At 67.1% G+C, this 56,400-nt stretch carries 54 protein-coding genes (1 of these 54 only partly in view); 38 read left to right on the top strand and 16 right to left on the bottom strand.

Annotated features, from left to right (window positions below):
- The 9 genes from rpoE to recO all read left to right on the top strand — a co-directional run.
- On the top strand, positions 1-580 hold the 3' portion of the coding sequence (gene rpoE, locus JMF82_RS10800) for an RNA polymerase sigma factor RpoE (protein ID WP_201314529.1). The gene continues 17 nt to the left of window position 1, outside the view; the window shows 580 of its 597 coding nt (coding positions 18-597); its start codon lies beyond the left edge, outside the window; it ends in the stop codon at positions 578-580.
- Positions 577-1,230 (top strand): sigma-E factor negative regulatory protein, encoded by a 654-nt coding sequence (locus tag JMF82_RS10795; protein WP_201314528.1) that lies wholly within the window; start codon positions 577-579, stop codon positions 1,228-1,230. Before rpoE ends, JMF82_RS10795 begins: the two co-directional genes overlap by 4 nt.
- 108 nt (positions 1,231-1,338) lie before the next feature.
- Positions 1,339-2,841 carry a DegQ family serine endoprotease gene (locus JMF82_RS10790; protein WP_201314527.1) on the top strand — a complete coding sequence of 501 codons (1,503 nt, stop codon included), beginning with the start codon at positions 1,339-1,341 and terminating at the stop codon, positions 2,839-2,841.
- A gap of 270 nt (positions 2,842-3,111) precedes the next feature.
- A complete protein-coding gene (gene lepA / locus JMF82_RS10785; RefSeq protein ID WP_201314526.1) occupies positions 3,112-4,902 on the top strand; it encodes a translation elongation factor 4 in 1,791 nt (596 codons plus the stop codon).
- A gap of 46 nt (positions 4,903-4,948) precedes the next feature.
- Entirely contained in the window at positions 4,949-5,851 is a 903-nt protein-coding gene (gene lepB / locus JMF82_RS10780; protein ID WP_201314525.1) for a signal peptidase I, read from the top strand.
- A 136-nt stretch (positions 5,852-5,987) separates the two neighbouring features.
- Positions 5,988-6,368 carry a DUF4845 domain-containing protein gene (locus JMF82_RS10775; RefSeq protein ID WP_201314524.1) on the top strand — a complete coding sequence of 127 codons (381 nt, stop codon included), beginning with the start codon at positions 5,988-5,990 and terminating at the stop codon, positions 6,366-6,368.
- A 15-nt stretch (positions 6,369-6,383) separates the two neighbouring features.
- Positions 6,384-7,040, top strand: a complete 657-nt coding sequence (gene rnc, locus JMF82_RS10770) for a ribonuclease III (protein WP_201314523.1) — start codon at positions 6,384-6,386, stop codon at positions 7,038-7,040.
- A gap of 145 nt (positions 7,041-7,185) precedes the next feature.
- Positions 7,186-8,127, top strand: coding sequence for a GTPase Era (gene era, locus JMF82_RS10765; RefSeq protein ID WP_201314522.1), 942 nt, complete (start codon positions 7,186-7,188; stop codon positions 8,125-8,127).
- 44 nt (positions 8,128-8,171) lie between these two features.
- Complete coding sequence (recO, locus tag JMF82_RS10760; RefSeq protein WP_201314521.1) at positions 8,172-8,882, top strand: DNA repair protein RecO; 711 nt, start codon at positions 8,172-8,174, stop codon at positions 8,880-8,882.
- Between the two features lie 18 nt (positions 8,883-8,900).
- Here recO and JMF82_RS10755 read toward each other — a convergent pair whose 3' ends face one another.
- On the bottom strand, positions 8,901-9,653 hold the full coding sequence (locus JMF82_RS10755) for a response regulator (protein WP_201314520.1): 753 nt from the start codon (positions 9,651-9,653) through the stop codon (positions 8,901-8,903).
- Between the two features lie 44 nt (positions 9,654-9,697).
- Here JMF82_RS10755 and JMF82_RS10750 point away from each other — a divergent pair, with 44 nt between their 5' ends.
- The 11 genes from JMF82_RS10750 (at position 9,698) to JMF82_RS10700 (ending at position 19,580) form a co-directional block, all read left to right on the top strand.
- Positions 9,698-11,719, top strand: coding sequence for a hypothetical protein (locus JMF82_RS10750; protein WP_201314519.1), 2,022 nt, complete (start codon positions 9,698-9,700; stop codon positions 11,717-11,719).
- A gap of 92 nt (positions 11,720-11,811) precedes the next feature.
- On the top strand, positions 11,812-12,414 hold the full coding sequence (locus JMF82_RS10745) for a YdbL family protein (protein WP_201314518.1): 603 nt from the start codon (positions 11,812-11,814) through the stop codon (positions 12,412-12,414).
- A gap of 81 nt (positions 12,415-12,495) precedes the next feature.
- Positions 12,496-13,809, top strand: a complete 1,314-nt coding sequence (gene rlmD, locus JMF82_RS10740) for a 23S rRNA (uracil(1939)-C(5))-methyltransferase RlmD (protein WP_201314517.1) — start codon at positions 12,496-12,498, stop codon at positions 13,807-13,809.
- Between the two features lie 91 nt (positions 13,810-13,900).
- Positions 13,901-14,428 carry a CYTH domain-containing protein gene (locus tag JMF82_RS10735; protein ID WP_201314516.1) on the top strand — a complete coding sequence of 176 codons (528 nt, stop codon included), beginning with the start codon at positions 13,901-13,903 and terminating at the stop codon, positions 14,426-14,428.
- Complete coding sequence (gene nagZ, locus JMF82_RS10730) at positions 14,422-15,444, top strand: beta-N-acetylhexosaminidase (protein ID WP_201314515.1); 1,023 nt, start codon at positions 14,422-14,424, stop codon at positions 15,442-15,444. Before JMF82_RS10735 ends, nagZ begins: the two co-directional genes overlap by 7 nt.
- Positions 15,441-15,986: a hypoxanthine-guanine phosphoribosyltransferase gene (locus tag JMF82_RS10725; protein ID WP_201314514.1), complete on the top strand. Its 546-nt coding sequence runs from the start codon at positions 15,441-15,443 to the stop codon at positions 15,984-15,986. The genes nagZ and JMF82_RS10725 overlap by 4 nt, the downstream gene beginning before the upstream one ends.
- 46 nt (positions 15,987-16,032) lie before the next feature.
- Positions 16,033-16,593, top strand: a complete 561-nt coding sequence (locus JMF82_RS10720) for an NADPH-dependent FMN reductase (RefSeq protein ID WP_201314513.1) — start codon at positions 16,033-16,035, stop codon at positions 16,591-16,593.
- Between the two features lie 19 nt (positions 16,594-16,612).
- Positions 16,613-17,356 carry an S-methyl-5'-thioinosine phosphorylase gene (locus JMF82_RS10715; RefSeq protein ID WP_201314512.1) on the top strand — a complete coding sequence of 248 codons (744 nt, stop codon included), beginning with the start codon at positions 16,613-16,615 and terminating at the stop codon, positions 17,354-17,356.
- 162 nt (positions 17,357-17,518) lie between these two features.
- Entirely contained in the window at positions 17,519-17,725 is a 207-nt protein-coding gene (locus tag JMF82_RS10710) for a cold-shock protein (protein WP_019465945.1), read from the top strand.
- 102 nt (positions 17,726-17,827) lie between these two features.
- The gene (locus JMF82_RS10705; RefSeq protein ID WP_201314511.1) at positions 17,828-18,847 is read left to right on the top strand and encodes a N(4)-(beta-N-acetylglucosaminyl)-L-asparaginase; all 1,020 of its coding nucleotides are present in this window, start codon (positions 17,828-17,830) and stop codon (positions 18,845-18,847) included.
- Position 18,848: 1 nt separating this feature from the next.
- Positions 18,849-19,580, top strand: a complete 732-nt coding sequence (locus JMF82_RS10700; protein WP_201314510.1) for a copper homeostasis protein CutC — start codon at positions 18,849-18,851, stop codon at positions 19,578-19,580.
- Between the two features lie 36 nt (positions 19,581-19,616).
- On the opposite strand, the gene JMF82_RS10695 is transcribed toward JMF82_RS10700, so the two are convergent.
- The 6 genes from JMF82_RS10695 to JMF82_RS10670 form a co-directional block, all read right to left on the bottom strand.
- A complete protein-coding gene (locus JMF82_RS10695; RefSeq protein WP_201314509.1) occupies positions 19,617-21,386 on the bottom strand; it encodes an ABC transporter transmembrane domain-containing protein in 1,770 nt (589 codons plus the stop codon).
- Positions 21,387-21,467: 81 nt separating this feature from the next.
- Positions 21,468-22,064, bottom strand: coding sequence for a YigZ family protein (locus JMF82_RS10690; protein ID WP_201314508.1), 597 nt, complete (start codon positions 22,062-22,064; stop codon positions 21,468-21,470).
- Positions 22,057-22,899, bottom strand: coding sequence for a hypothetical protein (locus JMF82_RS10685; RefSeq protein ID WP_201314507.1), 843 nt, complete (start codon positions 22,897-22,899; stop codon positions 22,057-22,059). Before JMF82_RS10685 ends, JMF82_RS10690 begins: the two co-directional genes overlap by 8 nt.
- On the bottom strand, positions 22,896-23,450 hold the full coding sequence (locus tag JMF82_RS10680; protein ID WP_201314506.1) for an RNA polymerase sigma factor: 555 nt from the start codon (positions 23,448-23,450) through the stop codon (positions 22,896-22,898). Before JMF82_RS10680 ends, JMF82_RS10685 begins: the two co-directional genes overlap by 4 nt.
- A gap of 160 nt (positions 23,451-23,610) precedes the next feature.
- Positions 23,611-24,105 carry a hypothetical protein gene (locus JMF82_RS10675; RefSeq protein ID WP_201314505.1) on the bottom strand — a complete coding sequence of 165 codons (495 nt, stop codon included), beginning with the start codon at positions 24,103-24,105 and terminating at the stop codon, positions 23,611-23,613.
- Positions 24,106-24,201: 96 nt separating this feature from the next.
- The gene (locus JMF82_RS10670; protein WP_201314504.1) at positions 24,202-25,641 is read right to left on the bottom strand and encodes a phospholipase; all 1,440 of its coding nucleotides are present in this window, start codon (positions 25,639-25,641) and stop codon (positions 24,202-24,204) included.
- Positions 25,642-25,759: 118 nt separating this feature from the next.
- Here JMF82_RS10670 and JMF82_RS10665 point away from each other — a divergent pair, with 118 nt between their 5' ends.
- Positions 25,760-26,515, top strand: a complete 756-nt coding sequence (locus tag JMF82_RS10665; protein ID WP_201314503.1) for a YdcF family protein — start codon at positions 25,760-25,762, stop codon at positions 26,513-26,515.
- A gap of 169 nt (positions 26,516-26,684) precedes the next feature.
- Positions 26,685-28,448: a chloride channel protein gene (locus JMF82_RS10660; RefSeq protein WP_201314532.1), complete on the top strand. Its 1,764-nt coding sequence runs from the start codon at positions 26,685-26,687 to the stop codon at positions 28,446-28,448.
- A gap of 18 nt (positions 28,449-28,466) precedes the next feature.
- Here the strand turns inward: JMF82_RS10660 and JMF82_RS10655 are convergent, their stop codons facing one another.
- The gene (locus JMF82_RS10655; protein ID WP_201314502.1) at positions 28,467-29,525 is read right to left on the bottom strand and encodes an NAD(P)-dependent alcohol dehydrogenase; all 1,059 of its coding nucleotides are present in this window, start codon (positions 29,523-29,525) and stop codon (positions 28,467-28,469) included.
- Between the two features lie 175 nt (positions 29,526-29,700).
- Between JMF82_RS10655 and JMF82_RS10650 the strand changes: the two genes are divergently transcribed.
- Complete coding sequence (locus JMF82_RS10650) at positions 29,701-30,636, top strand: AraC family transcriptional regulator (RefSeq protein ID WP_201314501.1); 936 nt, start codon at positions 29,701-29,703, stop codon at positions 30,634-30,636.
- A gap of 138 nt (positions 30,637-30,774) precedes the next feature.
- Positions 30,775-31,368, top strand: coding sequence for an HAD-IB family hydrolase (locus JMF82_RS10645; protein WP_201314500.1), 594 nt, complete (start codon positions 30,775-30,777; stop codon positions 31,366-31,368).
- Positions 31,369-31,376: 8 nt separating this feature from the next.
- Here the strand turns inward: JMF82_RS10645 and JMF82_RS10640 are convergent, their stop codons facing one another.
- Positions 31,377-32,780, bottom strand: coding sequence for a heavy metal sensor histidine kinase (locus tag JMF82_RS10640; protein ID WP_201314499.1), 1,404 nt, complete (start codon positions 32,778-32,780; stop codon positions 31,377-31,379).
- Complete coding sequence (locus JMF82_RS10635) at positions 32,780-33,460, bottom strand: heavy metal response regulator transcription factor (protein WP_201314498.1); 681 nt, start codon at positions 33,458-33,460, stop codon at positions 32,780-32,782. The genes JMF82_RS10640 and JMF82_RS10635 overlap by 1 nt, the downstream gene beginning before the upstream one ends.
- 152 nt (positions 33,461-33,612) lie before the next feature.
- Between JMF82_RS10635 and JMF82_RS10630 the strand changes: the two genes are divergently transcribed.
- From JMF82_RS10630 to JMF82_RS10610, 5 genes are all read left to right on the top strand, one after another.
- On the top strand, positions 33,613-36,822 hold the full coding sequence (locus JMF82_RS10630) for an efflux RND transporter permease subunit (protein WP_201314497.1): 3,210 nt from the start codon (positions 33,613-33,615) through the stop codon (positions 36,820-36,822).
- A gap of 12 nt (positions 36,823-36,834) precedes the next feature.
- Positions 36,835-37,995, top strand: coding sequence for an efflux RND transporter periplasmic adaptor subunit (locus JMF82_RS10625; RefSeq protein ID WP_201314496.1), 1,161 nt, complete (start codon positions 36,835-36,837; stop codon positions 37,993-37,995).
- A 24-nt stretch (positions 37,996-38,019) separates the two neighbouring features.
- On the top strand, positions 38,020-39,492 hold the full coding sequence (locus JMF82_RS10620; protein ID WP_201314495.1) for an efflux transporter outer membrane subunit: 1,473 nt from the start codon (positions 38,020-38,022) through the stop codon (positions 39,490-39,492).
- Between the two features lie 80 nt (positions 39,493-39,572).
- Positions 39,573-40,394 carry a DUF5694 domain-containing protein gene (locus tag JMF82_RS10615; RefSeq protein ID WP_201314494.1) on the top strand — a complete coding sequence of 274 codons (822 nt, stop codon included), beginning with the start codon at positions 39,573-39,575 and terminating at the stop codon, positions 40,392-40,394.
- Between the two features lie 220 nt (positions 40,395-40,614).
- Complete coding sequence (locus tag JMF82_RS10610) at positions 40,615-42,165, top strand: peptidase S10 (protein ID WP_236585408.1); 1,551 nt, start codon at positions 40,615-40,617, stop codon at positions 42,163-42,165.
- A 59-nt stretch (positions 42,166-42,224) separates the two neighbouring features.
- Here JMF82_RS10610 and JMF82_RS10605 read toward each other — a convergent pair whose 3' ends face one another.
- From JMF82_RS10605 to JMF82_RS10585, 5 genes are all read right to left on the bottom strand, one after another.
- A complete protein-coding gene (locus tag JMF82_RS10605) occupies positions 42,225-43,244 on the bottom strand; it encodes a TraB/GumN family protein (protein ID WP_201314493.1) in 1,020 nt (339 codons plus the stop codon).
- A 127-nt stretch (positions 43,245-43,371) separates the two neighbouring features.
- Positions 43,372-44,802: an aldehyde dehydrogenase family protein gene (locus JMF82_RS10600; RefSeq protein ID WP_201314492.1), complete on the bottom strand. Its 1,431-nt coding sequence runs from the start codon at positions 44,800-44,802 to the stop codon at positions 43,372-43,374.
- A 15-nt stretch (positions 44,803-44,817) separates the two neighbouring features.
- Complete coding sequence (locus tag JMF82_RS10595) at positions 44,818-45,033, bottom strand: hypothetical protein (RefSeq protein WP_201314491.1); 216 nt, start codon at positions 45,031-45,033, stop codon at positions 44,818-44,820.
- 141 nt (positions 45,034-45,174) lie between these two features.
- The gene (gene xseA, locus JMF82_RS10590) at positions 45,175-46,572 is read right to left on the bottom strand and encodes an exodeoxyribonuclease VII large subunit (protein WP_201314490.1); all 1,398 of its coding nucleotides are present in this window, start codon (positions 46,570-46,572) and stop codon (positions 45,175-45,177) included.
- A 115-nt stretch (positions 46,573-46,687) separates the two neighbouring features.
- Positions 46,688-48,154, bottom strand: a complete 1,467-nt coding sequence (locus JMF82_RS10585) for a phospholipase D-like domain-containing protein (protein ID WP_201314489.1) — start codon at positions 48,152-48,154, stop codon at positions 46,688-46,690.
- Positions 48,155-48,457: 303 nt separating this feature from the next.
- Between JMF82_RS10585 and JMF82_RS10580 the strand changes: the two genes are divergently transcribed.
- Positions 48,458-50,455 carry an acetyl-CoA hydrolase/transferase C-terminal domain-containing protein gene (locus JMF82_RS10580; protein ID WP_201314488.1) on the top strand — a complete coding sequence of 666 codons (1,998 nt, stop codon included), beginning with the start codon at positions 48,458-48,460 and terminating at the stop codon, positions 50,453-50,455.
- Positions 50,452-50,808: a GFA family protein gene (locus JMF82_RS10575; RefSeq protein WP_201314487.1), complete on the top strand. Its 357-nt coding sequence runs from the start codon at positions 50,452-50,454 to the stop codon at positions 50,806-50,808. The genes JMF82_RS10580 and JMF82_RS10575 overlap by 4 nt, the downstream gene beginning before the upstream one ends.
- 44 nt (positions 50,809-50,852) lie before the next feature.
- Here the strand turns inward: JMF82_RS10575 and JMF82_RS10570 are convergent, their stop codons facing one another.
- Positions 50,853-51,593, bottom strand: a complete 741-nt coding sequence (locus JMF82_RS10570; RefSeq protein ID WP_201314486.1) for a helix-turn-helix domain-containing protein — start codon at positions 51,591-51,593, stop codon at positions 50,853-50,855.
- A gap of 199 nt (positions 51,594-51,792) precedes the next feature.
- Between JMF82_RS10570 and ispG the strand changes: the two genes are divergently transcribed.
- The 7 genes from ispG to JMF82_RS10535 form a co-directional block, all read left to right on the top strand.
- A complete protein-coding gene (ispG, locus tag JMF82_RS10565) occupies positions 51,793-53,049 on the top strand; it encodes a flavodoxin-dependent (E)-4-hydroxy-3-methylbut-2-enyl-diphosphate synthase (RefSeq protein ID WP_201314485.1) in 1,257 nt (418 codons plus the stop codon).
- Between the two features lie 9 nt (positions 53,050-53,058).
- A complete protein-coding gene (locus tag JMF82_RS10560; RefSeq protein ID WP_201314484.1) occupies positions 53,059-53,727 on the top strand; it encodes a methyltransferase domain-containing protein in 669 nt (222 codons plus the stop codon).
- Between the two features lie 17 nt (positions 53,728-53,744).
- Complete coding sequence (locus JMF82_RS10555) at positions 53,745-54,038, top strand: DUF1905 domain-containing protein (protein WP_201314483.1); 294 nt, start codon at positions 53,745-53,747, stop codon at positions 54,036-54,038.
- 132 nt (positions 54,039-54,170) lie between these two features.
- A complete protein-coding gene (locus JMF82_RS10550; protein WP_236585407.1) occupies positions 54,171-54,962 on the top strand; it encodes an HD-GYP domain-containing protein in 792 nt (263 codons plus the stop codon).
- 61 nt (positions 54,963-55,023) lie between these two features.
- Positions 55,024-55,425: a DUF350 domain-containing protein gene (locus tag JMF82_RS10545; RefSeq protein ID WP_201314481.1), complete on the top strand. Its 402-nt coding sequence runs from the start codon at positions 55,024-55,026 to the stop codon at positions 55,423-55,425.
- Between the two features lie 6 nt (positions 55,426-55,431).
- Positions 55,432-55,851 carry a hypothetical protein gene (locus JMF82_RS10540; protein ID WP_201314480.1) on the top strand — a complete coding sequence of 140 codons (420 nt, stop codon included), beginning with the start codon at positions 55,432-55,434 and terminating at the stop codon, positions 55,849-55,851.
- 2 nt (positions 55,852-55,853) lie between these two features.
- On the top strand, positions 55,854-56,400 hold a 547-nt coding region (locus JMF82_RS10535), incomplete at its 3' end, for a glutathionylspermidine synthase family protein (protein WP_201314479.1).

Here is a 56,400-nt window from a genome sequence, read left to right as displayed (position 1 = left end):
GGACAGTGCGCTGGTCGAGCGCGTCCAACAAGGGGACAAGCGGGCTTTTGACCTGCTGGTACGCAAATACCAGCACAAGGTCATCGGGCTGGTTTCGCGCTACGTGAAAAACCAGAGCGAGAGCGAGGACATCGCACAGGAAGCGTTCATCCGCGCCTGGCGCGCCATCGGCTCGTTCCGTGGCGAAAGTGCTTTCTATACCTGGCTGTACAAGATTGCCGTGAACACGGCCAAGAATCATCTGGTGGCCATGGGCCGCCGTCCGCCGGCCGATGACATCGCGATCGACGATGCCGTATTCGTGCCAGGGGCGGACCGCATGCAGGAGAGCGCAACCCCCGAGCGTGAACTCATGCGGCAGGAAATTGAACAAACCGTATTTTCCACTGTCCAATCGCTGCCCGAGGAATTGCGGACAGCGATTACCCTCCGTGAAGTGGATGGTTTGAGCTACGAAGAAATCGCCGAAGCCATGGGCTGTCCGATCGGTACGGTACGTTCACGTATTTTTCGGGCGCGGGAAGCTATCGATGAGAAACTGCGGCCGCTCCTGTCCGACCGCGAGGACAAAAAACCATGACTGACAACCAACGCGAAAACCTGTCTGCCGGCATGGATGGCGAGCTGTCGAAGGAGGAGTTGCGCTTCCTCCTGCGGCGCATCGACCACGACGCGGCGTTGCAGCAGGCGTGGTCGCGCTATCACGTGGCACGTGATGGCCTGCGCCGCCAGTTGCCACCGCTTGCCGGCGATGGTTTCGCGAACCGTGTCATGCAAGCCGTCGAACAGGAACGTGGCGTGATGATCGGCAAGCCACGCCGGCACTGGTTGCACTGGTCGGCGGGTGGCGCCATTGCCGCAGGCGTGGCCGTGGCCGCACTGATGGTCGCGCAGCCTGCCGGCCAGCCGGATTCGCTCTCCCCGCAAATGGCATCGGCGCCGGCCAAGTCGACCATGCACGATGGCGCCGCACTGGCGAATACCGGCACCGGGGCGCCGGCGGTCGCGCCGCCTGGGCTCAATGTCTACTCGGAAGTGCCGTACCACATCAGCCAGCAGGCATCCGCCACGCTGGATGGCGACAACCGCACGCTGCTGTATTCGCGTAACAGCCTGTCGCCGTATCGCGTGGCGCGTTACCCCGCCAGTAGCGATGGCAGCTACCTGCTGTTGATCCATCCCGACCAGGCGCAGCAGCCGTCGGTGCAGGCGGCAGCCACCCCGCAATGACGCGAGGCCGTGTGTTGCCTGCCGCGGCCTTGCTCCTTCCAGATACCACGCCCCCCGGCCTGCCGAGCAGGTTGGCCGGATGGGCGCGCAAACACCACGGAGGAATAGATGAACCGATTCGCCCTGCGCACGCTTTCGTGCGGTGTCCTGATGAGTCTTGCTTTGGCCGGCGGCGTGCAGGCCCAAAGCGCTGCCCCCGCCTTGTCGAGCCTGCCGGATTTCACGGGCATCGTGCAGAAGAACGCTCCGGCCGTGGTGCATGTGGAAGCAAAGTACAACGGCAAGAAGACCACCAAGGGCCGCACGGCCCAACGCGGCGGAATGCCCGGCGGCGGCATGCCGGATACGCCCGATGACGACGATCCGCAGATGGAGATGTTCCGCCGGTTCTTCGGCATGCCGATGATGCCTTCGCCGGAAGATCAGCAGCACACGTCGCTGGGCTCGGGGTTCATCCTCTCCAACGACGGTTACATCCTGACCAATACGCATGTGGTGGATGGCGCCGATACGGTGACGGTGCGACTGCAGGATCGCCGCACGCTGACCGCGAAGGTGGTGGGCAGCGATCCGCAGTACGACATCGCCCTGCTGAAGGTGGACGCCAAGGGCAACCTGCCGGCGGTCACGGTGGGCGATTCGCGCTCGTTGAAGCCGGGCCAGTGGGTGCTGGCGATCGGCTCGCCGTTCGGCTTCGACTATACGGTCACGCAAGGCATCGTCAGCGCGGTGGGGCGCAACCTGGGCAGCCAGGACCAGCCGTACACCTCTTTCATCCAGACCGACGTGCCGATCAATCGCGGCAACTCGGGCGGTCCGTTGTTCGACCTGCAAGGTCGCGTGGTGGGCGTCAATTCGCAGATCTACTCCAACACCGGTGGCTACCAGGGCGTGGCGTTCTCCATCCCGATCGACGTGGCCATGAACGTGGTCAAGCAGATCAAGGAAAAGGGCTATGTGTCGCGCGGCCAGCTCGGCGTGATGGTGCAGCCGGTGAGCGACGACATGGTGAAGGCGTTGAAGCTTGAAAACGCGTCGGGCGCGGCGGTCACCCAGGTGACGCCGGGCAGCGCGGCGGAGAAGGCCGGCCTGCATCCGGGCGACGTGATTACCGCCTACAACGGCCAGAGCATCAATTCGAGCGTGGACTTGCCGCCGCTGGTGGGGCAGACGCCGCCGGGGACCAAGTCCACCCTGACCATCCTGCGCGACGGCAGGAAGCAGGATGTCGGCGTCACGGTCGGCGAAATGCCTCGCGACAAGAATGCGGTACTGGCCTCCGGCGACACCGAGAAGCCGGCCGCGCGCGGCGGCGCCACCGCGCTTGGCCTGTCGGTCCAGGATCTGGACGGCGAAACCCGCCAGCAGATGAGCCTGAAGCAGGGCGAGGGCGTCGTCATCTCCAATATCACCGGCTCGGTGGCGGCACGCGCGGGCCTGCAGCCCGGTGACGTGATCCTGATGGTCAACCAGAAGAAGGTGGGCAGCGCCGCGGCATTCCGCGACGCCACCAAGGACGCCAAGCCGGGTGACACCGTCCTGCTGCTGGTCCGCCATGGCGACCAGAGCGGCTTCATCGGCCTGACCGTGCCCGGTGGCAAGGACGAATGAGGGTCGCCTGCCGCGGCGTATGGCAGCGTCGCGGCATGGCTTGCCGGGCGCCGGGATGACGTGGGCTTGGGCTATCGTCGTCCCGGCGCCAGGCCGGTCTCATGGGCCTCGAAGACCTGTTTCGCGGCTTCGTCGGCGCGGAACGGGTGCAACGGTCTCGATATCCCCGGCCCGCAACCGTTCCATGCGATAATGCCGGGTTCGTATCGCCATCCCGGCGATACGCTGCCCACGCGCCGCGCCGGGCAGTGAACGCAGCCAGCGTGTTCCATGGAACTGATCCGAAACTTCTCCATCATCGCCCACATCGATCACGGCAAGTCGACCTTGGCCGACCGCATCATCCAGATCTGCGGCGGCTTGACCGAGCGCGAGATGGAGGCGCAGGTGCTCGACAACAATCCGATCGAGCGCGAGCGCGGCATCACCATCAAGGCGCAGTCCGTCTCGCTGCCGTACAAGGCGCGCGACGGCAAGACCTACCAGCTCAACTTCATCGACACCCCGGGTCACGTGGACTTCTCCTATGAAGTCAGCCGCTCGCTGGCCGCCTGCGAGGGTGCGCTGCTGGTGGTGGATGCCGCCCAGGGCGTAGAGGCCCAGTCGGTGGCCAACTGCTACACGGCGGTGGAGATGGGCCTGGAAGTGGTGCCGGTGCTCAACAAGATCGACCTGCCGACCGCCGATCCCGAGAAAGTGAAGGGCGAGATCGAGGCGGTTATCGGCATCGATGCCGATGACGCCGTGGCGGTGAGCGCCAAGACCGGCCAGAACGTGATCGAGGTGCTCGAAGCCATCGTGGCGCGCATTCCGCCGCCGAAGGTGGGCGATACCGACCGCCTGCAGGCGCTGATCATCGACTCGTGGTTCGACAACTACCTCGGCGTCGTCTCGCTGGTGCGCGTGGTGCAGGGTGAAATCAAGCCGGGCGACAAGCTGCTGGTGATGTCGACCGGACGCGCGCATGAAGTGAGCGAAGTGGGCGTGTTCACGCCCAAGCGCAAGAAGCTCGACAAGCTCGCGCCGGGCGAGGTGGGTTGGATCACCGCGTCGATCAAGGACGTGCATGGCGCCCCGGTGGGCGACACGCTGACCCTTGCCGGCAAGCCGGCCGAGAAGCCGCTCTCGGGCTTCCAGACCATGCAGCCGCGCGTGTTCGCCGGCCTGTTCCCGGTGTCGGCCGACGACTATCCGGCGCTGCGCGAAGCGCTCGACAAGCTGCGCCTCAATGATGCGGCGCTGTTCTTCGAGCCGGAGAGCTCCGAGGCCATGGGCTTCGGTTTCCGCTGCGGCTTCCTTGGCATGCTGCACATGGAAATCGTGCAGGAGCGCCTGGAGCGCGAATACGACCTCGACCTCATCACCACGGCCCCGACGGTGGTCTACGAGGTGGTGAAGAGCGACGGCTCGGTGATGATGCTGGACAACCCGGCCAAGTTGCCGGCGGCGAACCTGATTTCGGAGATTCGCGAGCCCATCATCGTCGCCAACATCCTTACGCCGGCCGACTACATCGGCAACATCATCACGCTGTGCGAAGAGAAGCGCGGCGTGCAGCGTTCCATCCAGTACCTCGCCACGCAGGTGCAGATCACCTACGAGATGCCGCTGGCCGAAGTGGTGCTGGATTTCTTCGATCGCCTGAAGTCGGTGTCTCGCGGCTACGCCTCGATGGACTACCACTTCGAACGCTTCGATGCCGGTCCGTTCGTGCGCGTGGACGTGCTGATCAACGGCGATCGCGTGGATGCGCTGAGCCTGATCGTGCACCGCATCCATGCCGAGCGTCGCGGCCGCGACCTGGTCGAGCGCATGAAGGACCTGATCCCGCGCCAGCAGTTCGACGTAGCGATCCAGGCCGCGATCGGCGCCCAGATCGTCGCCCGTTCCACGGTGAAAGCACTACGAAAGAACGTGCTGGCCAAGTGCTATGGCGGCGACGTCAGCCGCAAGAAGAAGCTCCTCGAGAAGCAGAAGGAAGGCAAGAAGCGCATGAAGCAGGTGGGCCGCGTGGAGATTCCACAGGAAGCCTTCCTTGCCGTATTGAAGGTGGATAAATAAAACTGCGGATCCGGTGCCGACGCGCCGGCCAACCTTGGAGTAGGGCATGGATTTCGACTTTTCGGCGATTCTGCTTGGCCTGACCGTGCTGTTCGGCGTGGTGTGGGGCCTGGACCGCCTGTTCTTCTACGGATCGCGCAAGGCCAAGGCCGAAGCCGCCGGTCACGAGGCACGCGAGCCGGTGGTCGTGGACTGGTCACGTTCGCTGTTCCCCGTGGTGCTGGTGGTGCTGCTGTTGCGTTCGTTCGTGGCCGAGCCGTTTCGCATCCCGTCCGGCTCGATGATGCCGACGCTGGACGTGGGCGACTTCATCCTGGTGAACAAGTTTGCCTACGGCCTGCGCATGCCGGCCTTCAACAACAAGTTCGTGAGCCTGGGTGAGCCCAAGCGCGGCGACGTGGTGGTGTTCCGCTTCCCCGGCTACCTGTGCGAAGACGGCGGCAGGCTGGTGCGCAGCGGCGACCAGAGCTGCGCCGATCCGCATGCGCCGGTGCCCAGCCAGAACTGGATCAAGCGCATCATCGGCATGCCTGGCGACCGCGTGGAGATGCGCGGTGACCAGCTGATCGTCAACGGCGAGCCGGTGGCGGCTGATCTGGTCGGGCCGTACGAAGGCGATCCGAAGCGTCCGGAATCCCGTCTCATGCTGGAAATGGGTGCCACCGTGTGGAACGAGCACCTGCCGAACGGGCAGGGCGGCGTGGTCAACCACCTGACCGCCCGCATGCCCAACTACGCCATTCCACCGCCGCTGCCCAATGCCCATGTGCCGCTGGTCGTGCCGCAAGGCTGCTACCTGGCCATGGGTGACAACCGCTACAACAGCACCGACAGCCGCTGGTGGGGCTGCCTGCCGGAGCAGAACCTGGCGGGCAAGGCTTTCCTGATCTGGCTGAGCTGGACGGGTTCGGGCATTGCCTTCCACCGCATGGGCACCGTCATACACTGAAAAAGCGTGACGTGTGTTGACTGCGGCGGCGTGACGGCGGCGCCCTGTTGCGGCGACAATGGCCGTGGCGCCGCGTTGGGAGATTCGGCTGCCCATCAACCAGAATTCGCAGCGGAACGGGCATAGCGAGGGGACTATGAAATCGAAGCAGTCGGGCATCACCCTGATCGGGTTCTTGTTTGTATTGGCCATCGCGGCTTTTTTCGGCTACATGGCGATGAAACTGGTGCCCTCCTATATTGAGTTCCTGGGCGTCAGCAAGGCCATGAGCCAGGTGGCTTCCAGCGGTGCGGAAGGCAAGACGCTGGATGACCTGCGCCGCGATCTCCTGTTCAAGATGGACGTCCAGTACGTGGACGATTCCACCATCAAGCCCAAGGACATCACCATCAAACGTAGCGGCAATGGCGCGGAGCTGAACGTCTCCTACGACAAGCGCGTTGCCTTCTTGTACAACATCGACTTCCTGCTGCATTTCGAAAAGAGCGTGATGCTGCAGGGTAACGTCGGTGGCTGATCGCAGGCCCGTCATTTGACCCGACTCGCTTACCGTTTTCGTGACCCCGCGCTGGCGCAGTTGGCGCTGACCCACCGCAGCGCGGGCAAGCCGAACAACGAGCGGATGGAATTCCTCGGCGATGCCCTGCTGGGCGTGGTCGTCGCCGAGTTGCTGTACGAAGCGCATCCTCATGCCAGCGAAGGCGAGCTTTCGCGCCTGCGTGCACAGTTGGTCAACGGGCAGGCGCTGGCCGTCATTGCGCGCGAGCTGGAGCTGGGCGATGAGCTGAAGCTGGGCTCGGGCGAGCTCAAGAGCGGTGGCTTTCGTCGCGATTCCATTCTCGCCGATGCCTTCGAGGCCCTGGTGGCGGCGGTCTATCTCGATGCCGGCTTCGACGCATGCCGCGCGGTGGTACGGGCCCTGTTCGAACCACTGGTGGCCGCCATTCCACGATCCTCCAAGGATGCCAAGACGCGCCTGCAGGAACTTCTGCAGGGCAAGGGCTGGCCGCTGCCCCAGTACGAACTGGTGGACAGCCATGGCGAGGATCACGCCAAGACCTTCGACGTGACCTGCGAGATCGCCGAACCCACCCCGATCCGAGCCGAAGGGCGGGGCAGCAGCCGCCGTGCCGCCGAACAGGAGGCCGCGGAAACCGTGCTGCGCCACCTGCAGGAGCGGCAGGACTGATACCGGCCCGGGCTTGATCCGGCCAGGGCGTCTGAAGGCATTACACCGCTTTCGCCGCCGACGACATACACTTCCCCTCGTTTCCCCGCGCGGGCACGCCGGTTCAGGCCGGCTGGCCGCTGCACACCCGATACAGGCTTTGAGCATGAACGACAACGACGATCTCGACCTCGGCGCGCCCGCCGAATTGCCCCACGACGATTTCCGCTGTGGCACGGTGGCATTGGCCGGGCGCCCCAATGTCGGCAAGTCGACCCTGCTCAACGCCCTGATCGGTTTCCGCCTGTCGATCGTGAGCCCGCGGCCGCAGACCACGCGCCATCGCATCCTCGGCATCGCCACCAGCGAAGCCGGCCAGATCATGTACGTGGACACGCCGGGACTGCACCGGGGCGCCAAGCGTGCGATGAACCGCAGCCTCAATCGCGCCGCGCGCTCGGCGATCAGTGAAGTCGACGTGGTCGTGCAGGTGATCGAGGCGGGCCGCTGGACCGATGAGGACGAGGCGCTGTACGAAGCGCTGGTGGAGCAGAAGGTGCCGCGCCTGCTGGTCATCAACAAGGTCGACCTCGCCAAGGAGAAATCGACCATGCTGCCGTTCGTGGCCGAGCTGATGACGCGCCACAGCTTCGATGATGTCTACTACGTCAGTGCGCTCAAGGAGAAGGGCCTGAAGGAGCTGGAGCAGGGCATCCTCAAGCGCCTGCCGGTACAACCTCCGGTCTACGGCGAAGACGAGATCACCGATCGCAGCGAGCGCTTCCTGGCGGCCGAGATGGTGCGCGAGCAACTGATGCTGCGCCTGGACCAGGAGCTGCCCTACGCCACCACGGTGGAGATCGAGCAGTTCAAGGATCGTCCGGACGGCGTGGCTGAAATCCACGCCGTGATCTGGGTCGAACGCGACGGACAGAAGGCGATCGTGATCGGCAACGGCGGCGCCCAGCTCAAGGCCATCGGCAGCGGAGCGCGTCGCCACATGGAGCGTGCCTTCGAGCGCAAGGTGTTCCTGCGCTTGTGGGTGAAGGTGCGCGAAGGCTGGGTCGACGACGAAACCATGCTGAAGAAGTTCGGCTACACCGACTGAATGGCGCCGGGCCGTCATCTCCTTCGCTTGCCATCGACCGCCTGATGCGCATCGAGCAACAGCCCGCCTATGTACTGCACTCGCGGCCCTATCGCGAGACCTCGCTGTTGCTCGAATGCCTGACGCGCGATCACGGGCGCATCGGGGTCGTGGCGCGTGGCGTGCGGGGCGAGAAGTCGCGGCTGCAACGCGCACAGCTGGAACCCTTTCAACCGCTCGTGCTGGACCTCATGGCCAGGGGCGAACTGGCCACCCTCGTCGGTGTCGAGGGTGTCGGCGCAGCCCGGCGCCTGTCGGGCGAGGCCGGGCTGGCGGGGCTCTATCTCAATGAACTCGTCGTCCGCTTGACCGGGCGACAGGACCCCCTGCCGGAACTGTACGAGGCGTATGCCCGCACGCTGCGCCGGCTGGCCGGGGCAGAGCCCTTGGCCTGGACGTTGCGCCGCTTCGAGCGCGACCTGCTGGAGGCAGTGGGTTATGCGCTTCAGCTGACCTATGAGGCCGAGTCGGGCGAACCGGTGGAGGAGGCGCAGCTCTATCGCTATCACGCCGAAATGGGGCCTTCCCCCTGCCGATCCGGAACGGCGCATGCCCTGCGTGGCGGCGACCTGCTGGCGTTGGCCGAGGACCGCATGCCGGATACGGCAGGGCAGTCGGCATTGCGCGTGATGATGCGCGAGGTCATCCGCTTCCATCTGGGCGGCGCTGAACTGCATGCCTGGCACGTGCTCGGCGCCGCGATGTCGCGGCGCTGAGATCGTCGGCCGTCGGCGTCAGGCCACTTCCGTTCCCAGCGCCTCGATGGTTGCCATCAGCGCCTTGCGGAAGCGAGACAGCGGCGCAAGCGAGCCGGAGTGCCCCAGTTTCAGGTGACGTTGCAGCAGCACGGCCTGGGTGGCGAGTGCCGATGCGCCGCAGAATCCGCAGGATGAGCGCAGGCGGTGCAGCCGCTCGGCCAGTGATGCGGGGTCATCGCGCAGCACGTCCATGTCCTGGTAGAGCCCCACCAGTTCGGCGCGGAGCAGGGTGCGCATGGCCTTCACCACGTCGGCGTCACCCATCGTGGCGATGGCCTGGGCGTCGTCCAGCAGCGGCTGACTGGTTGCGCCCGCCTGCACCAGGGCCAGGATGCGCCTGAGGTCGGCGACGTTGCAGGGCTTCTGCAGCACCTCGCTGAACTCGGCAGACAGCAGGCGCTGGCGTTCGGTGGCGTCCATCTCGGCGCTGGTCGCCACGGCCGTGCAATCGCTGGAGCGGGCCCTGGGGTCCTGCCGCAGGGTTGCAAGCACTTCTTCCGCCCCTGCGCCGGGCATGCGGCAGTCGAGCAACAGCAAGTCGAAGGCTTCGTCGTGGGCGAGGGCAATGGCGGCGGCGCCGTCGTGGCAGGCCTGCGCTTCCAGGCCAAGGCTGCGCAAGGCTTCGACCAGAAAAAGGCGGCTGGTGGGATCGTCATCGGCCACCAGGGCGCGGACGGTTTCCGGGGCACGACGGGCGTGCGAAGGATCGCTGGAAAGCGTGTTGAACATGACTAGTCCGTGTCGTTCAGCTGATTTTGGCAGAATGGCGCGTCATGCGCTTCACATCAAGTCACCTGCTGCTCATTCTCGTGGTCCTGCTTGGGGCCGGACTGGCGCCGTCCGCGTGGGCGGATGTCGCGCTGGGCGCCAAGGCGGTCAGCGTGCCGGGCCTGAAGATGCAGGATATCCAGGCCCAGCTGGGCGAGGACGGCCAGGGCGGGCTGAAGCTCAGCTTGCGCTCCGCCAGGACCGAACTCCCGGCCATGGGCTGGAAGCGGGTGGGCGTGGATCTCCAGGGGACCTTGCAGCGCGATACCCACATGCGCTGGCTGTTTGACGGGACCATGCAACTGGCCGGCGTGCCGGGCGGGGCGCTGGGCAATGCCAGTGTCGGCATGATCATCGACGAAGCCGCCAATACGCTGGAGATCAATATCAGCCAGGGACAGGCCCAGGCCACGACCGCGTTGCCGCTGGACCAGCCCACCCACGCGCAGATCAGTCTCAAGGGCGTACCGGTGGTCTGGCTGCAGGGCGTGTTGAGCACGGTCTCGTCCGGACGGGCCACGGCCGGCAAGCTGGATGCGGATATCGCTTTGGACATGGCCGACAAGGGCATCCAGGCCTCGGGCCAGTTCGCGCTGAGCGGCGCCGGCTTCGATACGCCGAGCGGAACATTGGCCGGGCAGGGCGTCAACGGCAATGGACGGTTGAACATCGACAGCACGGATGCGCCGTCGCGCATCGATCTGGATGCCAGCCTGCGCGGCGGCGAGTTGCTGCTGGGTCCGATCTTCGCCCGCCTCCCTGATCATTCCGTGCAGCTGAGCCTGTCGGCGGCGACCCAGCATGGCGCGATCGACCTCACGCGCCTGCGCGTGGCGGATGCCGACGCGCTGCAACTGGAAGGCACGATGGCCTTCAATGCCAAGGGCGACCTGCAGCGATTGAAGCTCGATCGCCTCCAGTCCCATTTCCCCGCCGCCTACCAGCGCTACGGCCAAGCCTGGCTCGCCACGCTGGGCATGCGCGACATGCACATCGATGGCCAGCTCAATGGCTCGATGGACCTGGGCAGCAATGGCCTGCGCAGTTTCTCGTTCGCGACCGAGGGCATGGATATCGCCGACGGCACCGGTCATCTCGCCGTCAAGGGGCTGCGTGGCGGATTGGACTGGGCCCTGGATGGCGATCGCCCCGCAACCACGCTGGCCTGGCAGGATCTTCAGGTCTATCGCATCGCCAACGGCGCATCGCAGTCGCGCTGGCAGAGTCGCGATGGCGCCCTGGGCCTGCAGCGTCCGCTGGAGGTGCCCGTGCTCAATGGGCATGCCCGTGTCGGCGACTTCGAGTGGCGCCCCGCGGCGGTCAAGGGGCGCCGCCTGGCGACCTCGATGACTTTCACCGGCATCGACATGGCGGCGTTCTCCCGGGCCGTCGGCTGGCCGGAATTCCAGGGAACACTGGCGGGTGCGATTCCCGCGTTGCGCTGGGTGGATGATCGTTTCGAATTTGACGGCGGACTTTCCGTGAATGTCTTCGACGGATTCGTCGACATCACGCGCCTGACGCTGCAGGGGCCGTTCAGTCCCAGCCCGGTCCTGTCGGCCGACGTGCAGCTGAGGCAGCTGGATCTCGCGGCGATGACCAGCGTGTTCGACTTCGGCAGCATCACGGGGCGCATGGACGGTTCGGTCGATGAGCTGCGGCTGGTGAACTGGAACCCGGTGGCCTTCAAGGCCAGCCTGCTTGCCGGCAGTGGCGGGCGCATCAGCCAGCGCGCGGTGAACAACCTCACGGCGGTCGGCGGTGGCGGCATGGCCGCGGGCCTGCAGGGCGCGGTGTTGAAGCTCTTCAAGACCTTTGGCTACAAGCGCATCGGATTGAACTGCACGTTGCAGGCTTCCGTGTGCCACATGAGCGGCCTGGAGAACGAGGCGGACGGCTACACTATCGTCGAAGGCAGTGGCTTGCCTCGCCTGCAGGTGATCGGGCACCAGAGCCAGGTGGACTGGCCCACCCTGGTACGCCGCCTCAAGGGCGCCATCGAAGGCAACGGACCGGAAGTCCACTGACGCCTGTTGAGGCTATGGATGTGGCTTGCGTCGGGAGCCACGTTCATGGCGTTTACAGGCCCCAAGCATCCCCACACCCCAAGGAGTCGAACATGCGCAAGCTCGTTTATGGATTGCTGACCATGCTGGTGGTCGCGCTGGTGGGGTGCGTCACCATCAACGTGTATTTCCCCGAGGCGGCGGCACAGAAGGCGGCCGACCAGTTCATCGGCACGGTGATCGACAGCGCGCCGGCACCCGCTTCGAAGGACAAGCAGCCGTCCCCGCCTTCGAAGAAGGACAACCAGCCGTCCGCCATGCTGCTCGACTTGCTGATCCCCGCGGCCTACGCGGCGGATGCCCCCAATATTCGCATCCAGACGGCCACCACCGAGGCGATCCAGGGCCGCATGCAGGAGCGCTTCCGCGGCACGCTCGCGCCACTGTTCGACAGCGGCGCCATCGGCTTCACCCGGGACGGCCTGGTGGCCGTTCGCGACGCCGCCAAGGTGCCGCTGGACCAGCGTGCCGGCGTGAATGCCGCGGTGGCCGACGAGAATCGCGACCGCACCGCGCTCTATCGCGAAGTGGCCAATGCCAACAACCATCCGGAGTGGGAACCGCAGATCCGCGCCACCTTCGCCAAGGGCTGGATCGAGCGGGCCCGCGCGGGCTGGTATTATCAGGACTCTTCGGGCGCCTGGAAGCAGAAGTAAGCTGTTCGCCCATCCTTTGCCCGACTACCGCGCCCGGGTCACCCGACTCGGGCGTGCGCGTTTCTGGAAGACGCCGTATCCATGAATGAACTTCAAGCCACCATCACCGACCTCAGCCATGACGGCAAGGGTGTCGCCCGCATCGACGGCAAGGCCGTGTTCGTCAGCGGGGCGCTGCTGGGCGAGGAGGTGAAGCTGCGCATCCGCAAGCGCCATCGCCACTACGACGAGGCGGAAGTGGTGGAACTGCTCACGCGCTCGCCGCATCGCGTGGAGCCGCGTTGCCGCCATTTCGGCCAGTGCGGCGGCTGCTCGCTGCAGCACCTGGATGCCGCATCGCAGATCGAAGTGAAGCAGCGCGTGCTGAAGGACAACTTCGAGCGCATCGGCAAGGTGGAGCCGGCCTTGTGGCTGCCGCCGCTCACCGACGAGCCCTGGGCTTACCGCCGCAAGGGGCGCTTGTCGGTGCGCTCGGTGGCGAAGAAGGGGCGGGTGCTGGTCGGTTTCCGCGAGGAGAGCAATCCGCGCTTCGTTGCCGACATCAGCCAGTGCGAGGTGGTGCACCCGGCCATCGGCCCCAAGATCGGCCTGCTGGCCGAGCTGGTCAGCGGCATGGACGCGGCGAACGACATCCCGCAGATCGAATTTGCCGCGGGCGATGACGTGGTGGCGCTGGTGTTCCGCCATATGTCGCCACTGAGCGAACGCGATCGCGAGGCCTTGATCGCGTTCGGCAAGGAGCACGGCTTTGCCATCTACCTGCAGCCCGGCGGCGTGACCAGCGTGCATCCGCTGTGGCTGGAGCATCCGCGCCTGGCCTTCCGCATTCCCAGCGGCGATGCCGCGTTCGACGATGTGGAGCTGGAGTTCCGCCCGCTGGACTTCGTGCAGGTCAATGCCGGCATGAACCAGCGCATGATGGCCCGCGCCATGGAACTGCTTGATCCGCAACCGGGCGATCGCGTGCTGGATCTGTTCTGCGGCCTGGGCAACTTCACCTTGCCGATCGCGCGACGGGTGGCCGAGGTGGTGGGTGTGGAAGGCGAGCACGGCCTGGTCGAGCGCGCCGCCGAGAACGCGGCGCGCAACGGCATCACGCATGCCCGCTTCGAGGTGGCCAACCTGTTCGAGGACCAGCGGCAGGCGCACTGGGCCCGCCAGCCCTGGGACAAGCTGCTGCTCGATCCGCCGCGCGCCGGTGCCGACAAGGTGCTCGAATACCTGCCGCACAAGGAAACCAGGCGTATCGTCTACGTGTCGTGCCATCCGGGCTCGCTGGCGCGTGATGCGGGCATCCTGGTGCAGAAGCATGGCTTCCGCTTGAGCGCGGCCGGCGTGATGGATATGTTCCCGCATACCGCCCACGTCGAATCGATCGCATTGTTCGAACGTTGATATGTGCATCCATCCATGAATGCGAAGATCAGCAAGCCGCCGTCCGTGGCCGCGCTCTTCGCAAACAGTCATGCCCTCATTGGGAGCTGCCGTGGGTATTGAGATCGAACGCAAATTCCTCCTCAACAGTGACGATTGGCGCGACGCGGCTTCGCACAGCGAGCGCATCGCCCAGGGTTACCTGGTTGGCGCGCAGGCGCTGCGCGACGGCACGGCGCTGGCTTCGGTGCGCGTGCGCCGAATCGGCGAACGCGCGTGGCTGAACATCAAGTCGGCCCAGTTGGGCATCGAGCGCGCGGAGTACGAGTACCCGATTCCCCTGGCCGACGCCGAGCAGATGCTGGCCACCTTGTGCGACGGCGTGCTGGAGAAGATCCGTCATCACGTCGTCGTCGACGGCGTGCTATTCGAAGTGGATGAATTCTTTGGCGACAACGCCGGGCTGGTGGTGGCCGAGGTGGAGCTTCCCTCGCAGGATGCCGCTTTTCCGCGTCCCGCCTGGCTGGGTCGCGAGGTGAGCCATCTCGTGCGTTACTACAACGTCAACCTGATCGCTCACCCCTATGGCCAGTGGAGCCAGGAGGAGCGACAGGCCGCAGGAGAAACCAGCGCATGCTGATGATCGGCCTGGCCGGCGCCACCTTGGCGCCGGCGGAACATGCATGGCTCACCGCGCCGGGCGTGTCGGGAGTGATCTTGTTCGCGCGCAATTTCCAGTCGCGCGACCAGCTGATGGCATTGGTCGATGCGATTCGCGACGTCGGCGGTGACGACATGCTCATCGCCGTCGACCAGGAAGGTGGCCCGGTGCAGCGATTCCGCGAGGGTTTCACGCGGTTGCCGCCGCTGTCGACGATCGGTGCCGAGTACGCGCGCGATCCGGAGAACGCCATCCGGCTGGCCGAAGAGCATGCCTGGGTGATGTCCAGCGAGTTGCGCGCGAGCGGCGTGGACTTCAGTTTCGCGCCCGTGGTCGATCTTGCGCGCGGAAACGCGGCGATCGGCCCGCGCGCCTTCCATGCCGATCCGGCCATTGCGGCCGAGCTGGCGCAGGCTTACGTGCGCGGCATGCATCTCGGTGGCATGGCCACCGTGCTCAAGCATTTCCCCGGCCATGGTTCGGTCGCGGTCGACACGCACAAGGCGACCGCCATCGATCCGCGCCCGCTGGACGAGATCCGCCGTGACGACCTGGTGCCGTTCGTCGAGGGCATCGCCGCGCATGCGGAAGCGGTGATGGTGGCGCATGTGATTTATCCCGAGGTCGACGCCCTGCCTGCCGGCTTCTCGCGGCGCTGGATCGGGGAGATCCTGCGCGGCGAACTGGGGTTCAACGGCGCGGTCATCAGCGACGACATCAGCATGGCGGCAGCGGGCGCCGCCGGTGGCGCGGCCGAGCGCGTGCACGCTCACCTCGACGCCGGCTGCGACCTGGTCCTCGCCTGTTTCCCCAACGTGGTGGAAGACGCCATTGCGGCCGTGCAGGGCCGCGCGGCCACCGCGCCGGAACGTTTGGCCGCCCTGCGGGGCGCCGTCGCTTCCACCTGGGAAGGACTTCTCGACAACCCACAGCGCGACCGTTTCATCGCGCGCGTCACGGCGCTCAACGCCGTGGAAGGATCATCTGCCGCATGACCACCACCCCCTCACTGGCGGCAGCCCTCGCTGACGCCGACCTGCTGTTCGATCGCGCGGACCTGGAATCGGTCATCGCGGACATGGGGCGGCGGATTGACGCCGAGCTCGATGGCGAACGCGCCGTGTTCCTCACGGTGATGAATGGCGCACTGATCTTCGCGGGCCACCTGGCGCTCGCGATCCGCACCGACGTGGAATTCGATTACGTCCACGCCACCCGCTACCGCGGCGCCACCTCGGGCAGCGAACTGCACTGGTTGCGCGAGCCGGCGGTGGATCTGGCCGGCCGCACCGTGCTGCTGGTGGACGACATCCTCGATGAAGGCCATACGCTGAAGGCCGTGCGTGACGACTGCCTGCGCCGTGGCGCACGCCGCGTGCTGGTGGTCAGCCTCTGCACCAAGCAGCACGATCGCCTGGTCGACGGCATCGCGTCGGACTTCAACGGCGTCGAGCTGCCGGATCGCTACGTGTTCGGGTTTGGCATGGACTACTACGAGCAGGGTCGCAACCTGCCGGGTATCTACGCGCTGAAGTGAGCCAGCCCTGGCCGGCCGTGCCGGCCACACCGCGAGGAGTGGACGCATGAACATACTGGGCATCTCCGGCAGCCTGCGGCAGGCCTCCTTCAACACGGCCTTGCTGCATGCCGCGCAGGAGGTTGCGCCGGCAGGCATGAACATCGTGATCCATCGCCTGCACGAGTTGCCATTGTTCGACCAGGACGTGGAAGAGCAGGGCGACCCTGCGCCGGTGGCGGCCTTCAAGGAGGCCATCGACCGCGCCGACGGCATCCTCCTCGCTTGCCCGGAATACAACGGGGGCATCACCGGCGTGCTGAAGAACGCCGTGGACTGGGCGTCGCGCATCGGCAAGTCACGCCAGGTGGCCGCCCTCACCGGCAAGATGGTGTGCATCGTGGGCGCCAGTCCCGGCATCACCGGCACCGTGCGCGCCCAGGACCAGTTGCGCCTGGTGTTGCGGCGCGCCGGTGCGCGCACCGAGCCGCAGGGCGACGTGCTGGTGTTCCAGGCGCACACCAAGATCATCGAGGGCAGGCTTGCCGATGAGCGCACGCGCGAAGCGCTGGGCCGCCACCTGCAAGGATTTGCCGATCGGCTGGCTGCCGCGGCGAAAGAACTCTAATTTGAAACAGGAACGACCCGTGACTATCGATCTGGCCGTCATCGGCGGCAGCGGCTTGTACAACTTCCCGGGGCTGGAGAACACCTCCCGCCATAGCGTGGACACGCCCTTCGGCACCGCCTCGGGCGACGTGGTGATCGGCGACTTCGCCGGGCGCCGGGTGGCCTTCCTGGCCCGCCATGGCGAAAGCCACACCGTGCCGCCGCACCGCGTGAATTACCGCGCGAACCTGTGGGCCCTGCATGCGCTGGGTGCCCGCCGCGTCATCGGCGTCAACGCCGTGGGCGGCATCCGCGGCGACATGGGGCCGCGCGTCATCGTGGTGCCCGATCAGGTCATCGACTACACCCACGGCCGCTACACCAGTTTCTGCGACGTGGAGGGGGCGGAGGTCCGTCATATCGATTTCAGCGAGCCGTATACCGAGGCGTTGCGCCGCGAGTTGCTCGACGCGGCGGCGGCCGCCGGCGTGGCGGCGATCGACGGCGGTTGTTACGGCGCCACCCAGGGACCACGGCTGGAGACCCGCGCGGAAATCGCCCGCATGAAGCGCGACGGCTGCGACCTGGTCGGCATGACCGGCATGCCCGAGGCGGTGCTCGCCCGCGAGTTGGAGCTGGAATACGCCTGCCTGGCCCTGGTGGCCAACTTCGCGGCTGGTTGCGGCGACGAGGCCGAGATCAGCATCGAGGAAATCTTCGCCCATCTGGCCGCAGCGACCGCCGAAGTACCCCGCATCCTCGGGGTATTGCTCAAAAGGTGAGCAGTCGCCCGGCGTTTTGATCGTGCCAAAGTCATACCCGTATTGCGCTTTGCTATCAAACATGTTGATACTTCCGCTGTGCCAGGGGCGGCGGACCAAGGGGTCAAGGTGGTTCAGCGCTATACCGTGGTGCATCCAGTCCATGATTCAGAGGTTCACGCAATGCGTTTCGGTACGGTCAAGTGGTTCAACGATGCCAAGGGTTTCGGCTTCATCGCACCCGAGGACGGTGGGGAGGACGTGTTCGTCCACTTTTCGGCGATCAACGCCAAGGGCTTTCGCAGCCTGCAGGAAGGTCAGCGCGTGAAGTTCGAAGTCACCACGGGTCCGAAGGGCGCCCAGGCTTCGGGCGTCGAAATCGCTGGTTGATCTCGACGAGCCGGCAACGAGCCGCTCATCAGAGTGATTAGGGAGCCCCGCGTCGAAAGGCGCGGGGCTTTCTGCTTTTTGAAACGAACGATCGGAGCAGAGATGACAGACCGTAGAGATTTTCTGAAGGCTTCGCTGCTGGGCGCTTCCGCCCTGGCCTTGGCCGGCAAGGTGGAAGCGGCTACCCCGTTGCCCGCCAAGGGCGCCACCGGCGCGCGCGTCATTTCCACCTGGGACTTCGGCGTCGCCGCCAACCAGGCCGCCTGGACGGTGCTGTCCAAGGGAGGCCATGCGCTGGACGCGGTCGAGACCGGCGTGATGGTGCCCGAGGCCGACCTGAAGAATCACAGCGTGGGACGCGCGGGCTACCCGGACCGCGACGGCCACGTGACCCTGGACGCCAGCATCATGGACGCGGACGGCAGTTGCGGCGCCGTAGCGGCGCTGGAGCACATCGCCCATCCGATCCAGGTGGCGCGCCGGGTGATGGAACGCACGCCGCACGTGCTGCTGGTGGGCGATGGCGCGCTGCAGTTCGCGCTGGAGCAGGGCTTCAAGAAGGAAGAACTGCTGACGCCCGAATCCGAGCAGGCCTGGAAGGAGTGGCTGAAGAACGCCCACTACCAGCCCTCGATCAACAGCGAGGTGCGCGACTACGGCAAGACCGGCATGCCGGGCGGCAAGGATAACCACGACACCATCGGCATGCTGGCCATCGACGCCAGTGGCCGACTGGCCGGTGCCTGCACCACCAGCGGCATGGCCTGGAAGATGCGCGGCCGCGTGGGCGACAGCCCGATCATCGGCGCCGGGCTTTACGTGGATGGCGACGTGGGTGGCGCGACCTCGACAGGCGTGGGCGAGGAAGTGATCCGCAATGCCGGCAGCTTCCTGGTGGTCGAGTTGATGCGCCAGGGGCGTTCGCCGCAGGAAGCCTGCCAGGAAGCCGTCATGCGCATCGTCAAGAAGCGCCCCAATGCCTCCAAGGACCTGCAGGTGGGTTTCCTGGCGATGAACCGCCATGGCGAGGTGGGCGCGTTCGCGATCCAGCCCGGCTTCTCCTATGCCGTGTGCGACGCGAAGCGGCAGGACGGCTTGCTGCCCTCCAGGAGCGTGTACTGAGATGGCGGCGCGAGTGCTCGAGGTGGCGGCCAACTCGCTGGACTCCGCGCTGGCCGCGCAGTCGGGCGGAGCCGGGCGCATCGAGTTGTGCACGGCGCTGGAGCTGGGCGGGCTCACGCCTTCGCATGGCGAGATCGCCCTGGTGCGCGAGCACGTCAGGTTGCCGCTCTACGTGCTCATCCGGCCGCGCGCCGGTGACTTCCTGTACAGCGGGCACGAGCGCGCCACCATGCGCCGGGACATCGAAGCCTGCGCTGCGCTCGGTTGCGACGGCGTCGTGTTCGGCGTGCTGGATGCCGATGGCGACGTGGACATGGATAGCTGCAGCGAGCTTGCCGCGGCCGCGGGGCGGATGGGCATCACGTTCCATCGCGCCTTCGATCTCGTGCGCGATCCGGCGCGCGCACTGGAGGACATCATCGCCTTGCGTGCGGAGCGCGTGTTGACCTCCGGTGGTGCGCGTTCCGCACTGGAAGGCGCGGAGCGCATCCGCGAGTGCGTGGCGCAGGCGAACGGGCGCCTGGTGGTGATGCCGGGCGCCGGCGTCACGCCCGGCAATATCGCCCGCATCGCCACGCTGACCGGGGCGCGGGAACTGCACGCGTCGGCCAAGCGTGCGCACGCTTCCGGCATGACGCATCTGCCTGCCGACACGCTCGACATGGCCGGCGGCGAATGGCGTACCGACGAGGAGCAGGTGCGTGCCCTCGTGCAGGCGTGGGCTCCGGCCTAGGCGTTGCGCCGGCTTCTGCGCGGACAGGGCATGGCGTCAGGCGGTGAATTGCAGCCTGGCCAGTTCCGCGTAGAGACCACCTTCGGCGAGCAGGCTTTGGTGCGTGCCCTGCGCCACGATGCGGCCGCCGTCCATCACCACGATGCGGTCGGCGCGCTGCACGGTGGCGAGGCGGTGCGCGATGACGAGCGTGGTGCGTCCTTTCTCCAGCCGCTCCAGCGCCTGCTGGATGGCGGCTTCGGACTGCGCATCGAGCGCGGAGGTCGCTTCGTCCAGCAGCAACAACGGCGCGTCACGCAAGATCGCGCGCGCGATGGCGATGCGTTGGCGCTGGCCGCCGGAAAGGCGCACGCCGCGTTCGCCCAGTTCTTCGTCGTAGCCCTTGCCCATCGCGCTGATGAACTCGTGCGCCTCGGCGGCCCGCGCGGCATCGCGCACTTCATCGTCGTCCGCATCCTGGCGACCGAAGCGGATGTTGTCGGCCGCGCTGCCGCCGAAGATCACCGTTTCCTGCGGTACCAGCGCAATGGTGCCGCGCAGGTCGGGCAATGAAAGCGCGCGCAGGTCGACGCCGTCGAGCGCGATGCGGCCGGCCTGCGGGTCGTAGAAGCGCAGCAGCAGCGCGAACACCGTGCTCTTGCCCGCACCCGACGGACCGACCAGGGCCACGGTTTCGCCGGGGCGGATCGACAGGTCGAAGTCATGCAGCGCCGGTGCGTCGGGTCGCGACGGGTAGTGGAACGACACATGATCGAAACGAAGCGCACCCTGCACGGGCTTGGGCAGCGGCGTGGGCTGGGCGGGGCTGGTGATCCCGGCGCGCTCCTCGAACAGTTCGCCGATGCGCTCCATTGCGCCGGCCGCGCGCAGCACGTCGCCCCATACCTCGGAAAGACCCGCCAGCGAGCCGGCGGCGAAGATCGCGTACAGCACGAACTGCCCCAGCACGCCGGCGCCCAGCGTGCCGTTCAATACGTCGCGTGCGCCGGCCCACAGCACCAGGGTAATGGCGCCGAAGAACAGCACGATCACCGTGGCGGTCAACAGCGACCGCATGCCGATGCGCTTGCGCGCCGTGGCGAGCGCGCGGGTGATCGCGGCGCCATAGCGCGTGCTCTCGATGTCCTCGCGCGCATACGCTTTCACCGCGGGCGCTGCGTTGAGCGTTTCGTTGGCGATGGCGGCGGTGTCGGCCAGTCGATCCTGGCTGGCGCGCGACAGTTTCTGCACGCGACGGCCGAACACGAGTATCGGCAGCATCACCGCGGGAATCACCAGCGCGGTGAGGCCGGCGAGGCGCGGGCTGGTCCAGATCATCATCGCCGTGGCGCCCAGCAGCATCACCGCACTGCGTAGCGCCACCGAGATGCCCGAGCCGATCAGTGCCTGGATCACCTCGGTGTCGGTGCCCAGGCGGGAGATCAGTTCGCCCACGCGGCTGCGTTCGAAGAAGCTGACGTCGAGCCGGATCACGTGCGAATACAGCTTGGCGCGCAGCGAGGCCAGGGCACGCTCGCCCAGCAGGGTGATGCAGTAGTAGCGGGCCGCGGTGGCGAAGGCCAGCACCAGGGCCACGCCAAACAAGCCGAAAAACGTTGCGTTGATCGCCGAGGCGTTCGAATGGATGAACCCCTGGTCGATCATGTGCCGCACCGCCATCGGCAACACCAGCGTGGCGGTCGAGGACACGGCCAGAAACACCAGCCATCCCAGGGCCAGCCGGCGGTGCGGTTTTACGAATGGCCATAGCTGCAGCAGGGCGCCGACGCGGCGTGCGGGGCGTTGCGTGGTGGCGGCTTCGGTCATGGGCGGTTTCGAGTCCCGTTGGGTGGCCGAGGGCGCGCTCGCCCCCACAAGCCAACTACGTGGGGCGGTGCGGCTGCGATATCAATCCAGCCGTCTTGCGGCGTGCCGGCCGCGGCTGATGTCGGTGACGCGAGCCTGGGCCTCGGCGACGCGATGCTCGGGCAGCTGGATCTCCAGGGTGGCCCCCTCCGCGCCGAACTGCTCGTCCACGATGTCCGCGTCGAGTTCGCGCAATCGCGCCTTGAGCCGCGTGAGCTCGCCGAAATCGCAGCTCAGGCCCAGTCGTGCCATCGCCACGATGGGTATGCGCTCGGCGCGCCGCAGGCATTCCGCGGCGGTGCCGCCATAGGCGCGCACCAGGCCACCCGCGCCAAGCTTGATGCCGCCGTACCAGCGCGTCACCACCACCACGGCCCGGTCGATGCCCTGGCCCTCGATGGCCTGCAGGATCGGGCGGCCCGCCGTGCCGCCCGGTTCGCCGTCATCGTTGAAGCGATAGTCCTGGCCGATGTGGTACGCCCAGCAATGGTGCGTGGCCGCAACGTCGCTCACCTGCCGTACGAAATCCAGCGCCTGGCCCGGCGTCTGCACCGGCGCGGCCTGGGCGAGAAAGCGGCTCTTCTTGATGTCCTCGCTGTGCTGGCAGACGGTGGCAAGGGTGTACAGCGTGTCACTCATGGCGGGCTTGCTGATCCAGCAGGTCGCCCGGAACGGGAAGGTCCGGATGCGCCTTTCGGAAGTCGGAAAGCCGCTGGAGCGCTTCGTCACGGCGCTGCTGGGCAAACAGCTGCCGGATCTTGTCGAGCTCCTGCCCGGGACTGTCGGCGGGATCGGGGGCCGTCGGATCGGCCGGCGCGACGGTGGCGGAGGCGGGCGCGGCCATCCTCTTCGCGGCCATGAGGTGCCGGGTGTCTTCGTTGGCGCGGGCCTGCTTGGCCAGCGGCGAAGGTGCATAGGCTTGGGTTGCGGCAGGCGCCGGCGGGGCGGGCGCGGGAACGGGCGCGGATGCCTCCATGCCCTGATCCTGGATGGCCGGTGCGGGTGCCGGCGCGGGTGCCGCGCGCCGGGTGGCGGGAGCGGCCGGGAGCACGCGCGGCTTCAGCGCGGAGCGGATGGATTCGTGCGGTTGTGACGCCATTGCCGGGGCGGAGGCGGCCATTGAAGGGGGCTCCGCTGCCGTGGGTTCGGCCGTCGTCTTCGATGCGAGGGCAGGTGCAGCGGGCGTGGCCGCTTCGCCACCCGCGACCCTTGGCAGGGACGTCGGCGCGCGCTCGGGCGACTGTTCGAACAGGCGCCAGCTGATGCCTCCAGCCAGCACCAGCACGGCGATGCCGGCGGCCATGGCCGGCCAGCGCGCGCGGCGTTTCGTTGGGCGCACGGCATCGGCGGCCATGCGGTGCACGGCCTCATCGAGCGACGGCGAAGGCTGCTTGCGCGGCAGGCTGCCGTACAGTGCCTTGAGGTCGTCTTCGCCGGGCAGCGAATCGTCGTCGTGATGATCGTGCGTGTTCATTCGGCCAACTGTTCGCGCAATCGGTTCATGGCATACCGCAGGCGTGATTTTGCCGTTTCGCGACCCACGCCGGTGACTTCCGCAATCTCCTCCACGCTCAGGTCGTTTTCCAGCCGCAGCAGCACGGCGGTGCGCTGTTCGTCGGGCAGGTTTTCGATCGCGCGCTGCAGCCGGCGACGACGTTCGAAATCCGACAGGACGTGTTCGGGTTGTTCGTTCCCGGGAGCGGGCAGGTTGCCCAGGGCCGCTTCCGCTTCTTCGCCATCCGCCATGGGGCGCTTGCGCCGGTAACTGTCGATGAGCAGGTTGTGGGCGATCTGCAGCAGCCAGGTACTGAACTTCGCCTGTGGCGTGTAACGCGCACGTGACGCGACGACGCGGCTCCAGGTTTCCTGGAACAGCTCTTCGGCCAATGCCGTGTCGCGCGCGCTGCGCACCAGGAAGCGATACAGCGTGCCCCGGTGGCGCGCGTAGAGCGTGTCGAACGCCGACAGCTCGCCTTGCGCATAGGCGAGCATCAGCGTTGCGTCATCGTCCACGGGGGCATCCATGGGCGAGAAGGTTAAGGCAAAGCGGCCATGGCGATAAGCGCCGGCCTCCGGCGAGGCGAGCCGCTGCCTAAGGGAATCGTGCATGGGGCAGGGATGCGTTCGATGGGCTCATGTCCATGTAACGCCCCTTGGCCGGGGGCGGGGTTGTGCCCCGTGACGATTACTGCGGCGTGTAAGTCCAGACCCGGGCCTCGCTGGCAATGCTCAGGATGCGGCCGTTGCGGCGGATCAGGTGATCGGTGGTGCGATCGCGCGCAATGGTCATGTCGCCCAGTGTCGCGCTCGATGTCGTCTGCACCTCGGCACGCTTGCGATCGGGCGACAGTTCGATGCTCTTGATCTCGTAATCGATCTTCAATGCCAGCCGGCCGCCGGTGGCCACGCTGAGCTGTTGCATGGCCGCGATGGATTGCTTGATGCGCTGGCATTGGCCGGCCTTGTCGAAATGCGCCTCGGTGTCGTCCTGGCGCGAGGTTTCGCTGCCCGCATAGTCATCGCTCATGCGCATGCACAGGAATTCGCCGTCGAAGCGGCGCATGGCGTCCATGTCGGCTTCGTAGCTGGCGCGGATATCCGCATCGGTCATGCGGCGGCTATGGTCGAAGTACCACCACGCCAGGCCGGCGAGTATCGCCAGCAGGATCAGCTTCTTCATGGTCCCCTCCCTGTGATGGGCCGGCCTGGGAAAGGCCGGTCCAACCTGCATCCGTTGCGCAAGTTCTTGCGACTATGCCGCATGCAAGGCCGCGTGTCACCTGGCGGGAATGACCGGGCCGGGTTCGACGTGGCTGAAGTCTTCGGGGGCGAGTTTCTGCGTGAGCCGGAACACGCCTTCATGCACCAGGCGCGGCAGCACCACGTCCAGCACGGTGGTCTGGTGCGGGCCGAGGGCGTCGAAAAGATCGTCGGATGTCGCCATGGCCGCCGCCGCATGGTGGACGAAGCCTGCGAGATCGGCGGGCTGCACGCTGACGCTGTAGGGGCGATGCACTTCGGTCGCGGCGCGCAGCGTCTTGCGGGCGTTGGCCGGATCCGCGATGCGCGGACTGCCCGACAGCAACGCATGGTTGAGGAACATCGACACCACGTGTGGCTGATGGCTGTTCGCCTGCCGGTCGAGCATGAAACCCTGGGGCATCCAGTCGGGGTTCGGCGGTGTGCCGGCGTTGAGCAGAAGGCGGCTGCCGCGCAAAGGCTCGCCGCTTTCGTCGGTGAGTCGCACGATCATCAGGCTGCGGGGATCATGGATGTGCACACGCGGGGAGAACGGGCCGACCGGTTCCAGTTCGACGCGGTCGGCATCGCGCTGGGCGTTTTCCGCATCGAAGGCATCGCACAACTGCTGGTAGCCGCCAGCGTCCTTCACCCGCAGGCAGCGCAGCAACGCATCCATCGTGGCCTGCGGCGCGGCGGCCATGATGCCTTGGCCCGTACCGGAATGGGCGGCGCCGGGAATCAGCTTGAACGCCGTGCGCGGTGCTCGCGTCACTTGCAAGGCGAGCGCGTCGATGGCGTTGCCGTCATTGCGCGCGAGCACGGCGTGCCGCGCATTGAGGTTGGCGGCGGCGATGCGCACCACGCCATCGGAGCCGTCCTCGCCCGTGTAGCTGTTGAGGTGGTCATACAGGGAGCGGTCGGGACGATCGCCCGTGAGCACGAACAGATACTGGCCCTTTTGCGCCGGATCGTCGCCGTGGACATGGTCGAGGTTGAGCGACAGCGATTCGGCGCTGCCCAGCTCCAGCCAATCGAGGATGCGCTGGCCGGGATCGACGCCGTCGAACCAGGCGCGTAGCCGGCCCAATACGCCCTTGCCGAGTTGCGCCAGGGCGGAACCGAAGTTGGCAGGGGCCAGCATCATCAGATGCGTCAGCCGGATGGTGCTGTAGGCACCCGGCCGTTCGCGCTGCGCCCGCAACCATTCGCGCAGCACGGGGCCGCCGGTGGAATGGGTGATGCAGGCGAAGCTCGCGTCCACCAGGTGCAGGTCACGCAGCGCGTGATCGAAGGCGCGAACCACGTCGGCCATGGTCACCGCATCGTCGAAGCTCACGTATTCGGACAGCCAGATGTCCGCCAGGTTGAGCGCGATGCCTTGCGCAGCCGCCTGCTGCTGCAGGCGCTGGGGCAGGTTGCCGTACGTGGAGGTGTTGGTGACGCTCCAGCCGTGGACGAAAACGAGTGTGGTCATGACCTGGTTCCCTGCCGGGTTTGGAGGCCGCCTTCCAGCACGCGCGAGCGAAGCACTCTCGCCCGGTCTTGCGGCAAGGCCCTAAGATGCCACGAGTCTCCATGGATCAGGAAAACCCATGCTCTCCGTCATGTTCGTGATGCTGCTGCTGGCCGCGTGGTGCTATCGACGGCGTTGGCGCCGAACCGGTGCGGCACTGGCAGCCTTGCTCGCCGTGCTGTTCTTCGGCATTGGTTCGGGCGCGATACCGCGCCTTCTTCTTTATCCGTTGCAGGATCCGTATGCGGCGACGCCGAAGATCGAGTGGGCCGGCACCAACGTGATACTGCTGCTGGCCGCGGGCACGGCGGTGCTGCCGGATGAGCCGTTGCAGCCTTCGTATTTCTCCGATGGACGCCTGTTGCGCGCCGCGCAGCTGTACAGCGAGTGCCATGCCGCGGGCAAGCAGTGCCGCATCCTGGTGACGGGCGGCGACTCGCAGGGCCACGGCGAGGCGGAGTCGGTGGTGTACGGCCGCGCGCTGCGCCGGTTGGGCATTCCCGCATCGGACCTGTTGCTCGAAACGCGCAGCATGACGACCTGGCAGAACGCGCAGTTCAGTCGTCCGATCCTGGCGGCGCAGGCGCCGCAGCACGTGGTGATGGTGACCTCGGGCGTGCATCTGCGCCGTTCGCTGCTGTATTTCGGGCATTTCGGCATGGAGCCGCAACCGGTGGCAGGCGATTGGGTCAACCCGCGCTGGGAGCCCTTTCCCGACTCGTGGAACGTCATGCTGGCGGACGCGGCCATGCATGAGTACCTGGGCATCCTGCGCTACCACGTCTACAACGCACTCGGCTTGAATGCGCCGCCGTCGCCGCGGGTGGCCGGCTGAGTCGCTCCACACCGTTCATTTTCCAGCCAGCTACGACGCCCGTATCCACGTAACCTTGCCCGCTTCACCTGCCGGGTTTCCCATGGATACCGATTCGACGCCCCAGCCGCACACCCGTGCGGCGCTTCCGCTTGCCCCATCGCTGGATCCGGCGCTGATCGCCGCGCACATGCCGCGGCAGTTCCGCCCGCTGGAGCTGCGGGTGGCATGGATTGCCGCGCTTGCCATGGCGCTGGGCGGTGTCGTCGCGCTGGTGGCGCGTGCGCTCACGGCCTTGATCGGGCTGGTGACGAACCTGGCCTTCTACGGCCGCGTCAGCGCGGAGTTCAGCAGTCCCGCCGGCAATCACCTGGGCTTGTGGGTGATCGGGGTGCCTGTCGTCGGCGGCCTGATCGTCGGTGCGATGGCGCGTTGGGGGTCGCGTGCCATCCGCGGCCACGGCATTCCGGAGGCGATGGAACAGGTGCTCCTCAACGAGAGCCGCATTCCGCCGCGCATGACCTGGCTCAAGCCGGTGTCGTCGGCCATCGCCATCGGTACCGGCGGCCCGTTCGGCGCCGAAGGCCCGATCATCGCCACGGGCGGTGCGCTGGGTTCGTTACTGGGCCAGTTTCTCCATGTCACCGCCGACGAGCGCAAGACGCTGCTGGCTGCCGGCGCGGCGGCCGGCATGGCGGCGGTGTTCTCCGCGCCGATTTCGTCGGTGCTGCTGGCGCTCGAACTGCTGCTGTTCGAACGCCGCGCGCGTTCGCTGATTCCGGTGGCGCTGGCCGCCGCCGTGGGTACGGGCGTGCGCTACGTGCTGGAAGGCAACGAGCCGATGTTCGCCATGCCGCCGGTCGCCGCGCCGTCACTGGCGGCGTTGGCCGTCTATATGGCCATGGGCCTGCTGACCGGCGTCGCGAGCGTGGGCATCACCAAGCTCACCTATGCGATCGAGGATGCCTTCGAGAAACTGCCGATCCACTGGATGTGGTGGCCGGCCCTGGGCGGCGTGGTGGTGGGCGTGGTCGGCTACGTGATGCCGGCGACGCTGGGCGTGGGCTACACCAACATCTCCACCGTGCTCAGCGGGCAGATCGGCATGGCGGCAATGCTCGCGCTGTGCCTGCTCAAGCTGGTGTCATGGTCGGTGTCGCTGGGCAGCGGCACCTCGGGCGGCACGCTGGCGCCCATGTTCACCATCGGCGGCGCCATGGGCGGCGTGATGGGCGCGGCCTGCGTGGCGTGGCTGCCGGGCCTGCAGGTGGACCCGCACATGGCCGCGCTGGTGTGCATGGCGGCCATCTTTGCCGGCGCGTCGCGCGCGTTCCTCACCTCGGTGGTGTTCGCGTTCGAGACGACGCAGCAGACGCAGGGGCTGCTGCCGCTGCTTGCCGGGTGCGCGGCGGCCTACCTGGTGTCCGGCCTGCTGATGCGCCACACCATCATGACCGAGAAGATCGCGCGCCGTGGCGTACACGTGCCGTCGGAATACGCGGCGGACCATCTGGAGCGCATCAGCGTGGGCGATGCCTGCAGCCGGGAGGTGGTGAGCCTGCGTGCATCGCAGTCCCTTGGTGAGGTACGCGATTGGCTTGGCCACGACCACGCGAAGACGCGCCACCAGGGCTTCCCCGTGCTGGCGGACGATGGGCGCTTGCTTGGCGTGGTGACGCGTCGCGATCTGCTCAACGCACATGCGTCCGCGGATGCCCTGGTCGGTTCGGTGGTGCGTCGTCCGCCGCTGGTGGTGCGCGAAACCCACACGCTGCGCGAAGCGGCCGATCACATGGTCGAGGCGGACGTGGGGCGCCTGGTGGTGATGGGCGGGGAGGGTGGCACGCGGATGGTGGGCATCCTCACCCGCGGCGACCTGCTGGCGGCCCATGCGCGTCGCCTGCGCGAAGCACGCGAGGCGAGCCGTCACCTGGGACGCAAGGGCGCGGCCTGAAGCCGCGCCCCGCATCATTCAGGCGGCCTTGAGCGAAGCGATGTCGATCACGAAGCGGTACTTCACGTCGCTCTTCAACATGCGCTCGTAGGCATGGTTGATGTCCTTGATGTCGATGACCTCGATATCGCTGGCGATGCCGTGCTCGGCGCAGAAGTCGAGCATCTCCTGGGTTTCGGCAATGCCGCCGATGGCCGAGCCCGAGATCGAGCGGCGGCCGAGGATTACCATCGCGGCCTGCACTGGCGGTTCGATCGGCTCCAGCAGGCCCACCAGGCAGAGCACGCCGTTGAGCTTGAGCGTGGCGAGGTAGGGGTTGAGGTCGTGCGGCGAGGGCACGGTGTCGAGGATGAAATCGAACTGGCGTGCCGCGGCGGCCATCTGCTGCGCATCGGTGGACAGCACCACGTGATCGGCGCCAAGGCGGCGTGCTTCGGCTTCCTTGCCCGGCGTGCGGGTGAACAGGGTGACGTCGGCCCCCATCGCCTTGGCGAACTTCAGGCCCATGTGGCCCAGGCCGCCCAGGCCGATCACGGCCACCTTGCTGCCCTTGCCGATCTTCCAGTGGCGCAGCGGTGACCAGGTGGTGATGCCGGCGCACAGCAGCGGTGCCGCGGCCTTGGGGTCCAGCTTGTCGGAAATGCGCACGACGAACTTGTCCGACACCACGATGCGCTCGGAGTAGCCGCCGAAGGTCGGCAGGCCGTCGTGGCGATCCTTGTCGTTGTAGGTCCAGGTCGCGCCGTTTTCGCAATAGGGCTCGAGGCCGGCGTCGCAGGAGGCGCAATGCTGGCAGGAATCGACCATGCAGCCGACGCCGACCATCTCGCCGACCTTGAACTTGCCGACCTTGTCGCCGACGGCGCTGACGCGGCCGATGATCTCGTGGCCCGGCACTAGCGGGTACACGCTGCTGTGCCATTCGTTGCGGGCCTGGTGCAGGTCCGAGTGGCAGACGCCGCAATAGAGGATGTCGATCACCACGTCGTCGGGACGCGGATCGCGGCGTTCGAACTGATAAGGGGCGACCGGGGACGTGGCCGATTGAGCGGCGTAGCCGCGGATGGAGAGAGCCATGCTTAACTCCTGGGGGTGAAAACGGCGAAGACCCGGAAGTATGGTCGGATGAGCCGCGCCGCGGGTAGCCGGATCCTGCGCGATCCTTGCCTGATCCTGCGCGAAGGCGGGCAAGGTACTCGCCACGGCATGGAGGAACGGGCAATCTAGTCTCGTCCCCTGTTTCAGCAAAGCCATGAACAGCAAGCTTTCCAGCCCCGTGGAGCCCTCGCGCCTGGACCAGGATCGCGAGGAATTGACAGCCCTGATTGAACGATTGGCGCCCACCGAGGGCGTGCATGCCACGGCCTGGCCGGCGCTCAGCCTCTTTCGCGCCAATACCCCGGGCGTGCCCACCTGCGCCATGTACGAGCCCGGCCTGGGGCTCGCGCTGATGGGGGCCAAGCAGATCCTGCTGGGCCAGCAGGTGTTCGTGCACGAGCCTGCTTCTTACCTCGTCACGTCGGTGGATGTGCCGGTGTCCTCGCAGGTGTTGCGTGCCACCGAGACCGAGCCCTGCCTGTGCCTCACGTTCCGGCTCGACATGGCGCGCATACGCGAAATGCTGCCCGAGGTCGCCGCCGATCGGGCGCTGGGCGCGCCCGCGGCGGGCATTTCGCTCAGCCCCCTGGAGGCCGGCCTGCTCGATCCGTTGCTGCGTCTCGTGCGATTGCTCGATACGCCCAGGGACCTGGCGATGCTCGGTCCGCTGATCGAGCACGAAGTGCTCTATCGATTGCTCACCGGCGGGCAGGGCATGCGACTGGTGCAGATCGCCACGTCCGGCAGCCAGGGGCATCAGGTCTCGCGCGCGATCGAGTGGCTGCGCAGGCACTACGATGAACCGCTGCGCATCGACGAACTGGCCGGCCGCGTCAACATGAGCAGTTCATCGCTGCATCACCACTTCCGTGCGATTACGGCCATGAGTCCGTTGCAATACCAGAAACAGTTGCGGTTGCACGAGGCGAGGCGGCTGTTGCTGGCCGGGCAATGCGACGTGGCCACGGCCGCCCACCGCGTGGGCTACGAAAGCCCGTCGCAGTTCAGTCGTGAATACAGCCGCCACTTCGGTGCGCCGCCGCTGCGCGACGTGTCGCGCCTGCGCCTGGCGGAGGCTGTCGCCGGTTGACGGGGGACTTTCATGTGGGAGCGCACCCCGTGCGCGACGCGATCACCGGATCGTTGGGCAAGCATGAGTCGCGCACAGGGTGCGCTCCCACATATAACGATCGCTGAAGGAACTGTCCGTGGCTTACAGAGGAAATAGATGAACCTGGCTTTGTTCGACTTCGACGGCACCATCACCACCAAGGAGCTGTTCCGTCCGTTTCTGGAATTCGCGGTGCCGTCGATCAGGCTACGCTGGGGCGGCCTGCTGTTGGCGCCGATGGTGCTGGGCTACACGTTCGGCATCGTGCCGTCCAATACCATGCGCGCCAGCGCGGTTCGGCTCGGCCTGCAGGGCATGGACGAGGCGCACGCGAACGAACAGGGGCGTCGTTTCGCCCACGAAATCATCCCGCACGCCCTGCGCGACAACGCGCTCGAGCGCATTCTCTGGCACAAGCGCCAGGGGGACCGCGTAGTGGTGGTTTCGGGCGCGCTGGATATCTACCTGTCCCATTGGTGCCGGCAGCATGACCTCGAGCTGCTGTGTTCGGCGCTGGAAAGCCGCCGGGGCCGTTTGACCGGCAGGTACCGGGGCGCGCAGTGCGTGGGCGCGGAAAAACGTCGCCGCGTACATGCCGCTTACGACGTCGACGCCTACCCGGTCGTCTATGCCTACGGGGACACGCACGAGGATCGCGAATTGCTGCAGATGGCCCATCGCCGCTTCTTCCAGTGGCGCGAGGTGGCCTGAGCAGGGCGTCAGCCGGATGCGGGGCCGGCCGGAAAGAGCAAGGCAAAGCGCGTCATGCCCTGATGTTCGCTGCGCGCCATCACGTCGCCGTCGTGAAGTTCCATGATGCTCTTGACGATGGACAGGCCCAGTCCCGTGGAGTGGGCCGAATCGCTGCGCGAGCGGTCGACCCGGTAGAAACGATCGAACAGGTGCTCCATGTGCTCCGGCGGAATGCCGGCGCCGGGGTTTTCCACGCTGACCTCCACGCCTCGGTTCGTCTCGCGGGCGGACAAGTGGACGGTGCCCCCGGCCGGCGTGTAGCGCAGCGCATTGGAGAGCAGGTTGCTGACCGCGCGGCGGAACAGCTCGCGGTCGGCGTAGACGCTGGCGTCCGCCGTGACCTGCACGGCGACGCCGGCTTCGGATGACAATCCTTCGAAATAGTCCGCGATGCGCCGCAGCTCTTCGCCGGCGTCGATGACCACCCGCTGCAACGCGAACTGGGGACTGTCGGCACGCGCCAGGAACAGCACGCTTTCAATAGTGCGGCTGACCCTGTCGCACTCCTCGATGTTGGAGCCCAGCAGTGCCTGGTATTCCGCCACGCTGCGCGGGCGGGTGAGGGCGACCTCGTTGGCGCCGCGCAGGTTGCCGATAGGGGTGCGCAGGTCGTGCGCGAGATCCACGGTGAACTGCCACACGCGGGTAAAACCGTCCTCGATGCGGGCCAGCATGGCATTCAATGCGGCGCCGAGTGCCTCGAGTTCGGCGGGCACCTCGCCAGCCGGCATGCGCGTGCTCAGGCGATGCGCGGTCACCGCCGCCGCACTGTCGGCCATGGCATGCAAGGGGCGCAGCGCGCGCCGCACGAGCACGTAGCTGAGCAGTACGGCGACCAGCATGCCCGCCGCAAGCGCCGCGATGGTGTCGCGTCGATAGCGCGAGAGCAGCAGGGCGCGATCCGCGAGCGATCGCGCCACCACGATGGTGACGGTCGAACCATCGCCGGGGCGCCCGATGGCGGATACGCCGCGGACCTCATGGTCGTCGGCGTCGCGCCAGGACTGCACGTCGCTGGCCACGATGCGCCGAGCCACGGGCACGGCGCTTGTCGATGCGAGCGGGACCCGGGAGGGATTGCGCTCGACCAGCACGTGGCCGGCATCGTCCTCGATGCGCAGCGCATTGTTCGTGTCACCCAGGACGCCGATGATCAGGCGATCCTTATGCGCGGCGACGTCGGGAGGCGAGTCCAGTTCGGCCACCAGCCGCCGCAAGTGGCGCGTCGCCAGCACGAGGTTGGTGTCGTCCTGCTCATGGATGCGCCGGGCGGCCGCTTCGAACAGCAGGAAGCCGACCGCGCTGAAGCACGTCACCGTGATCACCACGAAGGTGATGGCCAGCCGGGCGCTGAGCGACAGGCGTGCCATCAGGTGTCCTCGCGCTCCTCGTCGAGCACGTAGCCCATCCCGCGCACAGTGTGGATCAGCTTGAGCTGGTGGCCGTCGTCGATCTTCACGCGCAGCCGGCGGATGGCCACCTCCACCACGTTGGTGTCGCTGTCGAAATTCATGTCCCACACATAGGAGGCGATCTGGGTGCGGCTGAGTACTTCACCGCGACGCCGCGCCAGCAGCTGCAGGAGCGAGAACTCGCGTGGCGTGAGGTCGATGCGCTGGCCACCGCGGCGAACGCGCCGGCGCACGGCGTCGATCTCCAGGTCGCCGATGTGCATGTGCTCGATGTCGCGCGGCGGGCCGCGGCGGAGCAGGGTGCGGATACGGGCGAGCAACTCGACGAAGGCGAACGGCTTCACCAGGTAATCGTCGCCACCCAGTTCCAGTCCCTTCACGCGTTCTTCCAGCTCGTCCATCGCGGTGAGCAGCAGCACCGGCGTGTCCTTCCTGGCGCGCAGCCGCGTCAGCACGGCCCAGCCGTCGATGCCGGGCAGCATGACGTCCAGCACGACGAGGTCGTAGTCGTCCTCCAGCGCCAGGTGCAGGCCGTCGATGCCATTGGCCGCGACATCCACGGTAAAGCCGGATTCCTCGAGCCCCTTCTTGAGGTACTCGCCGGCCTTCTTTTCGTCTTCGATCACAAGCAGACGCATGGACGTTCTCGCGTTGGCTTGTGGCCATCATACGTGGGGAGCCACCCCCATCGCGATTACAAAATTGTCAGGTGGCCGTCAGGGGTGGGCAAGCGCCCCGATCCTAGCCTTGGGCATGTCGCGGCCCGGGTGGCCGATGCCGAGGGTTGACCATGTGGATCGTCCGTCTGGCGCTACGGCGCCCCTATACCTTCATCGTGCTGGCCCTGCTGCTGGCCGTCATCGGGCCGCTGATGGTATTGCGCACGCCCACCGACATCTTTCCGAACATCAACATCCCGGTGCTCAGCATCGTGTGGTCGTACAACGGCTTTTCCGCCGATGACATGGCCAATCGCATCACCACGCCCTACGAGCGCGCGCTCACCTCGGACGTGGACAACATCGAACACGTCGAGTCGCAGTCGCTCAACGGCGTGGCGGTGATCAAGGTGTATTTCCATCCCGGCGCGGACATCAATCGGGCCATCGCCGAAGCGTCATCCAACGCGCAATCGATCCTGCGCGTGCTGCCGCCGGGCACGCTGCCGCCGCTGGTCATTTCCTATAACGCCTCGACGGTGCCGATCCTGCAGCTCGCCCTGTCCAGCCAGTCGCTGCCCGAGCAGCAGCTGTACGACCTGGGCAACAACTTCATCCGTACGCAGCTGGCCACCGTGCAGGGGGCGGCGATCCCGCTGCCGTTCGGCGGCAAGGTGCGCCAGGTGATGGTGGACCTGGATGCGCAGGCCATGCAGGCGCACGGCCTGTCGCCGCTGGACGTGGTGAATGCGGTGAACGCGCAGAACCTGATCCTGCCCGGCGGCACCGCCAAGATCGGCGCGCTCGAATACAACGTCAATCTCAACGGCAGCCCGTCCAGCGTGGACGAGCTCAACCTTCTTCCGGTGAAATCGACGCCGGGCGGCGTGGTGTACCTGCGCGACGTGGCCCAGGTGCGCGATGGCTTCGCCCCGCAGACCAACATCGTGCGCGTCGACGGCACGCGCTCGGCGCTGCTGCAGGTGGAGAAGAGCGGCGACGCCTCGACGCTGGACATCATCGGCCAGGTGAAGGCCATGCTGCCGCGCATCGTGGCGGGCTTGCCGAAGGCGCTGGCGGTGAAGCCCGTCTCCGACCAGTCGGTGTTCGTCAGCTCCGCCGTGGACGGGGTGATCCGCGAAGGCGTGATCGCAGCCGCGCTTACCGCGCTGATGATCCTGCTCTTCCTCGGCAGCTGGCGCTCGACGCTGATCATTGCCATCACCATCCCGCTGTCGGTGATGAGCTCGCTGATCGCGCTCTCCGCGCTGGGGCAGACCATCAACATCATGACGCTGGGCGGGCTGGCGCTGGCGGTGGGCATCCTGGTGGACGACGCCACCGTGGCCATCGAGGCAATCAGCCATCACCGGGACATGGGCAAGCCGCTGATGGATGCGATCGTCGACGCCTCCTCGCAGATCGCCTTGCCGACGCTGGTCTCGACGTTGTCCATCTGCATCGTGTTCCTGCCAATGTTCCTGCTCTCGGGTGTGGCCCGTTACCTGTTCGTGCCGCTGGCCGAGGCGGTCGTGTTCGCCATGCTGGCTTCGTACGTGCTCTCCCGCACGCTGATCCCCACGCTGGCGATGTACCTGCTGCGCGGCGAGCGCGCGGCGTCCGGCACTCGTGGCCGCTGGGGTGCGCTCCGCCGTTTCCAGCAACGCTTTGAACAGGGCTTCGAACGGTTCCACGGCCGTTACCAGGCCACCCTGTCTGCCGCCATCGCCAGTCCGCGTCGCGTTGCGCTCGGCTTCGCGCTGGTGTGTGGTGCCTCGCTGCTGCTGGTTCCGGTGCTGGGCCGGGATTTCTTCCCCACCTCCGACACCGGCGAAATCCGCCTGCACATGCGCGTGCGTACCGGCACCCGCATCGAACAGACGGCCCGGCTTGTCGACCTGGTGGAGCAACGCATCCGCACGGTGATTCCGCCGTCGACGCTGGGCAGCATCCTCGACAACATCGGCCTGCCCGTGAGCGGCATCAACATCACCTACGACTCGTCGTTGCCGGTGGGTTCGGCCGATGCGGACATCCTGGTGACCTTGAAGCCCGGGCACGGCGCCACGGCCACTTATGTCGAAGCCCTGCGCGAGCAGCTCAATCGCGAATTCCCCGGCGTGACGTTTGCCTTCCTGCCCGCCGACATCATCAGCCAGACCCTGGACTTCGGCCTGCCGTCGCCCATCGATGTGCAGGTGGTGGGCAAGGACCAGGTCGCCAACCGGCGGATTGCCGAACAGTTGCTGGCATCGTTCCGCCATGTGCAGGGCCTGGTCGATCCGCGCATCCAGCAGCCGGACGACGCGCCGTCGATCAACATCGACGTGGACCGCACGAAGGCGATCCAGGCCGGTTTCCAGCAGCGCACGATCGCCCAGAACCTGCTCATCGCGCTGTCGGGCAGCTCGCAGACCTCCCCCAATTTCTGGCTGAACCCGAAGAACGGCGTGAGCTACCCGCTGACCACGGAAGCCCCGCAGTACACCATCGATTCGTTGCAGTCGCTGGGCAACATCCCGTTGACCAACGGCAACCAGCAAGGCGTGAGGGGGAAGGGTGCGACGGTGCCGATCCTCGCGTCGCTGAGCACGCTCTCGCGCGGCTCGCAGGACGCGGTGGTGTCGCATTACAACGTGCAGCCGGTGATCGACGTGTTCGCCGGGGTGCAGGGGCGCGACCTGGGCGCGGTCGCCGCCGACGTGGACACGCTGGTCGCGCAGGCGCGTGCGCACCTGCCGCCGGGTTCGAGCCTGGTCGTGCGAGGCGAGGTGCAGACCATGCAGTCGTCCTTCCAGGGCTTGTTGCTCGGCCTCGCCTTCGCGGTGCTGCTGGTGTACGCGCTGATGGTGGTGAACTTCCAGTCGTGGACGGATCCGCTGGTGATCATCAGCGGCCTGCCGGGGGCGATCTCGGGCATGGCGTGGGTGCTGTTCGTCACGCGCACCACCATCAGCGTGCCTGCCCTGACCGGCGCCATCATGTGCATCGGCATCGCCACCGCCAACAGCATCCTGGTGGTGAGCTTCGCGCGCGATCGCATCCAGGAAGGCGCGGCGCCCATGCAGGCCGCGTTCGACGCCGGCAGCACGCGCTTCCGCCCGGTGCTGATGACCGCGTTGGCCATGCTCATCGGCATGCTGCCGATGGCGTTGGGCCTGGGTGATGGCGGCGAGCAGAACGCGCCGCTCGGTCGCGCGGTCATCGGTGGCCTGCTGTTCGGCACGGTCGCCACGCTGGTTTTCGTTCCCGTGGTGTTTGCCGCCGTGCATGGCTGGCTGCGCCGCCGCGAAGGCAACGCCGTGCCGGCGCTACCCGGTCCGACCCCATCGACACCTTGAGGAAGCACGCCCATGTCCATGCTCGTTCCCATCAAGCCAGCGGCTGCACCGAAGCGCCTGCTGGTCGTTTCTGCCATCGCGGCGGCGCTGGCCTTGTCCATCGGCGGTATCCCGCGGCTCGCCGCGCACGGCACGGTGGCCCGCCAGACCGATGCGCTGGCCGTGCCCACCGTGGCGGTGGTGACGCCGGCCAGGGCGCCGGCCGAGCAGATGCTCGTGTTGCCCGGTGACGTGGAAGCCTTCCAGGAGGCAAACATCTACGCGCGCACCAGCGGCTATCTGCATCGCTGGTACAGCGACATCGGCACCCGCGTGAAGCGCGGCGACCTGCTCGCCGACATCGATGCGCCCGAACTCGATGCCGAGCTTGCGCAGGCCAGGTCGGATGCGGCGACGGCGTCGGCCAACTACGACATCGCCAGGGTCACCGCCGCGCGCTGGCAGGAGATGCTCAAGGACGACGCCGTTTCCCGCCAGTCCAGCGAAGAGAACGTGAGCACCATGAAGGCCAAGCAGGCCATGCTCGCGGCCGCCCAGGCAAACGTTAGCCGCCTCGCGCAGCTGCAATCGTTCGAAAAGGTGACCGCGCCGTTCGATGGCGTGATCACCGTGCGCAATGTCGATACGGGCGCGCTGATCGACGCGGGCAATGGCGGGACGCCCGCCGCGTTGTTCCGCCTGGCCGAGACCGACCGGCTGCGTGTGTTCGTCGATGTGCCGCAGGACCAGGCCGCCGACGTCGTCGCCGGCGCCAAGGCGAACCTGGCGCTGCCGCAATACCCCGGGCGCCGCTTCATCGGTACGGTGGCGCGTACGTCCGGTGCGATCGATGCGGGCAGCCGCACGCTGCGCGTGGAGGTCGACCTGGACAACCCGGATGGCGCGGTGCTGCCTGGCGCGTATGCCCAGGTGAGCCTGCCGCTGTCGGCCGCGCAGCCGGGTCTGTCGCTGCCTGCCAACGCGCTGCTGTTCCGGCCCGCGGGGGTGCAGGTGGCCGTCGTGGATGCCAGGGGCGCGGTGCAGTTGCGCACCGTCACCTTGGGGCGTGATTTCGGTGCACGCGTGGAGATCCGTTCCGGTTTGCAGGGCGATGAGCGCGTGATCGTGAACCCGGGCGACGCCGTCAGCGCGGGCCAGGTCGTGCGCATCAATGCCAGTCCGGCGAACGCCTGAGGAGACCCGATCATGAAACCTCGCATGACCTCATCCCTTGGCGCGGCCGCGATGGCGGCGTTGCTTGGCGGCTTGCTCGCCGGCTGCACGCCCGGGCCTGCCTATGTCCGTCCCGCGGTGGCCGTGCCTGGCCAGTTCAAGGAGGCATCGCGTGCGGCGCCGGGGTGGCAACCCGCGCAACCAGGCGACGATATTGATCGTGGGACATGGTGGAAATTGTTCGGCGACACGACGCTGGACGATCTGGAAGGCAAGGTTGACGTCGGCAACCAGACCATCGCCAGGAGCGTGGCGAATCTCGCGCAGGCCAAGGCGCTGGTCGGCACGGCGCGCTCGGCCTATTGGCCGACCGTCACCGCCGGGCTGGGCGCCGATCGCGATCACACCTCGCAGAACGTGGTGGGCCGGTCGCTGGCCGGCAAGACCGTGTCCGACTTCAACGCGGGGCTCACGGTGTCATGGGAGCCTGACCTGTTTGGACGCATCGGCTACCAGGTGAAGGCCGCGCAGGCACGTTACCAGGCGAGCGAAGCCGACCTGGCCTCGGTGCGCCTGGCCATGCAGGCGGAACTCGCCATCGATTACATCGACCTGCGCGAACTCGATGCGGAAGCCGCGCTTCTGCAGCAGACCGTGGCGGACTACGCCCGCGCCAGGTCGCTGGTGAATACGCGGTACCAGGGTGGCATCGCGTCCGAGTCGGACCTGCAGCAGGCACAGGCGCAATGGCAAGTGGCGCAGGCCAAGTTGATCGATCTCGGCGAAAGCCGGGCACAACACGAACACGCCATTGCCGTGCTGATCGGCGTCCCTCCGGCCCAGCTCAGCCTGCCGGTGGACACGCAGCCGCTGGCCTTGCCCCGGGTTCCGGCGGGCGTTCCATCCACCTTGCTGCAGCGCCGCCCGGATATCGCCGCGGCGGAGCGTCGCGTGGCGGCGGCCAACGCCGATGTGGGCGAGGCGACGTCGGCGTTCTTTCCGGACCTGTTGCTGTCGGCCAGCGGCGGCCTGGAAGCTTCGAAGCTGGCCCAGTTCGCCATGTTGCCCAGCCGCTTCTGGGCGATCGGCCCGGCACTCGTCGGCACCTTGTTCGACGGCGGGCGCCGCAAACAGGAACTTGCCGGGGCGAACGCCAGCCACGATGCGGCCGCCGCCGACTATCGGCAGACCGTGCTCACCGCTTTCCAGGACGTGGAAGACAACCTCGCCTCGCTGGCGGTGCTGGGTGACGAATCGGTCGCGCAGCAGCATGCGGTGGATGCCGCTGCCCGCGCGGCCCAGCTGGCTTTGACGCGCTACCGGGACGGGGCGGCGGACTACCTGGAAGTGGTGTCCACGCAGAGCGTGGACCTCGCGCAGTCGCAGAATCTGCTGGAGCTTTCGCGCCGCCGGCTGGAAGCCGACGTGCGCCTGATCAAGGCGTTGGGCGGTGGCTGGCCGGGCGTCGACGCGGGGCCGGCGTCTCCCCATGAGGCCGTGGCGCTGGCGGCGCATTAAACCGCTTGCGGCCAGGATGCATCCAAGCCAGGTCGAGCCGGTTCGCAAGGGGCGAACCGGCCGTGCCAGGGGAGATCCGCATGCGGTTGGCATTCACCAGGTCGTCGTTCCTGTTTTGCGTCGCCTTGGCGGGCGCGATGTCGCTCGCTGCCGACAAGGCCCGGGCCGATGCGCAATCCGCGCCCGTCCAGGTGATGGTGATAGGCCTCTTCCACCTGTCCAATCCTGGCCACGATCTTCACAACATGAAGGTGGACGATGTGCTGGCGCCCAAACGCCAGGCGGAACTGGCGGCCATCACCGATGCCCTGGCGCGCTTCAAGCCCGGCAAGGTGGCTGTCGAATGGCCACGCGAGACGGTCGACGAGCGCTATCCCCGTTATCTGGCCGGAACCTTGCCGCCATCGCGCAACGAAGTCGTGCAGCTCGGTTTTCGCCTCGCCGGGACGGCTCATGCCAGGGTGTATGGCATCGATGTCGATGGCGATTTTCCCTATGAGCCGGTGAAGGCCTATGCCGACGCGCATGGGCTTTCCAGCCAGCTCGATGCCGAGGGCGCGAAGATCGATCGCCAGATGGCCGAGCAGCAGCGCCTGCTCGCCGGGCAGGGTCTCTCCGCGGCGTTGCGGCGCGTCAACGAGCCGGCCCTGATCGAGGAGGGCAACTCGTTCTATCGCACCGCGCTGCGCATCGGCTCGGGCAACGAGCAGCCGGGCGCCGAGCTGCTCGCGGCCTGGTATCGCCGCAACTTCCTCATTTGCGCGAACCTGCTGCAACTGGCGGAGCCGGGCGACCATATCGTGGTCTTCTATGGCAGCGGCCACGCCTTCCTGCTGCGGCAGTGCGTGCGCGAAACCCCCGGCTTCCAGCTGGTGGAGCCGAACGACTACCTGCCTCGCTGATGCCTCCGTGCGAAGGCGGCGCACGATGTTGCGCCGTCGCCATGCGCGCCCGCCATCATCGCGGACCCGTGCCTAACGGCACTGGTGTCCCCCGTGGGCATGCCGCTTCCATGGAGAGTGCATCCGACACGAGCATGGCTGCGCCTGTTGATCGCAGCGGGGAGCGTGCGTGTCGGGCACCTGCGTAGCTAACTGCCATTTGGCCTTTGCGAGATTCCTGATGAAGCGAGATTTGCCTGTTTGTGGTCGTGCCGCCCGGGTGGGGCGTGGTGCCGCCTGGTTTGCGGCCGTGTTTGCGCTCGGCATGGTCATGTCGCCGCTGGCCATGGCCGCCGAAGGCAAGGATGCCAAGCCCGCCGCCGAGGCGGAAAAGAAGTCCGAAGCCGAGCTGCCGCCGCTGCCGGCGGACAAGACCATCAAGCAGAGCGTGCGCGTGGGTGGCCGCACGGTGTCCTATGAGGCAACCGTGGGCACCATTCCGGTGCGCGACGCCAAGGGCAAGAAGATCGCCGATGTGGTCTATACCGCCTACGTGGTGCCCGGCAACGATCCGCATCGTCCGGTGACGTTCGCCTTCAACGGCGGCCCGGGCGCTTCGTCGGTGTACCTCAACATGGGCGCGATCGGTCCCAAGCGCATCCAGTTCGGCGTGGACGGCGACGCGCCGTCCGATGCCGCCGTGACCAAGGACAACCCCAACACCTGGCTCGACATGAGCGACCTGGTGTTCATCGATCCGGTCGGCACCGGCTTCTCGCGTTCGCTGGAAGACGAAGACAAGACCAAGAAGGATTTCTACTCGACCGAGGCGGACATCAAATACCTCTCGCGCGTGGTGTACGACTGGCTGGTGAAGCACGGCCGCCTGCGCGCGCCCAAGTACGTGATGGGCGAGAGCTACGGCGGCTACCGCGCGCCGCGCATCGCCTATGAACTGCAGACCCGCATGGGCGTGGGCGTGAACGGCCTGGTGATGGTGTCGCCGTACCTCGATCCGGCCGCCATCGGCGATGGCGACGCGCTGTCGCCGTTGCCGTGGATGATCAACCTGCCGTCGATGACGGCGGCGCATCTGGAGGCCCAGGGCAAGCTCTCGCCGGCCGCGATGACGGACGTCGAGAACTACGTGCGCACCCAGTTCGTCACCGACTTCCTGGCGGGACGCTCGGACCCGGGCGCGATCAGCCGCATGGTGCAGAAGGTGTCCGCTTATACCGGCCTCGATCCCTCGGTGGTCTCCAAGCTGGACGGCCGTGTCGACATCGGCACCTACCTGCGCGAGATCCATCGTTCCGAGAAGAAGATCGGCAGCGTGTACGACTCCAACGTCACCGCGTTCGATCCGTTCCCGGGTTCGGCGCGCCGCCAGTCGGGCGACCCGATCCTCGATGCGCTGCTGGCGCCGACCACCAGCGCGATGGTGGATTTCGTGACGCGCGAAGTGGGCTGGAAGACGGACGCGCATTACGAGGCGCTGTCCTACACGGTCAACAACGCGTGGGATCGCGGCGAGACCGACGACAAGCCGGTGGCGGACCTGCGCAAGGCCATCGGCAACGATCCGAACATGAAGGTGTTGATCGTGCACGGCTACAACGACCTGTCGTGCCCGTTCTTCACCTCGCGCCTGATCATCGACCAGATGCCGACCTTCGGCCAGCAGCAGCGCGTGAAGCTGTCGGTGTATCCGGGCGGCCACATGTTCTACAGCCGTGACGGCAGTGCGTCCTCGTTCAAGGCAGACGCGGCCCAGCTCTACGGCGCGAAGTAATCGGCAAAACAAGAGGCCCGGGCGCTGCAGGCGTCCGGGCCTTCTTTTTGCGCGGCGGTTTACTGCTTGAGGTCGTCCGGCGGCCGCACCAGGTAACCCATCGACCTCAGCGTGGCGAGGTAGCCGGTGGGGGACATCACCTGTTCCATCGTCAGCACGGCGACCGTGCGCCGGTTGCGCGTGAGCGCGGCGTCCGCCTCCCTGACCCAGGCCGCATCGATGCGCTGCGGCAGGTCGGTCACGTTGAGTTGATGCTCGAAATCGCCGTTGATCGCGCTCACCACGCACGGCTCGCGGTTTTCCTGCATGAGGTTGCGCAGCGTGGTGGAGTCGCCGGTGGCCCACGCGTTGGCGCGGCGGGTGAGCATGGGCATGTCGTGTTCGATCATCTGCATCGTCTCGTCCAGGCAGGCGATGCCTTGCTGCTGGTCGCTGTCCGCGCCGCCGGTGCGCTTGGGCACCTTGTGGATCACCAGTTCATAGCGCACGGGCACCTGCCGGGCGCCATGCCTGCGCGCCAGTTTCTCGACCATGTCTTCCACGTCGATGTCGGCCGTCAGGCCGTTCGCGCTGAGAGCCTTGGTGAACAGCTGTTCGGCGACGATGATCGGGCGCTGGTACTCATAGGCATCGTCATCGTGCAGATACTGATGCCGCAGGTCCCGCCAGCGCGCATACATGTCGGCCGGCAGGAGGCGCTGCAGCGTCGCGCCGCCGGGATTGAGCCGTGCCGACGGCTGCAGTGCAAGGCGGGAGAACAGGCTGGGCGGCATCTTCAGGCGCGCCGAAGGCGCTTCGAGCAGCTCGCTCGATTTCCCCAGGGCCTGTTCAAGCTGGGTCCACTGCCAGGTGGCGTACTTCGGCAGCGGCGATATGGTTCCCAGGACCCAGAGCACGTGATCGCCCTTGCGAACCTCCCACAGCGCCGGCCCGGGCTGGTCGCCGCGGACGGTGACCGCCTGCAGGTCGACGGGCTTGGCGGGTGGCTGCGTGGTGGCGGGCGCGGTCGGGGGCTCTTGCGCCAGGGCGCTGGCCGTCATGAGCAGGGTGCCCAGGCACAAGGCTAATTTCGTGGGCATCCGTCGGCTCCACTGGGGGCAGGGCGGCAGGCAGGGGCTTGCCGGGTTGGGTGTGAAGATTGAACACCACCCGGCACCCCGGCGCCACAGGCGGCGGTCAGGGGCCTACTGGACCGCCGCGATGGCCTCAAAGCTCGCGCATCACCATCAACCGCACTTCGGTCATGTCTTCGATGGCACACCGCACGCCTTCGCGGCCGATGCCGGAAAGCTTGATGCCGCCGTAGGGCATGTTGTCCACGCGGAAACTGGGCACGTCGTTGACGATCACGCCGCCTTGTTCCAGCTCGTTCCAGGCACGCATCGCATGGGCGAGGCTGTCGGTGAAGATGCCGGCCTGCAAGCCGTAGTCCGAATCGTTGACCATCGCCACGACGTCGTCGAAGCGCTTGAACGGCGCGAGCAGGGCGAACGGGCCGAACACTTCCTGGCGATGCACCTTGGCGCTGGTGGGCACGCCTTCCATCAAGGTCGCTTCCAGCATCGCGCCGCTGCGCTTGCCGCCGCACAGCACCTTGCCGCCGGCCTTGCGTGCTTCCTCGATCCAGCCATGCAGGCGCTCCGCAGCGGCCTCGTCGATCATCGGGCCGAGGAAGGTGTCCTTCTTCTTCGGATCGCCTGCCTTCAGCTTCTTCACGGCAGCGACGAGCTTTTTCTTCAGCTCGTCGTAGATGTCCTTGTGCGCATAGATGCGCTGCACGCTGATGCAGCTCTGGCCCGACTGGTAGAACGCGCCGAACACCAGGCGATCGATCACGCGGTCCAGCTGCGGGCCCTGGTCGGCGTCGATGACGCACGCGGCGTTGCCGCCCAGCTCCAGCGTCACCTTCTTGTGGCCGGCCCGCGTCTTGAGATCCCAGCCGATCTGGCTGCCGGTGAACGAGAGCAGCTTGAAGCGCGGGTCTTCCACCAGCGGATTGGCGTGCTTGCCGTCCAGCGTCAGTACCGAGAACGCGCCCTTGGGCAGGTCGGTCTCGGCCAGCACTTCGCCAATGATCAGGGCGCCGATCGGCGTGCGTTCGGCGGGCTTGAGCACGAACGGGCAGCCCGCCGCGATGGCCGGGGCCACCTTGTGGGCGACAAGGTTGAGGGGAAAGTTGAACGGCGTGATGAACGACACCGGCCCCAGCGGCACGCGCTTGGTGTAGCCGTGATAGCCGTCCAGACGCTTGGCGAGTTCCAGGTTGATGGTTTCGCCATTGACGCGCACCGCCTCTTCGGCGGCGATGCGGAAGGTTTCGATGAGTCGCGTCACCTCGCCGTCGGAATCCTTGATCGGCTTGCCGGCTTCCACGCACAGTGCATAAGCCAGCTCCTCGCGGCGCTCGGCAAAACGCTGCGCGCAATGCTGCAGCACCTGCTGGCGGGCCCACGGCTTGAAGTCGCGCATCGGTTCCGCCGCTTTCACGGCGGCGGCGATCGCCTTCTCGGTGGCCTTGGCGTCGGGCACGGCCACGCGCGTGGCGACCTTGCCGCTGTACTTGTCCAGCACATCCATCGTTTCCTTCGAGGTCTGCGGCTGGTTGGCGAGGTAGTACGGATAGCTTTTGGCGAGCATGGAAACTCCAGGCGATCAGGCGGCGCTGGGCCGCTGGATTTTTGCGTTGGGGATGTGGTGATTGGCCTGGCGGCCAATGGGCGGATGCGTGCCGGCGTCGAGCGCGCGCCGCGGCCCGGGCATGGATTCATCGTCGCGCGGCGGGCGTGGCGCGAGGCCGGGCTGCATGCGAAGCGTGCGGTACGCGCCTTCGGCTTCCCACGCGTTCGCGAACCCTGCCGCTGCCTTCATGCTGCGCTCCCGTGATCGGAACGAAAAGGATGAGGCATGGATCGTTCACATGGTGTGAGCCGCGGGAGCCTCAAGCACGCGACGGCGGCGGACGCGTCGGCAGGCAGCCTGCAGTCGCGCACGGAGGCGCGCACAGCGCGCTCATTTGCGGTCTTTGGGCTCGCCGGACGCCGCATGCGGGCCCGCCACAAGCCGTAGTTCTCCGTCGGCCAGGCGACCTGTCAGCTGCGCTCCTTCAGCTACGCCACGCACCGAGCGCAGGACCTTGCCCTGCTCATCGAACAAGATCGCGTAACCGCGTTCCAGCGTGGCGAGAGGACTCACGGCATGCAGGGCGCGTCCCGCCTGTCGCAAGGTCAGTCGTTCGCGTTCGAGCCGGCGTTCCACCGACTGGCGCAGGCGTTGCGACAGCTCCGCGAGTCGACGACGCAACAGCAGCAGGCGCAGGCGCGGGTGCTGGGCAATCAGGCGTGCGTGGGCGCGCTCCAGTGCCACGCGGCGCATGCGCGCCTGTTCGCGCTGCACGCCGAGCAACCGGCGCTCGAGGTTGAGCAGGCGCTCTCGATCACGCGCGAGCCGCGCCTGGGGCCGTTGTGCCTGCAGGCGCGCATACAGGTGGTCCACCCGTTGGATGCGTGCCTGCAGCTTGCGCTGCTCCAGCACGGTGAGGCGCTGCGCCAGCTGTTCCAGGTGCCGTCGCATCGGCGCCGCATCGGGCACCAGCAGTTCGGCCGCTGCCGACGGCGTGGGTGCGCGCAGGTCGGCCACGAAGTCGGCGATGCTGAAATCGATCTCGTGACCCACGGCGGACACCACCGGCACCGCGCTGGCATGGATCGCGCGCGCCACCTGCTCGTCGTTGAAGGCCCACAGGTCTTCCAGCGAGCCGCCGCCGCGGGTGAGCAGCAACACGTCGTAGCGGCCGCTGGCCGATGCCTTGCGCAGCATGGCGGTGATGGCCGGCGGCGCCTCGCGACCCTGCACAGGTACGGGCAATACGTCCACTTCGGCCAGCGGCCAGCGTCGCGACATCACGCTGAGCACGTCGCGTATCGCCGCGCCGGTTGCCGACGTGATCACGCCGATCCGTCGCGCGTAGCGGGGCAGGGCCCGTTTTCGCGCAGGGTCGAACAGGCCTTCGGCGTCGAGTCGGGCCTTGAGCTGCTCGAACTCGCGTTGCAGGGCGCCTTCGCCGGCCGGCTCCATGTGCTCGGCGACCAGCTGGAATTCCCCGCGAGGTTCGTACAGCCCCACCCGGGCCCGCACCAGCACGTGCATGCCGTCGGCAGGCCGGAACTTCAGCCAGCCGCTCTTGGGGCGAAACATGGCGCAGCGCACCTGGGCGCCGGCATCCTTGAGGGTGAAGTAGAGGTGCCCTGATGCCGGGCGAGCCACGTTGGACAGCTCGCCTTCGATCCATATCAGCGGCAGGGCGTCCTCCAGCAGATCCCGCACCAGCCGGTTGAGCGAACTGGGCGTGAGGATCTGCCGGGGCGGCGAGCCGCCGGGGTCGTGGCTGTGGTCGTCGGGCGAGCGCATGAACGCGGGAGCCTAGCACGACCGGCCGGCGATGAATGCTTGGATTACATCCGCTTGCCGGACCAAGCATAGTCAGGCCTTGAGGCAAAGCCCCCAGCTTTATGATTTATATGGATTATTCGACCGATGAATCGTCGAGGTCCAGCGGGTTGGAGCGCAGGCGCCTGCGGACGCGCCAAGCCCGCACGCCGAAGTTCAGCGCGAGCCAGGCAGCCACGACGCCGATGGGCCAGCCAATGACGGCGGGCCAGAAAAAGCCCAGTACAGCCAGCAGCGTCAGCACCAGCGTGCCCAGCAGCAGCGGCCCGGTGGCGGTGTCGCCGAGCACGCGGCGATCCGTCAGGGCGGCGCCCACGGTGTTGGCGATGCGCAGGGCGCCGGCGGCTGCCCGCCCCGAGCTTCCGCCCACGTGGCGAAACCGCGTCTGCGGCTGGCGAACCTTGCTTTGCACGTGATCCTTGTGGGGCCGCCATCGCCGCGGGGCGAGCACGATCTCCGTGGCATGTTCCAGGTCGAGCTCGTATTGCTCGGCCAGTTGCCGCGCGAAACCGGCGTCCTCGACGGCCACGTCGATCTCGCGGTTGCCAAGCCAACTGGCGATGTTGAGGTTGGACGAGCCCACGCGCGCCCAGAGGCCGTCCGCCACTGCCGTCTTGGCGTGCAGCATCGAACCGTTCCATTCGAACACGCGGATGCCCGCCTTGAGCAACGGCCGATAGCCCGAGCGCGACATGCCGGCCACCAGCGGTATGTCGCTGCTGCCCGGCACCAGCAGGCGCACGTCCACGCCATCGCGCGCCGCCGACGCCAGGGCCTGCACGTAGGGCGCGATGCCGATGAAATACGCATCGGTAAGCCAGAGCGTCCGCCGGGCCATGGCGGCAATGAGCTGGTCCAGTCGATACATGCCCGCCGTCGAGGGCTGCGTGGCGATCACGCGCAGCGCCACCGAGCCCGCCGGCTCCTGTATCGCGGACGGTTCCGGAAACGGTGGCAGCGGCGCTCCGATGCTTGCCCAGCTTTCGGCGAAGGCGTGTTCCAGTTCCGCGACGGCCGGGCCGCGCAGGCTGACGCCGGTATCGCGCCACGGCTCCACGCCGCGGCGCAGATCACCCAGCCACTTCTGGCTGATGCACACGCCGGAAAGAAATCCAACCACGCCGTCGACCACCAGCAGCTTGCGATGGTCGCGGCTGATCCAGCCGAACGGCTGCCCGAGTTGCGGTGGATTGAAGGCGCGCACTTTGCCGCCCGCTGCGCGCAGACGACGCCAGAAGCCGTCGCGCGATTGCCCCTTGCAGCCCAGCCAGTCGTACACCACGGCCACCTGCACGCCGCGCTCGGCGCATTCCACCAAGGCGTCGCGAAACGATCGGCCCACTTCGTCGTCACGGATGATGTAGTTCTCCAGCAGCACCCGGTGGCGTGCGCTGCGGATGGCGTCGAGCCAGGCGTCGAAGTGGGCGGCGGCATCGATCAGCAGTTCGACGGCGTTGCCGCCGAGCAAGGGTGCGCCGGCGGCCCGGCTCAGAGCCTGTTCGGCCAGCAGTCGGGCGGGTGCCGCCGCGAGCTTTGGATTCATGAAAAAACCTGCTCCCTGTCTCTGCTCAGCCCGCGTTGACCATACGCGCCCCTCCGGGCCGGGTCTGCTTGCCCGCATGCCGGCGTCATCGCACGGGTTATGTATCGACATACATGCCCTCGTTCTTCCTTGGCCTGCGCGCAAACAGCTCCCGACGCGGGCTCTGCAGAGATAGGGAGCAGGCTCCAAGAGTAGGGCATGCCACCGGGCTTTCTTCAACCCGCGTTCACCCGATGCATGTCACCAATACGCGCCCGTGACGGGCCGGTGTTGTCCCCATGAACCTTCTGTCATGCTCATTCCATGGCGCCTGAGCAATGTTTTGCCGACATCGACAGCTGTGCCCATCACATTGCCGAGCGGCTGGGAGCCGACTTGCGCGTCGCGGCGCCGTTGGGCCTGGGCAAGCCCCATGGCCTGCTCAATGCGCTTTACCGGCTGACTAAGGCGGACACCTCGCGTTCGCTGTCGCTCTATACCGCGCTCTCCCTGACGCGTCCCCGGCCTGCGCCCGGCCTTGAGGCGCGTTTTCTCGGCCCGTTCGTGGAGCGTCATTTCGGCGCGGACGCCGTCGATCCGGAATACGCGGTCGACCAGGCGCGCAACGCCTTGCCTTCGAACGTGGCGGTGCACGAGTTCTACATGCAGTCCGGCGCCTTGCTGCATTCGGGCAGCGCGCAGCGCAACTACATCAGCCAGAACTACACGCATGTCGCGCGCGATCTGGCGGTGCAGGACATCAACCTGCTGGTGCAACTGGTGGCGCGGCGCGAGACACCCGATGGCGTGCGCTACAGCCTGTCGAGCAATCCGGACCTTACGCTGGATTTCATCGAGCAGGTCGTGCAGTCGGGCAAGCCGCGCCCGTTGTGCGTGGCCGTCGTGCATCCCGGCATGCCCTACGTGAGCGGGCATGCCGAAGTGGCGCGCGACTATTTCGACATCGAGCTTCGCACTGCCACGTCGCCGCCGTTGTTTGCCGTGCCAAGGCAGCCGCTTGACGTCGTGGAGTACGCGCTGGGCATGCACGCGAGCGCGCTGGTGCGCGACGGCGGTTGCCTGCAGATCGGCATCGGTGCGCTTTCGGACGCGCTGGTGCACGCGCTGCGTTGGCGGCAACAGGACAACACGCAATGGCGCCGCGCGCTGGTGGCGCTGGATCCGCGCGGCGGCACGCATGCGCTGGCGGCCCGCATGGGCGGCCTCGCGCCGTTTCGCACGGGGCTCTACGGCGCGAGCGAAATGGTGATGGATGGCTTCATGCACCTGCAGCAAGCCGGCATCCTCAAGCGGCGCGCATGGGACAACATGGCGCTGGAACGCGCGGCGGCCAGCGGCAGGCTTTCGCCCGAGACGCCCGGTGGCCATTACCTGCGTGGCGCTTTCTTCCTCGGCTCCAGGGCCTTGTACGACTGGGTGGCGTCGCTTGAGGCCGAAGACGCCGACGCGCTGGACATGTGCCGCGTCTCCAACGTCAACCAGCTGTACGGCGACCACCAGGCGCTGGCTTCGCTGCAGCGGCGCGGCGCCCGCTTCTTCAACACCTGCATGATGGCGACCTTGCTCGGTTCGGCCGTGTCAGACGGACTGGAGAATGGCGAGGTGGTCAGCGGCGTGGGCGGCCAGTACAACTTCGTGGCGATGGCCCACGAGTTGCCGGATGGCCGTTCGGTGCTGCTGCTGCGCTCCACGCGGCAAGGCCGCGGTGGGGTGGAGACGAATATCCGCTGGAACTACGGCCACACCACCATTGCGCGCCATCTTCGCGACCTGTTCGTCACCGAGTACGGCGTGGCGGATCTTCGCGGCAAGACCGACAGCGAATGCATCGAAGCCATGCTGGCCATTTCGGATGCGCGCTTCATCGACGCGCTGTGCGCGGAAGCCAAGGCGCATGGCAAGCTTTCCGCCGATTTCCAGGTGCCGGAGCGGTGGCGCAACAATCGGCCGGAGTTCCTGCGCGAGGCGCTGTCGCCCTGGCAAGCCAAGGGGACGCTGGTACCCTTTCCCTTCGGCAGCGATTTCACCGAGGTCGAACAGCAGTTGTTGGCGGCGCTCTCCTGGCTGAAGTTGCGCCAGGGCAGCTGGCGCGGACGGCTCGATATCGTGGGCGCGGCAATGAAGCCGGGGGCGCCGGTGACGGGCGAGGCCGAAGCCGTGGCGCGCATGGGCCTGGACAGGCCCGCCACGATGGGTGATCGCGCGTGGCGGCTCGTGCTGAGGGGCGCGTTGCGCAGGACGGGGATTGCCATCGAACCGGCCGAGGCTGCCCCAGGGACGGATGCGACAGGGGGCGGATGACGATGCAGAAGGGCAGCTGTCACTGTGGGCGCGTCACCTTCGAGGTCGAAGGCGAGCCCTCCCATGTCATCGAGTGCAATTGCACCCACTGCAGCCGCAAGGGCTTTCTGCTGTGGTTCGTGCCGCGCGGGCAGTTTCATCTGCGGGCAGGGGAAGACGCCCTGTCCAGCTACCGGTTCAACCGGCACATGATCGACCATCGCTTCTGCATGCAATGCGGCTGCCAGCCGTTCGCCTACGGCAGGCACCCCAAGACGGGGGACGAGATGGTGGCGGTCAACGCGCGTTGCCTGGAAGGCATCGACCTGGCGTCGGTGGAGCGCCAGTCGTTCGATGGCCTGCACCTGATGTGAAAGCGCACCGGGAAGCGCGCGGCGTGCGCTTCCCGGTGACGGCGTCAGCTCATCAGCAGTGACTGGCCGAGTTCGCGCAGGGCGGGCAGGTTGACCACATGCAGGCCGTGGCGATCCAGCGTGATGAGATCGCGCTGGCGGAAGCGGCCCAGCAGGCGGCTTACCGTTTCGGTGGTCAGGCGCAGGTGGTTGCCGATATCCGCGCGCGACATCGGCAGCGGCAGGTAATCGGCCGACAGGCCCAGCATGGCGCGACGGTCGCGCAGGTCGACCACGAACGCCGCGAAGCGCTCTTCGGCGAGGTAGTTGCCGCCGCTCAGCTGCAGGCGCGAAATGCGATGGCTCGCGGCATTCATGAGATGCCACGGCACCTCGGGCTGCTCCATGGCGACCTGGCGCACGGCCGAATACGGGAAACGGCAGAATTGGGTCTTGCCGAGAGCGACCACGGCGTTGTCGTGCATTTCGCGATCGATCGCGTCCAGCCCGATCATCTCGCCCGGCAGGTGGAAGGCCAGCACCTGTTCGCGACCGGACACGTCCACCGCCACCGTCTTGGCCATGCCCGACTGCACGGCGTACAGGGCGCGGAACGGCGACATCGGGCGGTAGAGGTACTCGCCGGTGCGCAGCGGTCCGATGCGTTCGGCGATGTGGCGCAAGCCGGAAAGCTCGGCCCGGTCGAAGCCGCTGGCCTGGCAGACGGAGGCGTGCCCGCAGCCTGCGCACGAAGGCGAGGGTGTCATGCGGTTGGCGCCGTCCTGGCGGGGGTATGTCTGAAGCATGTGCGTTGGCCTCCTGGATCCTTGCTCGGTGTCCGGGGTGCCATGATCCTCGCAAGCGGGGCGGGATGGGCTGTGATGCGCGTTTATGCCGCATCGCTGAACCGGGTTTGCGGCTTGCTAGGGCAGCCCTGGGCATTCGGTTATCCTTTTGCGGTTGCCGCACCCGCCCGCGGCCCAAGACATGCAGCCCAATCCATCCATGAGCGACCCGTCCTCCTCCCCCCGTTCCGCGCAACCCGCCGCCCGCCGCCCCAGCGTGGGCGTCAGGATCGGCAAGATCACGGTCGGCGGCGGTGCACCCATCGTGGTGCAGTCGATGACCAATACCGACACCGAGGATCCGTCGAGCACCGCCAGGCAGATCGCCGAGCTGGCCCGCGCGGGTTCCGAACTGGTGCGCATCACGGTGAACACGCCGGCCGCGGCGGCCGCGGTGCCGCGCATCCGCGACAAGCTGGCGATGATGGGCGTGGACGTGCCGATCATCGGCGACTTCCACTACAACGGCCATCAGTTGCTGGAAGCCGAACCCGCCTGCGCCGAGGCGCTGGCCAAGTACCGCATCAATCCGGGCAACGTGGGCTTCGGCAAGAAGAAGGACAGCCAGTTCGCCTCGATCATCGAGATGGCGCTGCGCCACGACAAGCCGGTGCGCATCGGCGCGAACTGGGGTTCGCTCGACCAGTCGATGGTCGCCATGCTGATGGACGAGAACCACAAGCGCGCCGAGCCCTGGGACGCCGCGCACGTCGCGCGCGAGGCGTTGATCCGTTCGGCGCTGGACTCGGCGATGCGCGCCGAAGAGATCGGCTTGCCGCGCGATCGCATCATCCTGTCGTGCAAGGTCTCCGGCGTGCAGGAGCTGATCGCGGTGTACCGCGATATCGCCGGACGCTGCGACTACGCGTTGCACCTGGGCTTGACCGAAGCGGGCATGGGCTCCAAGGGCATCACGGCGTCGTCGGCGGCACTGGCCGTGCTGCTGCAGGAAGGCATCGGCGACACCATCCGCATCTCGCTGACGCCTGAGCCGGGCGCCTCGCGCACCGGCGAAGTCATCGTGGCGCAGGAGCTGCTGCAGACCATGGGCCTGCGCGCATTCACGCCGCTGGTCACCGCCTGTCCGGGCTGTGGCCGCACCACCAGTGAATTCTTCCAGGAGCTGGCGCGCACGGTGCAGTCGCACGTGCGCGAGCAGATGCCGCTGTGGCGCGTGAAGTACGACGGCGTGGAGAACCTCACGCTGGCCGTGATGGGATGCGTGGTGAACGGGCCCGGCGAATCCAAGCACGCCAACATCGGCATCTCGCTGCCGGGCAACGGCGAGGCGCCGTCGGCGCCGGTATTCATCGACGGCGAGAAAGCCATGACGCTGCGCGGCGACAACATCGCCAACGAGTTCATCGGCATCCTCGACCACTACGTCGCCACCAAGTACGCCAGCCGGGCCGGCTGAGGCAAACGCATGAACGGTGGCGCGAGCGAAGCACGCATCCTCGACGCCTGGCTGGCCAATGCACAGGCGTGGGAGCACGCGGTGCGTGGCGGCGCGATCGAAAGCCGCAAGCTGGTCACCGATCGCGCCATCGTCGACGCCGTGCTGTCGCGCCAGCCTCGCAAGGTCATCGACCTCGGGTGCGGCGAAGGCTGGCTGGCGCGAAAGCTCGCCGCGAACGGCATCGACGTGCTGGGCGTGGACGCCGTGCCGTCCCTGGTCGAAGCCGCGCAGGCGCAGGGCGGCGGCGCGTTCAGGGTCATGTCCTATGAGGACGTCGCCGCAGGTGCGCTGCACCAACGCGCCGACGTGGTGGTGTGCAATTTCTCGCTGCTCGGCCACGCCTCGGTCGATGCCTTGCTCGCCGCCGTTCCCGGCCTGCTTGAACCGCAAGGCGCGCTGCTGGTCCAGACCATTCATCCGTGCGCCGCGGGCGTGGAGCCCTATCGCGATGGTTGGCGGGAGGGTTCCTGGGCCGGTTGCGGCGACGGTTTCGGCCAGCCGGCTCCCTGGTATTTCCGCACCCTGGAAGGCTGGATGGCGAGCTTCCGCCAGGCGGGATTGAGGCTCGTCGACCTCCAGGAGCCGCGCCACCCTCACACAGGCAAGCCCGCCTCCGTTATCTTCATGGCGGGGTAAGCTCGGGGGGGAGGGGAATGAACAGGCATCGCGCCGTCGCGTTTCGTGCCGTTGTCCAGAGTGGGCAGAGGCAGTGGATGCTGCCGCTGCCGTTCGATCCGATCAGCCAGTGGTCCACGCCGGCGCGCCCGCTCTGGCGATGCGGCCATGGTCATCGCGTGCGTGGCAGCCTGAATGGAAAGACCTTCAGCGCCTCGGTGGTGGAACGTGCCGGTTCCTTCTGGCTGTTGCTGGAGGATTCACTCGCCACGACCGCCGAGCTTGCCGCCGGACAGTCCGTGGATGTCCTGCTCGAGCCGGATGACGCCTGATCCATCGGCACGCGCGGCGGTCCCCCGTTCATCGCTTCGTCTGCGTGTATGCTCCGCCGGTGTGGCGATTCCGGGCGGACGCCGGAACGGGATGAGGGAGGGCCGGTGACCGTCAGGCCACAAATTCGCATCGTGTCCATTTACGTGGTGCTGGCGCTGGCATGGATCTTCCTGTCCGACCGCCTCGTGCTTTCGCTCGCCCACGACGAGCGCACGCTCGGCCTTTTGCACAGTCTGAAGGGTACGCTGTTCGTGCTGTGCACCGGCGTCCTGCTGTACTGGTTGATCGGGCGCGACATGCGGCGGCTGGATCGCCTCAACCACATGCTGCTCAACGGCAACGAGCAATCGCTGCGCGCCCTGGTGTCGGCGATGGACGTGCGCCACAAGGAGACGCGCGACCACTCCGAGCGCGTCATGCGCATGACCGTCGCCCTGGCGCGCCTGGCCGGCCTGGAGGGTGACGCGTTGCGCAACGTGCGCTTTGGCGCCTTGCTGCACGACATCGGCAAACTCGCGCTGCCCGATGCGATCCTGGTGAAGCCTGGCCCGCTCACGCCCGAGGAAATCACGGTGATGCGCACGCATCCCGTGCTGGGCCGCGACCTGCTCATGCGCACGGCCTTCCTGCGCCCCGCCATCGACATTCCCTTCGCGCATCACGAACGCTGGGACGGCACGGGATATCCGCGCGGCTTGAGCGGTGAAGAGATTCCCCTGGCGGCGCGCATCTTCAGCGTGGTCGACGTGTGGGATGCCTTGAGCTTCCCGCGCGTGTACAAGCCCGCGTGGCCCGAGGAAGACGTGCTCGACTATCTGCGCAACGCAGCGGGCGGGCAGCTCGACCCCGGCATCGTGGGGCTGTTCCTGGAGCACTATGACGACCTGAAGGCGATCGGGCTGGGACAGGCCACCGTCGACTGAGCGCCTGGCCACTGGCTACACTGCGCCGGCGCCCAGGACGGGCGCATCCAAGGGGAAACACGTGTTGCCGGATCTTTCCACGCTGCCGGCGTTTGCAGCGTATTTCGGGTTGGGTGTCCTTTTTCTCGCGATCTTCTGCACGGTGCATATCTGGCTCACGCCGCAGCGCGAGCTGGCGTTGATACGCCATGGCAACCAGGCTGCCGCGATCAGCCTGGGCGGCGCATTGCTCGGGTTCGTGGCGCCGTTGGCCAGCGCGATGGCCCACAGCGTGAGCCTGCTCGACCTGGCGCTGTGGGGGCTGGTGGCGCTGATCGTGCAATGGCTGACCCATCTGGTCGTGCGCCTGCTCATTCGCGATCTTGCCGTCCAGATCGAAGCCGACAATCGCGCGGTCGCTGGATTCGCCGCGGTGCTGGCGCTGGCCGTGGGCCTGGTGAACGCAGCGGCCATGACCTGGTGACGCGCCATGGGCGAACTCAAGAAGCCTGATGGCCCGCGCAGGCCCGGGCGGCCGGATGCCCAGTTCCGGCCGTTGCGCGACCAGCCGCAGAAGAAATCCCACGCCGTGCCTTTGCTCATGCTGGGCGGCGCCGCCCTGGTCGGATTGACCGCGCTCGGCCGCGGCCATGACGTGCAGCGCAATCGCTACGACAGCCTGGAAGAGTGCGTGCACGACTATTCCACCGGCCAATGCGAGCTGGACAACCCGGTGGGTTCCAGCGGTGGCCATGGTGTCGGACTGCGTTACTACGGGCCGTGGTATCGCAGCGACCATGCTGGTGGCGCGTCCGATCCGGGGCCGGGGCGGTCCGGTCCCCATGCGGTCGAATTCGGCACGCGTGGTGGTTTCGGCTCCAGCGGCCGCGTGTTCGCGCGGGCGAGCTGAGCATGCGTCGCCAGGCATGCACGCCGCGCGCCGACTGGCAGGCGCGGCTCGAAGCGCAGGGTTTCGATTTCCACACGATCGATGGCCAGCCTTATTGGCGCGAGGACGCCTGCTATGTCTTCGATGCCCGGGAGATCGATGAGATCGAGGCGGCCACCAACGAACTGCATGCCCTGTGCATGGAAGCCGTGGATCGCGTGGTGCGCGCAGGCCGTTACGACGGCCTCGGCCTGGATGCCCGCGCTGCCGCGCTGGTCGAGCGCAGCTGGCGGGACCGCGAGCCGGCGCTCTATGGCCGGATGGATCTCGTCTACGACGGCGGCGCGCCGCCACGCCTGCTCGAGTACAACGCCGACACGCCGACAGCGCTGTTCGAGGCTTCGGTCGCCCAGTGGTACTGGCTGCAGGATGTCGCGCCCGAGGCCGATCAGTTCAACGCGATCCACGAAGCGTTGGTCGAGCGCTGGCGGATGTTGCCGCCTTCCTCGCACATGCATTTCGCCGCGTGCTACGACAGCTCGGAGGATGCGCTTACCACCGATTACCTGA

Source organism: Dyella sp. EPa41 (assembly GCF_016586165.1).
GTDB lineage: Bacteria > Pseudomonadota > Gammaproteobacteria > Xanthomonadales > Rhodanobacteraceae > Dyella.
This window is presented reverse-complemented; position numbering and strand designations above follow the sequence as displayed.

Bases quoted from the DNA above. Each gene is read 5' to 3' on its own strand.
- JMF82_RS10555 (WP_201314483.1), top strand. From the start codon at position 53,745: ATGAACAGGCATCGCGCCGTCGCGTTTCGTGCCGTTGTCCAGAGTGGG.
- JMF82_RS10575 (WP_201314487.1), top strand. From the start codon at position 50,452: ATGACGATGCAGAAGGGCAGCTGTCACTGTGGGCGCGTCACCTTCGAG.
- JMF82_RS10620 (WP_201314495.1), top strand. From the start codon at position 38,020: ATGACCTCATCCCTTGGCGCGGCCGCGATGGCGGCGTTGCTTGGCGGC.
- JMF82_RS10795 (WP_201314528.1), top strand. From the start codon at position 577: ATGACTGACAACCAACGCGAAAACCTGTCTGCCGGCATGGATGGCGAG.
- JMF82_RS10630 (WP_201314497.1), top strand. From the start codon at position 33,613: ATGTGGATCGTCCGTCTGGCGCTACGGCGCCCCTATACCTTCATCGTG.
- JMF82_RS10655 (WP_201314502.1), bottom strand. From the start codon at position 29,525: ATGGCTCTCTCCATCCGCGGCTACGCCGCTCAATCGGCCACGTCCCCG.
- lepA (WP_201314526.1), top strand. From the start codon at position 3,112: ATGGAACTGATCCGAAACTTCTCCATCATCGCCCACATCGATCACGGC.
- JMF82_RS10745 (WP_201314518.1), top strand. From the start codon at position 11,812: ATGCGCAAGCTCGTTTATGGATTGCTGACCATGCTGGTGGTCGCGCTG.
- JMF82_RS10775 (WP_201314524.1), top strand. From the start codon at position 5,988: ATGAAATCGAAGCAGTCGGGCATCACCCTGATCGGGTTCTTGTTTGTA.
- JMF82_RS10585 (WP_201314489.1), bottom strand. From the start codon at position 48,154: ATGAATCCAAAGCTCGCGGCGGCACCCGCCCGACTGCTGGCCGAACAG.
- JMF82_RS10755 (WP_201314520.1), bottom strand. From the start codon at position 9,653: ATGTTCAACACGCTTTCCAGCGATCCTTCGCACGCCCGTCGTGCCCCG.
- JMF82_RS10640 (WP_201314499.1), bottom strand. From the start codon at position 32,780: ATGGCACGCCTGTCGCTCAGCGCCCGGCTGGCCATCACCTTCGTGGTG.
- JMF82_RS10690 (WP_201314508.1), bottom strand. From the start codon at position 22,064: ATGAGTGACACGCTGTACACCCTTGCCACCGTCTGCCAGCACAGCGAG.
- JMF82_RS10580 (WP_201314488.1), top strand. From the start codon at position 48,458: ATGGCGCCTGAGCAATGTTTTGCCGACATCGACAGCTGTGCCCATCAC.
- JMF82_RS10635 (WP_201314498.1), bottom strand. From the start codon at position 33,460: ATGCGTCTGCTTGTGATCGAAGACGAAAAGAAGGCCGGCGAGTACCTC.
- JMF82_RS10705 (WP_201314511.1), top strand. From the start codon at position 17,828: ATGACAGACCGTAGAGATTTTCTGAAGGCTTCGCTGCTGGGCGCTTCC.
- JMF82_RS10685 (WP_201314507.1), bottom strand. From the start codon at position 22,899: ATGAACACGCACGATCATCACGACGACGATTCGCTGCCCGGCGAAGAC.
- JMF82_RS10645 (WP_201314500.1), top strand. From the start codon at position 30,775: ATGAACCTGGCTTTGTTCGACTTCGACGGCACCATCACCACCAAGGAG.
- JMF82_RS10650 (WP_201314501.1), top strand. From the start codon at position 29,701: ATGAACAGCAAGCTTTCCAGCCCCGTGGAGCCCTCGCGCCTGGACCAG.
- ispG (WP_201314485.1), top strand. From the start codon at position 51,793: ATGAGCGACCCGTCCTCCTCCCCCCGTTCCGCGCAACCCGCCGCCCGC.
- JMF82_RS10560 (WP_201314484.1), top strand. From the start codon at position 53,059: ATGAACGGTGGCGCGAGCGAAGCACGCATCCTCGACGCCTGGCTGGCC.
- recO (WP_201314521.1), top strand. From the start codon at position 8,172: ATGCGCATCGAGCAACAGCCCGCCTATGTACTGCACTCGCGGCCCTAT.
- JMF82_RS10720 (WP_201314513.1), top strand. From the start codon at position 16,033: ATGAACATACTGGGCATCTCCGGCAGCCTGCGGCAGGCCTCCTTCAAC.
- JMF82_RS10670 (WP_201314504.1), bottom strand. From the start codon at position 25,641: ATGACCACACTCGTTTTCGTCCACGGCTGGAGCGTCACCAACACCTCC.
- JMF82_RS10625 (WP_201314496.1), top strand. From the start codon at position 36,835: ATGTCCATGCTCGTTCCCATCAAGCCAGCGGCTGCACCGAAGCGCCTG.
- JMF82_RS10615 (WP_201314494.1), top strand. From the start codon at position 39,573: ATGCGGTTGGCATTCACCAGGTCGTCGTTCCTGTTTTGCGTCGCCTTG.
- JMF82_RS10610 (WP_236585408.1), top strand. From the start codon at position 40,615: ATGAAGCGAGATTTGCCTGTTTGTGGTCGTGCCGCCCGGGTGGGGCGT.
- JMF82_RS10660 (WP_201314532.1), top strand. From the start codon at position 26,685: ATGCCGCGGCAGTTCCGCCCGCTGGAGCTGCGGGTGGCATGGATTGCC.
- JMF82_RS10600 (WP_201314492.1), bottom strand. From the start codon at position 44,802: ATGCTCGCCAAAAGCTATCCGTACTACCTCGCCAACCAGCCGCAGACC.
- lepB (WP_201314525.1), top strand. From the start codon at position 4,949: ATGGATTTCGACTTTTCGGCGATTCTGCTTGGCCTGACCGTGCTGTTC.
- JMF82_RS10710 (WP_019465945.1), top strand. From the start codon at position 17,519: ATGCGTTTCGGTACGGTCAAGTGGTTCAACGATGCCAAGGGTTTCGGC.
- nagZ (WP_201314515.1), top strand. From the start codon at position 14,422: ATGCTGATGATCGGCCTGGCCGGCGCCACCTTGGCGCCGGCGGAACAT.
- rlmD (WP_201314517.1), top strand. From the start codon at position 12,496: ATGAATGAACTTCAAGCCACCATCACCGACCTCAGCCATGACGGCAAG.
- JMF82_RS10790 (WP_201314527.1), top strand. From the start codon at position 1,339: ATGAACCGATTCGCCCTGCGCACGCTTTCGTGCGGTGTCCTGATGAGT.
- xseA (WP_201314490.1), bottom strand. From the start codon at position 46,572: ATGCGCTCGCCCGACGACCACAGCCACGACCCCGGCGGCTCGCCGCCC.
- era (WP_201314522.1), top strand. From the start codon at position 7,186: ATGAACGACAACGACGATCTCGACCTCGGCGCGCCCGCCGAATTGCCC.
- JMF82_RS10665 (WP_201314503.1), top strand. From the start codon at position 25,760: ATGCTCTCCGTCATGTTCGTGATGCTGCTGCTGGCCGCGTGGTGCTAT.
- JMF82_RS10540 (WP_201314480.1), top strand. From the start codon at position 55,432: ATGGGCGAACTCAAGAAGCCTGATGGCCCGCGCAGGCCCGGGCGGCCG.
- JMF82_RS10700 (WP_201314510.1), top strand. From the start codon at position 18,849: ATGGCGGCGCGAGTGCTCGAGGTGGCGGCCAACTCGCTGGACTCCGCG.
- JMF82_RS10570 (WP_201314486.1), bottom strand. From the start codon at position 51,593: ATGCTTCAGACATACCCCCGCCAGGACGGCGCCAACCGCATGACACCC.
- JMF82_RS10695 (WP_201314509.1), bottom strand. From the start codon at position 21,386: ATGACCGAAGCCGCCACCACGCAACGCCCCGCACGCCGCGTCGGCGCC.
- JMF82_RS10750 (WP_201314519.1), top strand. From the start codon at position 9,698: ATGCGCTTCACATCAAGTCACCTGCTGCTCATTCTCGTGGTCCTGCTT.
- JMF82_RS10595 (WP_201314491.1), bottom strand. From the start codon at position 45,033: ATGAAGGCAGCGGCAGGGTTCGCGAACGCGTGGGAAGCCGAAGGCGCG.
- JMF82_RS10725 (WP_201314514.1), top strand. From the start codon at position 15,441: ATGACCACCACCCCCTCACTGGCGGCAGCCCTCGCTGACGCCGACCTG.
- JMF82_RS10680 (WP_201314506.1), bottom strand. From the start codon at position 23,450: ATGGATGCCCCCGTGGACGATGACGCAACGCTGATGCTCGCCTATGCG.
- JMF82_RS10675 (WP_201314505.1), bottom strand. From the start codon at position 24,105: ATGAAGAAGCTGATCCTGCTGGCGATACTCGCCGGCCTGGCGTGGTGG.
- JMF82_RS10605 (WP_201314493.1), bottom strand. From the start codon at position 43,244: ATGCCCACGAAATTAGCCTTGTGCCTGGGCACCCTGCTCATGACGGCC.